Origin of the sequence: Catenulispora sp. GAS73, from assembly GCF_041262085.1 — a bacterium.
Taxonomy (GTDB): domain Bacteria; phylum Actinomycetota; class Actinomycetes; order Streptomycetales; family Catenulisporaceae; genus Catenulispora.
The window spans coordinates 1-54966 of the sequence record NZ_JBGCCM010000028.1; the positions used below are offsets into that span (position 1 = coordinate 1).

The following is a 54966-nucleotide window of genomic DNA, read 5'->3' on the forward strand; positions in this document are numbered from 1 at the left end:
CCCCTGTCCCGCCGCCCCCCCCTCCGACCCCTCCCCCCCCGGGGGTGTTCCATTGGTGGGGCCCCCCCGGGCCCCGGCCCCGCGCCGGCGGGCGCCGCGGGTCCCGGGGCGTAGTGACATTCAGATCATCGGGCTCGCTCGGGCGGACAGAGCGCCCGGCGCGGAGACGATATTGCGAGCTCTCGACGAAAGCGATCAGCCGCTCCCTCGCGGCGCGCACCGGTGCCGTACCCGCTCAGACAGGTTCGGGCTCGATGCGAGTCGCGCTAGCGGCGTTTGCGCTTCTTGTCTCCAGGTCGCCGCTTGGTATTGCGTGCCGACGGCCGCGGTCGTCCAGTGGTGCGGGTATCGACGGGCGATGCGGTCGCGACGGGCGTGCCGACGGCAGCCTGGAAGATTTGGATGAGCCTTGCCAACATCGCCTTCTTCTGCTCCGGGGTGGTGGACTCCGGAACCGGCGTCTCCAGCAGGTGTTGCTTCACGATCGAGATCACTTGATGCTCTGCCGCGCTCCAGTCGGCCGGATCCCGGGACATGACGTCGGCGATGCCAGGGCCGTCAAAGAGCCATTCCAGGAAGTCGAAGGCGTCGGCATCGCTGATCCTCGTGATCCGCTCGGCTCTGGGGATGCCGGCGGCCTCCCCCTCTACGTCGGCGATCCGGCTGCGTAGCTCCAACCGAAGCACCTCCAGAACCGGCGCCAAGCCGGGGATCCGGGCGAGCCAGGCGGTCAGTGCCATCTGGAACAGCACCAACTCCGCTGTCCTGCCCCCCTGGGCTGCGATGCGCTCCTGGTGCAGCACCAACTCGACCGCGGCCTCGCGGCGATCCGGCGGGGCCAGACGCTCCAGGATCGCCACAGTGCCGGGCACGGCCGACTCCAGGGGGACGTAGACGCCGGAGTCCTGGGCCATCCGCTGCAGCTCCTTACCCAGGTCGCTCACCCGCATCCCGACGAACATCCACCGGTTCACGCCCCCGGGCAGCTGATCGGCCTCGGCGTCAAATGCCTTGATATCGGCAATGACCTGCGCGAGGGCCGGCGCGTCGTCGTCGACCATCGCCAGCACGCCGCGCAGCGCCCAACCGTGCATCCGGGCCATGCGATCCATCACGCCCGGTTCGTTGAGGCCCCGCAGAAACTCCTCGTCAATGCCGTGCATGGCCGTGCCCCTTTCGTCCCCGTGAGAGTGTCCTGATATAGGATCACCGCGGGTACGGCGCCGTCAACGCTGCGTGTCGGCAAGTCTGCCCAGGTCCAGCGAGCAGCAGATCGGCCGATGGTCGGAGGTTTGCTCCCGCGTACCGGTGGTGGCGTCCTCGCCTGTGCCGAACCCGCGCCGGGTGCCGGCCAGCGCCTCGGATAGCAGGATCCAGTCGACGGCCCGGCTCAGCGCTGAGGACAAGACCCGCAACGAGCAGGCGATCCGCGCCGCGATGGACCGGCTGCTGTCCGGCGACCTGCCCCCCGGCGCCAAGTGCGGCCTGAAGTCCCTGGCCGAGCAGGCCGGCGTCCCGCGCACTGGGTTCTACCCGAAGAAGAACCGCGACGGCACCGCCAGACCCGGCCCCTACCAGCACCTGGCCGCCAAGTTCGAGCAGCAGCTTGCCTCGCTCATAGCCGCTGGCGCCGTCGTGGACCCCCGCGCGGCACAGATCCAGCGACTCAAGGCCGAGAACGCCGGCCTGCGTCGCCGGATCGCCGATCGCGACGAGACCATCGCCGAGTTCACGGCGTTCAAGACCACCGCGATCTCCCGGCTAGCAGCTCAGCACGACGAGATCGAAAGGCTGCGACGGCCCGGCCTCGAACAATCCGACAACATCCGCCCGCTGCCTGCGCGCACCACCGCGACGATCGATCCGTGCTGACCTCACGCCGCGTGCAAAATCGTCAGCGCGCGGTCGTCCAGTTCGGCGGCGGCCCGCACGCCGCGGCCTTTGAACCGAGCCAGGTCCCGGCGCATCGAGGACAGGGGACGGGCGATCGACGCAATGGAAGGCGTGCAGTCCGACCGCACCCGCCAGGCCAGTAGCACCGGAGTGGGAAGTCCCGTTTCGAAAGGTTCCGAAGCTCTCGATGCGGTAAAGGTTCCGAGATCTTCGCAGTGTCCTGTGATGCGGCTTCCTAGGGTCGTGAGTGGGCGAGTGGATAGGGGACGAGATGAAATACCTGGTAGAGCTCCCAGTGGACGGGCTGGACGGCCTGCCGCAGGTGGTCGGCGTGGAGATCGAGCACACACCGGAAGGACTGGTCAAGGTCTCTCGTCCCGGCCAGGTCGTGGCCCGCGCCGCGCAGTCGCTCGGGCAGATGCTCGGCGCGATCCGCCCCGTAGCCGACAGCTTTGTCGAGGAGTTCGCCGACATGGCCAACACCCCTGACGAGATCGAGCTTGAGTTCGGGCTCTCACTGTCGGCCGACGCAAAGATGGTCGTCGCGACCAGCGCGGCAGCGGCAAATTTTAAAGTGACCCTCAAATGGTCCAAGCCCGAGAACGGTCCCGCGGCTACGACGGCTGCTCCGTGATTGCGCCGCGAACGCCTATGGCGGTGTTCGGACGGCCATCGTTGTAAGCGGCCACTTTGGGCATGTTCTCCGCGGCCGGTGATCTGGTTGCGGTGGGCTTTTTGATCTACCAGAGCCCTTGTTCCTCCTGACGCGCAAGCAGATAGCGGTGATGTACGTGAGCGTTTCCCGTCGAGGTGGTGGCGTGTCAGACGAGGTTCCTGCCTGGGCGGTTGCCCGGATTCGCTTCCGATCCGGACCCGTTGCAGGGGTGGGGTTTCTTGTAGCGTCGGATTTGGTGCTGACGTGTGCACATGTGGTGACGATCGCGCTCGGCCAGTCCGATTCCGACGGCGATCGACCAATCGGCCGGGTCGTGGTCGATTTTCCGCTGCTCGCCAATGGCATCGGTGCGTCGCGTGAGGCAGATATCGTCGGCTGGTGTCAGACGCGTCCCGATGGCAGCGGCGACACGGCGGTGCTTCGGCTGACCACACCGGCTCCGGAGGGGGCGCGTCCGGCCCGGCTGACAATGACGGACGCGCGATGGGGCGACGCGGTCAGGGTTATCGGGTTTCCCGCGGACTTGCCCGAGGACTATGGGGTTTGGGTCGAGGCTGAACTTCGGGCCAGGCAGGCCGCCGGGTGGCTGCAGGTCGAGTCTGAGCCAGCGCGGCGGTCGATCGGCCCGGGTTTCAGCGGCACTCCCGTGTGGAGCCCAGCCGCTGGCGGGGTCGTCGGGATGGTCGTCGCCGCGGAGCGCGGCTCGGGCACAACGGGATATCTGCTCCCTACGGCGACGCTGGTGGAATTGCACCCGGAGATCGCCACGGCGGATCCGGCTGAGATCTGTCCGTACCGCGGGTTGGATCCCTTCCTTGAGGAACACGCCGATTTGTTCCAAGGCCGGGACGCCGTGGTCGAGCGACTGGACGAATTGGTCACGACGAGGCCGCTCGTGGTGGCCGCCGGGCCATCAGGATGCGGGAAGTCTTCGCTGGTACGGGCCGGGGTGATCCCTCGGCTGCGGCAACGCGGCATGCAGGTCGCCGACTTCCGCCCTACGCCGGGAGCCCGGCCGGAGGACCTCCTCGCCGTCGCCCTCATGCCAATTCTCGAGCCGGACGTCAGCGAGGTCGGCAGACACGCCGACGCACAACGCCTTGCCGATGAAATGGTCTCGTCGCGTAACAAGACGCTGCCATGGCTTGCCGGCAGGCTTTCCGAGCAGGCCACAGGCGGGCTGTTGCTGTTCGCCGACCAGGTCGAGGAGATGCCGGGCGACAATGCACGAGCGCTGATAGCGCTGTTGTCCGAAATGACCCGCAGCGCGCCGCGTCGGGCCAACGGCTCCCCGACGTTGGTCGCGATCGTGACCCTGCGATCTGGCTCACTGGATGCGGTTGTCACCGATGAGACGGCCGACATGCTCCAACGTGGAGTCTTTCTCGTGCCGCCGATGGGCCGTGATCAGCTCCGTGAAGCAATCACCGTTGCCGATGTGGATTTCCAGCCGGGACTGGTGGATCGCATCTTGGACGACGCAGGCAACGAGCCCGGCTCCCTGCCGCTGGTCGAGTTCACGCTCGATCGGCTGTGGTCCCAGCGCCGCGCCGGAATGCTGACCCATCAGGCGTACGAGGACCTAGGCCGCGTGCCCGGCGCACTGGCGCAATACGCCGAGCACGTCTACCTCAACACCATCGACGAGACCCAGCACCATGCGGCGCAACGGCTTCTGGTGCAGTTGGCCAGGCCAGAGCCGGACGGCAGCTTCCAGCGGCAGCCAGTCCGACTATCCAGGCTGGACCCGGGCCTGCGCCCTGTGCTGGATCGCCTAGTCGCGAGCAGACTGGTTGTCGTGAGCCGGGCTTCCGATGGCACCGAAATCGTCGACTTGGCCCATCAGGCATTGGTGCAGCAATGGCCCACCCTGCGCGATCTACTTGAGCAGCAACGAGAATTCCGCGCATGGCAGGAACAACTGCGCTCGAGCCTGTCGCAGTGGGAGGCCGCCAACCACGAGCCCAGTGGCCTGCTGCGCGGTACAGCCATGGCCACCGCAGCGAAGTGGGCAGCCGAACGCCCCGGCGACCTCACCCCCACCGAAAGAACATACGTCCAGGGCAGTGTTGCACGGGATCGCCGCCGTATCCGGGTGCTGCGGACCGTCATCGCAGTGATCTCAGCATTAGCTCTGGCAGCAGCAAGTTTCGCTGTGATTGCGGTGAACCAGACCGGGGTGGCACAAGCCCGTCTGCGCACCGCCGCTTCGCGTGCGCTTGCCAATGACTCCAACCGATTCCGGTCGATCGACCCCGCGATATCGTTGCAGCTGGCGCAGGCTGCCTGGCACGAAGACCACACGGCTGAAGCGTATGGCGCGCTGTTCACCCAGTACGCGGCACTGCAAACGGTGGACAAGGTTTTCGAAAACCTGCGGCCGGGAACCATCGACGGAATCGCCGCCAGCCAGGACGGCAACGTCGCCATCGTGCAGCACGCTGATCAAGCGCCCGTCGTGTGGACCGGTTTTGCCGGCGATCATCCGCAGTCTTGGACCCCGCCCGCCGCACCGCACGCGCCCCGCGGTTCACAGTTCTTCATCAGCCCCAACGGCCAGACGCTGGTCGAAGCCGACGTCGAGGGCGGGTTGTGGTTGTGGGACGTCGAGCATCGCAGCGCCCCGATCGAACTCGCCACCAATCAGCCGGACACCGCGTCGACCACCTTCACCAAGCTGTGGATGGCATTCTCCCAGGACAGCACCCGGCTTGTTCGTCGGCTCGACCTCGAAGGACAGGCCCCTGAAACTGCTGTCTGGGATATGTCACACCACACATTGATTCCCACGGCGAACGCGATCGCGCCCGATCTTCAGGAAGCCCATCCGTTCTTTGGAACCGATCCCGGGACCGTCGTGCTATCAACCAACAGCACCACCAACGTCTACAACCTGACCAGCGGGCAACTGGTCCGGTCAATACCCAGACCTGACGACAAGCCATCGGACAAGGCAGCGGACATCGTGGCAGAGAACGGCGCAGTGCTTGCCCGCTGCTCGCGAGCGGACAATCGTGTCCATGTCATCGACCTGGGCACAGGCATCGAACAGCGGTCCATCCCGGTTTCGCTGTGCAGCGGTCTCCATGATCTGTACGTGGGTGCAGCCGAGGATTATGGCCTGTTTTGTCAGGACAACGTCGGCGCCGGTGACTCCGGTTCATCCAACTCCTACCTGAGCGCAGTCGATCTGCGGTCCGGCGTGGTCTATCAACTTGCCGCACCTGAGACCGGTTGTGCTGACGGAGAAGCAACGGACACCAACATCGTCATGTACTCCGGCGCGGGCCACGGTTCCCCGATGGCGCTGATCGCCGACCAGGATGTGCTCTACCGCGTTCACGCAAGCGGCCCGAGCATGCTGACTGGGGCCGATACCCGATTCTTCACCGACCAGAATACCGACTACGAATTCGTCGACAATGTGAGTCCAGACGGCGCGACCGCCGTTGACTACAACACGACCACTAGCCGCATCGAAGTCGTCGATGCGAAATCGAATTCCGTCATCACGAGTACCCCCGCTCCTCCCGTATTTGGGCCCCTGCTTGTCCAGAACACCTGGTGGGCGTTTACCCCCGACGGCAAGCGTCTGTTGGCCCTAGAAGGCGATTCGCTTGTCGTCTACACCGTGCCGACCCCTGCCGCGCCAACCCTGACCGTGCAAGGCACCATCGATTTGCCAATGCCGAATGGGATTGGACCACGGCCCTCCGACTGGCAGGCATGGGCGGGGTCAGTTGTGGCCGTCGACAACACCTCGGTGGTGGTCTTGCACGCTGGAGTGTTCAGTCGCTGGAATCTCGATACTGGCCGCGCGGTCGGCGCGCCGCTCCCGCTCCACGCCGATGTCACGTCGGAGTACCTGGCGGCTTTGCTGGCGTACACGTCGGTCACCGTCCGACCTGGTCATCCACAGCAGATCGCCGTGGCCGACCCCAACGGTTCGGTCGACCTGTGGGACCTCGATCAGCGCCGCATCATCGAGACCATCCATACCCTGCCGCAGTCTCAGAACGCGGTGCAGTTCGACCCCGCCGGTGAGAATATGGCCGTTGTGACCTCCGCCAACGTGACCGTGTGGGATATCGAGCGCGACCGGCAAATCGGACAGGCGATTCCGACCGGCTACCTCGACGAAGGGCTCCTCGGATTCACTCCCGATCACAAGATCGTGGCGCTCAGCACGCTTTCCAATACAGGAGCTCAAATCTGGGACAACGCATCCGGAAAACTGATCGCCACGTTGACTCCCCCGTCCGCAGCCCGGGCGATCCGGCTTCAGGGTGGGACCCTGAGCTACTGGTCGCACGAGCAAAAGCGGTCGATAGCACTCGATCCGGCACAATGGTTTACAGCTCTATGCGCCGCCGTCAACCGCCCCTACACCGACGCCGAGAAGCTGATCCTGGAACAGGACGACCACGCCTCCACCACCCCTCCGTGTCAGTGAGCGTTCATAAGTTGACTGGTGAGCTCGCGTATTCAAGTATCGCGAGTCCGTGGTGGAAGTGAGTTGGATGAGTCACCGCCGCTCTTCGATCGGGAGTCTCGGAGGTCGGCTCGGCGGAGATCCTGCCCAGGCGGCCACGGCAGAGGCGGTTCGGAACTGGCAACGCAGCGTCCTCACCGGGCGTCTCGGGCTCAGGGCGTCGGCGTTGCGGTCCTGGCAGATCTCCAGCGGGGCCTCGGCCTGGTTCGGCAGTCGCAGACATACCTGCATGCTCCAGTGCATCATGAGTTCTGGTCCGAAGCGGCTCCGTGTCTCGTCGAGGAGATGGCAAATGCCTGAGATCATTTTGCGGGTCGGGGTCTGGGACGGGGCCGTCGATCCCCCGTCCGCCATGATCGGTAGCCTCTGGGAACGCGTGATCGACACCCCGTTTCCGCCTGGCAGCTTCGACACCATCCAGTTATGGGACGACGAAAACGCGTGGTCCGAGGTCCAGGGCCGAAGGCTGATGCCAGACGGGCGTCGTCTCCGTATCGACCTGACGCGCATCTACCTCAACAGCGGCGATCTGAAGCCGTTCCTCGACGGGTACCGCCAGTTCGTCCCATTGCCGTGGGCCGGCGGCGAACTGGCCCAGCTCATGCGAGCGGCAGGGTGGGAGATCGTGCCTCAGTAAGAGAGTTCAGCCCGCGTGCGCCGGGGTCCCCGTCCGTGCAGATCCAGCCGAGCGAAGGATCTGGAGCCGGGAGCGATTGGGCATCAGCCAGCCTGGCCGTCCCTAGCGAGCTGATCATTTCGAACAGCAAACGGGCGTCTCGAGAATCAGTATTCTGACGTCATGGTCACCCCGGATGCTGTTGCCGAGCCGAGCAACGAAGAACTCAAGGAATTCGATCGCTACGTCGGCAACTACGCCGTGGCTGTGGCCAGGCATGCGTTGGCTGACGGGCTACCGGTGGTGGACCTCATCCTCGGGCCCCCGGAGGACATCGGAGACGGGCGGGAAGATGGTGAAGCCTGGATGTTCTTCCCTAACGACTTCAACAGCGGCCTCGGAGCGCGAGAGTGCACGCTGGGCTGGAACGAGGCGTCGGGCTGGTACTTCCAGCGGGAATCACACAAAAAGCCCATGGAACGTCGCTGGCTGGGGCACGGCTTGGTCCCCGACCCCGACCGCGTGGCAATATTCGCGACCACGCTACAGGTCAATCCGGACTCCGCCGGCAGTCTGGAGCGCCCCTTCTACCGCAGCCCGGGATGCCTGGAGCCGGAACTGCTGGATCGGTTGAAGCCGTACACGCGCACGTCAGACTCGTACCGGGAGTCGTTCACACGAGAGCGGAACCGGCACTTCGATCGGCGCCTGGCAACGACGATAGCCGCGGACCCGCCGGGGGCGCCGATCCACCTGTCTTTGCTGCCAGGCGAGTACGCCGCTCTTGAGCTGGCCCTGGAATGGCTCGACGGGCTGATCAACGCAGGCTACGACCAACGCGGCCCGCTGACTGCCTTCGCCAGGGACATCCACAAGCGGCGCGACGCTGACGCAGCGAAAATCAACGCGTCCAGGACAAGTCTTGCCGCCGCTCGCGCCAGGCTGGAGGAGCTTCGGCAGCAGGAGGCGGAGAAGCACGGAGACGACACCGACCGCTAGCCAAGACCGGACTCCGGGAGCTCCGAAGCCCGGCAGGCGAAGCGCTGCGCCTAGGAGCTGAGGCGACGCAAAAGGAGGCACCTGGTGGCCCAGCACGCCACCGCGAGGGGTTTCCACCGGCCGGAGGCTCGTCGCCGAGCAGACCAACGGTATGATCGTCTTGGCGGAGCAGGCGCGACGGCTACCCCAACCTCCCGAGCGCACACCGCGTCTACGCGCAGGAGGCCCACTTCCTGCAGGACTGGACGGACCTGGCCAAGACCGGCCCGGATCCCCGCTCAGCCGATCAGTAACAGCTCCAGGTCGACGACGATCGGCTTATGGTCGGACAAGTCGCTGTGCTCGGCGACCCGGTACCCGGTCAGCGCCGGGGCCAGCGCCTGCGACAGCAGCGCCCAGTCCACCCGGATATGGCTCGCCGTCTTCTCATACTCCGGGCCGAGACAGGCGTCGGTGTAGCCGGCGGTGGCGAGATTCCAGGCCACGCGGCGGTCACCGCGCAGGTCTTCCACCGGCGTTCCCAGCGGAGCCGGGAGACAGCGGGACGCTCTGTTCCCCGGACGCGTGTCAGCCCACGACGGCTCCGGATCGTGCGCCCCGAGCCCGTTGAAGTCACCGGCCAAGACGGTGAGCTGGCCTTTATCGGCCTTCATGTGGAACACCGACGCTTCGATGACGCGGGCGTCGGCCGAGTGCGGGTGCAGGTGGATGCTGGCGACTGTCAGCGGCGTGGACAGACCGGTAACGTTCAGCGCAACGATCGCAGCCGAGTGGTAGAACCCGGTGTAGTGCGTCGCCTGTTGGCGCAGCCCTGCCGTGTCCGACCGCCACAGCACGGCAGTGGCGCGGGACTCGGTCCGCTGTCCACTCTGCAGCCGCCCGTCCATGCCCAGCAGCTTGCGCAGCGTCCGGAACGAGTCAGCGCCGTCGTCGCTGCCCAGGGCCGTCTCCTGTAGGCACACGATGTCGGGACGCTGTTCGTCGATTACCGCGGCGATCCTCTCCAGGTTCGGGACGTGCCGGGAGCCCGGGCTCTCCGCAGCCTTGATGTTCCACGACAGCAGCCTCACCGGTAGACCTCCTGCTCTGTGTGTTTCGGAGTGTGTACATGGTGGCCTGACCTGGATATCAGAGCTCGCAGTCGAACGGTATCGGCTGCTGAACGCCGCCTGCTAAGAGCGCGCAGAACGCGCGGGCTACCGAACGCCTGGACGGAGCAGCCCGCTGCGGTAGAGCGCGGCGGCGAAGGAGGTCACGTCCCGAACGACGGCCTTGCGGCCTATGCCGAGACGCTGGGCCTCGGAGACGATCGCGAGACATACAGTTAGTGTCCTGCCAGGACGATCACAAGAACCGCGCCACCGAAAAGATAGGGCCCAAAGGCGAGCCTGTGATGCCGCGACCGGCCGCTACGCCATGCAGCGCGTGTCGCCGCGACGATGCCCGCCAGCACGAACGCGGCGACTGGACCGAGTGCCACCTGCCGCCAGGATTGAAATCCCAGGAAGGCACCGCACACAGCAGCGGCCTTACAGTCGCCGAGCCCCAGCTGCCCGGTGACCAGAGCCAAGATCAGGTAGCCGACAAAGGATGCCGCACCAGCTGCGACTGCGCGCCACCACGGGACGGCGGAATCGGCGCTGAAGGCAGCTACAGCCAGTAGGAAGACGGCCGCGCAGGCGGCTGGAGCCATGATTCGGTCGGGCATCGTATAGGTGGCCAGGTCGATAGTGGACAGCAGGATGGCAGCGACGACAAGCAGCAGGTAGGCGGCAAGCTCTACACCCAAACCGAACCTGGCCGCGATCGCGACTCCGGCGACCGTTCCGACCACAGGCGGGACGCGGCGCCATGTGCGCGACGCTGCGGCGCGGCCAGATGCGCGGAAGGCCTCGCGAGCGCCGAGAAGCCCGGCACCACAGCCAGTCAGACCGCCTGCGACCAGGGCAATCGGGTCGGCGTGGAGTGGTGGCATAGCCGCAACCCTTCAATGAAGGTAACTAGTTGTCATAGTGCATGCACAGTCACGGCCGTTGCCGAGATGTTATTTGCGCGGTCTGGACCACGCCGCCACGCACATGCTTACTATTTGGGCCTAGCGACATCCATGACCATCATCGCGGTCTAAGCGATACTCAGCACAAACCGGTCATAGTCGCCTGCTCATCGTACGGGGAAGATCATGAATTCTGACGAAGATCAGCCGCGCCGCGCGCGGGGGATGCGTCGACGCGCTGGGCGCGTTCGGGTCCGAAGCGCGGTGGCGCTGTTCGGCGCCGGAGCAATCGTGTCGGTTGCCGGCTGCGGCAGCTCAAGCGACAAGACGTCGACGGGATCCACACCCGCGACGTCGAGCACATCGACCTCAGCGGCAACGACATCGACGCCCACAGGATCGACCAGCGGCACGAGTTCGGCTCCCAGCCCAACGTCGACGTTGGCCGCGAAGGCGACTCAGGACGCGCTATCCGCCTATCGTGCCGCCTACGCGGACTGGGTAGCCGCCGCAGCGACGTCGAACTACCAGGACCCCGCACTCGCGCACCACATGTCGGGCCAGGCGCTGTCGTACGTGACGGGCGCAATGTATGTTAATAAGACGAAGGGGGCCGTCTCGAAAGGCGCGCCAGCCCTGAATCCGACCATCGGCCAGCTCGTACCAGCCGCGAACCCAACCCAGGTCGTCGTGAACGACCATATGAACGATGCCAATTGGCTGCTCTACACAACCGATGGCCATCTCTTCAACGACGTTCCAGGTGGTTGCCACCAGACGCAAGCACTGGTCGTGGAGAAGGATGGTGTCTGGAAGGTCGATCAGTTCGCGATCAATAAGGTCGGAACGTGCTGACCGGCATACGCCGCGGCGCGATCGGCGCTGCGTGCGTGTTGTTGGGGGTTGGTGTCCCGCAGGTCGCCCGTGCTGATGGCACCGGCACAACTGTGTGCGATCACAACAACGGCCAATGCACTGTGATCGTTGTAGATCCAGGCGGAGGCGGGAGCAGCTCGAGCGGAGGCTCATCGCCCTCTGGTCACTCGACTGGTAGCTCGTCGTCGGGTTCTGGGGCAGGTACTGGCCAGGCGCCACCGACTCCGACCCAGACGATGTTGAACGGTTCGTGCACCTGGACACCGGATCCGAACTACCAGCCGCCAGCCGACGATACTGTCGACCAGCACACCGGTGAGGCGGGTGGCTGGTACCAGCAGACCTGCCCGGACGGGGTGATCAAGAACGGCAAGGCTGCGACAACGGTGACGACGATGGTATGGCTCACCAGCCCGCCGCCAGCTCCGGCCCTGCCGACGCCTGCACAGTTAGCAGCCGAGGCGCTAAAGAAGCTGCAACTGCCGACACCGACGATCGCCTCCAGCCCGCGGCCCGGTCTTCCGCAGATGGTTCACGTTCCGATGTGGGCCTATGTGCCGAAGTCACAATTCGTGCCGGTGTCCGCGACGGCGTCGGTACCCGGCGAGTCGGTGACTGCGACGGCGACGCCGGTGTCGACGGTGTGGGATTTCGGCGATGGTTCGTCGGCGACCTGCGCGGGTCCGGGGACACCGTTCCCGACCGGCGGTGACCCTGCGGCTTCGTCTCCCGACTGCGGCCACACCTACTCTCGTTCCTCGGGTTCAGGCACCTTTACCGTGCGCGCGACCATCACTTGGGCTGTTACCTGGGCCGGGGCGGGCCAGCGGGGGGCGTTCAACGGGATGTTGACGACCGCGACAGAGCAGGTACAGGTCCTACAGAGCCAGGCGCTCGTTACCGGCGGCTAGGGCTCCGACCCGCCACGGCTGCGTGACGCACTTTCTCGAACCCTTCTTCTATTCACCGCACCACTGCGAGGTCCCGTCATGTCTGTGTCCACCACTCCTACGCGTCTGCCGAGGCGTATGCCGCGTCCGGGCAAGCGTGGGGCCGAGGCCGGGTTCGATGCTGCCGAGAAGCGTGTGGCGGGTTCCGGGCGAAAGAGAGCTCGTCCCTACTTGTGGGCGGGGGCGGTGCTGGCGTTGGGCGGTGCCTTCGCGTTCGCTGGCGCGTTCTCGCACCTGGGCGGACGGGTCGCGGTGCTGCAGCTCGCGCACCCGGTAAGAAGTGGGCAGGTTATTACTGTCGGTGATGTTCGTAGTGTGGAAGTCGCCGCGGATGCGAACGTCCCGTTGATCCGGTTGGCGGACTCTGGCTCCGTGATCGGGCATCCGGCCGCGTTGAGCCTGCCGGCCGGGACGCTGTTGTCGCGTGCTGATCTCGGCTCGTCGACGCTGCCGGCGGGGCAGGCGATGGTCGCGGTGTCGGTTAAGGCCGGGGCGTTCCCGACTGAGCTGTCGGCAGGCCAGACAGTGGCGGTGGCCTTGGTCACGCCTGCCGGGCAGGGCGGCTCCGCAGGAGTCCCGGTGGTAGTGCCTTCGCTGCCGACGGCCACGGTGTTGTCGACGACCGCAGCCTCGGACTCGTCGGGGTCGATGTCGGTGACCTTGCAGGCGCCAGCCGGCGCGGCTGGCCAGATCGCTTCCATCCCTGCCGGCCAGGTCCAGCTGATCGTCCTCGGTTCTGACACGGCGGGGAGCTGACCATGCTGATAACCGTCGGTTCGATCAAGTCGGGCGCCGCCACGACTACGGCGCTGGCTTTGGCCGCGTTCTGGCCTGGCGACGCTCAGGTCCTGGTCGTGGAGGCCGATCCGAAGGGCGGCGACCTGGCTGCAAAGTTCGGTCTGGAGCGCGAGCCGAGCCTGGTGTCACTGTCAGCGGCTGCCCGCCGGGAACACGATGCACAGGTTCTTCTCGATCATGCCCAGGCGCTGCCCGGAGGGCTGCGCGTGGTGGCGGGGCCTCCCGGCGCCGAGCAGGCCGGAAGCGCTGTCGGGCTGCTTGGTCGAGATGCCGCGCCGCTATGGCAGACGGTGGCCGCGGCCGACGATCTGGCAGTGATCGTCGATGTGGGCCGGCTGGACCCCGGCTCGCCTGCGCACACGCTGGTCAGGCTCGCCGATGCGGCGCTGCTGGTGGCGCGCCCGGACCTGGCTGAAGCACACGCCCTGGCCGCACGGCTTGACGGCCTGGTCACCAGCACTGAAGCCTCCGGCACCCGGCTGCACCTGGTGCTGCATGGCGATGGCTACCCCACCGACCAGGTCGAGGCCAGCTTGGCTTACCGGGCCAGCGCCCGGCTTCCGCATGATGCGAAGGCCGCGGCGATCTTGTCTGGTACCGGTGGCGGCGAGCTGCGCCGGACCTCGCTGGCCCGGGCCGCCCACGATCTGGGCCGTGTCCTGCTCGCCGAGCACGCCGCCGCAACGCAGTCCGTCTCCGACGCCTCCGCCGACCTGGAAGATGCCGCCTGATGACCACAGTCTCTGAGACGAACCCCATCGCGCAGCGCGAGCGCGCGTTGATCATCTCGTTGCGTCAGCAGGTCGGAGCGGATCTGGCGGCGTGGGCCGCGGATCGGAACCTCCCGACGGCCGAGCGGGCGGTCCGGGCTCGAGCGATGATCGCCGATGGGCTGGCCGAGCACACGAGGAACTCGATCGCCGGTGGCATTGATGTGCTGCCGCAGGACGCCGAGGCGCGGATCACTGAGGCAGTGATCAACGTGCTGTTCGGCCTGGGTGGCTTTCAGCCCCTGCTGGATGATCCGAGCATTGAGAACATCTACGCCAACGGCTGTGACGTGGTGTTCGTCGACACGATTCACGAGAAGGGCAAGCGGGTCGCGCCGATCGCGAACTCCGACGAGGAGATGATCGACATGATCCGGTTGGCCGGTGCCCGCACCGGCAACGACGAGCGCCGGTTCGACAGGGGCTGCCCGGAGCTGAACCTGGAGCTGTCGGACGGGTCCCGGATGCACGCGGTCGCCTGGATCACTCGCCGCCCGTCGGTGACGATTCGTCGCAACCGGTTCGCCCGTGGGATGACGCTGTCGCACCTGGTGGACCTCGGTGTGATGTCCCGTGAGATCGCCGGGCAGCTCGGGGCATGCGTTCGAGCGAAGAAGAACATCGTTGTCGCCGGGTCCACTAACGCCGGCAAGACCACGAACCTGCGGGCCCTGGCCGCCGAGATCAGCCCGCTTGAGCGGCTGATTACTGTCGAGGACACCCTCGAGCTTCGGCTCGGCGCCGATGCCGATCTGCATCCGAACGTGGTTGAGATGGTCAGCCGGGCCGGGAATGTCGAGGGCGTCGGTGCGATCACGCAGGCGCAGTGTGTGCGCGCCGGGCTGCGGATGTCCCCGGACCGGGTCATCGTGGGCGAGGTCCGCGGCGACGAGGTGCTGCCGATGCTGGCGGCGATGAGCCAGGGAAACGACGGCTCGATGACCACGGTCCATGCCAACTCCACCGAGGGTGTGTTCACCCGGTTCGCTACATACGCCGCCCAGGCTCCGGAGCGCCTGAGTATGGAGGCTGCGAACCTCTTGATTGCTGGCGCAGTGGACGTGGTAATCCACGTGGCGAAGATCGGCGGGAAGAGGGTGCTGACCGGCATCCGGGAGGTCGTTGGCTTTGACGGCGCGCAGATCACCTCGCATGAGGTTTACCGTCCCGGCCCCACGGGATCCGCGGTGCATGCCTTCGGCTGGCGCGCCGAGACGGTTCGGGAGCTGATTGACGCGGGCGCGGATGAGTCGCTGTTTGCCCGGGGGTGGGCGGCATGACCGCTATCGGTATCCTGATTCTCGCAGGGCTGGCCGTCGCGGTCGGGCTGGTGTTGATGGTGCGGGGCGTGACCGGCTCTACCGATGAGCCTGGCTCGACTTCGCCGGTCTTCGATGCCTGGCGGGCGAGGCTATCGGAGCCGAAGACTGTGCGCCGGGCCTTGATCACGTTCGGTGCGGCGCTGTTGGCCGGGGTGTTCACCGGCTGGCCGGCTGCCGCTGTGTTGGCCGGCGGAGTGGTGTGGTTCGCCCCGCAGCTGATGGGGCGGGACACCTCGACCAAGACCGAAGTCGCTCGCACCGAGGCCATTGCCTCCTGGGCTGAACTCTTGAGGGACACGCTGTCGGCCGCCGCTGGTCTGGAACAGTCGATCCTGGCCTCCGCAAACGCAGCACCGGAGCCGATTCGTGAACAAGTCGGAGCGATGGCCGCGCTATTGCGGGCTGGCGGGACTTTGGAGGACGCGCTGCGGCGGTTCGCCGCGGACCTGGCCGACCCGACCGCTGACCTGATCATCGCCGCGCTGTTGTTGGCGTCTCGGCAGCAGGCGCGCAACCTGCCCGAGGTCCTGGGCTCGCTGGCCGAGGCCACCCGCGCCCAGGCTGGGCTTCGGCTGCGGACCGCCGCCGACCGGGCCCGCACCCGCACCTCGGTACGGATGATCACCGGTGTGGTGATGGCGATGGCGTTCGGTCTGATCATGCTGAATCGCTCCTACCTGGCCCCGTATGACACCCCGGTTGGGCAGCTGGTGCTGATGCTGGTGGCCGCGTTGTTCGGCAGTGCCCTGATGTGGCTGTCGAAAATGAGTGTGGGGAAGGCCCCGGAGCGGTTCCTGACCCGGCTGGATGGTGAGGCCTCAACGGCCTCGGGGCGGGGGCGGGGATGACGGCGTGGATGCTGCTGGCCGGCGCCGGTTTCGGCGTGGGCCTCACTTTGCTGGCCCGTGGCCTGTTCCCGCCCAAGCTGACTCTCGCCCAAGCCCTGGCAGAGCTGAATCGTGCCCCGGCGCCGGTGCGGATCTTGGCGGCTGACGAGGGCGGCTGGGCCGCGCGGGTCGGCGCCCCGTTGGTCGGGCTGCTCCAGTCGTGGAACCTGCCCGGCGCCAAGGTGGCCAAGGACCTGCAGGTGCTCGAGCGCTCCCCGCGCCGTCATCTGGCGGAGAAGGCAGTGGCCGCCCTTGCCGGGCTGCTGCTGCTCCCGGTGTTGACCGTGGCGCTCGCCGCTGCCGGTGTTGTGCTGCCCTGGACCATCCCGGCCTGGGGTTCGATCGCCGTGGCGGCAGCCGGGTTCTTCGTCCCGGACTTGAACGTGCGCAGCGAGGCCGCCGCGAGGCGCGCCGCCTTCCGGACCGCTCTCGGGTCGTTTCTGGACCTCACGGTGATCGGCCTGTCCGGCGGCGCCGGTGTGGAAGCCGCCCTGGAGCAGGCCGCGCAGGTCGGCGACGGATGGTCGTTCGCCGCGATCCGCAAGGCCCTAGATGCTGCCCGGCTGTCCCGGGTCGCGCCGTGGGTCACGCTTGGACAGCTCGGTACCGAGCTGGATGTGCCGGTCTTGGGCGAGTTGGCGGCCTCGCTGGCGCTGGCCGGTTCAGAGGGCGCCAAGGTGAGGGCCTCGCTGTTGGCCAAGGCCCAGGCGCTGCGTGCGCACGCGCTTTCCGATGCCGACGCCGCCGCCCAGCAGGCCACCGAGCGGATGTCGCTGCCCATCGTGCAAATGTTCGCAGGGTTCTTAGTTTTCATTGCCTATCCTGCACTCTGTCACGCCCTGGGGGCGCTGTGAAACCGCTGGTCCGCCGCTGGCTCGGCCAGCACGACAGCCCCGGAGGACGACCGTGAGTACCACTGCGAACCATGCCGTCGCCGGCACCGGCGACACTGACGGCAAGCCCACCAACTGGCCCAAGCCTTCGGCGCTGCGCGCCTCGCTCATCGGTGCGGTGGTCTTGGGGCCTGCAGCAGCGATCCTCGGCATCTATCACGCGATAAACCACGGTGCCCGACCATGGTGGGTCGCTGCCTACGTCGCCGGTTTCGGTGTCATCTGCGCAGCGATGGGCGTGTGGGGAAAGGCCTCCAGCATCCGCAACGACAAACTCATGGACGCTGCCTACACCGCAGCCAAAGCACGCGGCGCCAGCGACGACGAAATCTTCGACCTGCTCCTTCACGCCCCGCCAGAACCGCCGACGACGAAACTGCGTGACGCCTTGTACATCGCTGGGATGCTGGCGATAGCAGGTGTGATCACTTGGATCCTGAAGTACCTGGTCACCTAAAGACCCGCAGACAGCAACCGTGCCCCACACAGACCAGCACAACGCCCACCCACCTTGAGGGACCATTCCGATGCACAACATAGAGAAACTCGCGCAAAACGACGCCAACGAGCAGAACCAGCAGCTGACTGCCGGGCTGGGGACGGCCGGATTGTTGTTGGGTGGCATCGGGTTCCTGTATGGCGCTGGCACCGCTACCGAGCGCCATGGCCTCGCCCCGTGGGTGCTTCTGGCGGCCTACCTTGCCGTGACTGTGGGTTTCGCTGTTGCAGTGCACCTAGTGAACCGCTCGAGGGCCGCCGCGCCGACCTCACGCACGCGCGCCGGCCAGATCTTCGACGCGGTGGTCGCCCGGTTGGACTGGGGCGGCCCGGTGCCCACCATCGTTTTGGCGGTGGCGGTCCCCTGGATCAGCTTCGCCAGCTACGGCCTCATCCTTCTTGCCCAGGGCTGAACCTGCCGCCCACCTCGACTCCCTCCTGGGCTTCGGCTCAGGGCGGATCGCGCCGCCGCCTGGCGGCGCGGCACCACCGCACATCCGCACCACGAAAGGCGCCACCAATGTCTGAACTCACCCCCCTGAAGGCCATGTTCGACGGGCTCAAGGCCCGCCTGGCCGCGATGCGGGAGAACCCCGAGTCCGGCATGACTACCGAGTACGTCATCGTCGTCGCACTGATGGCCGCCGCCGCGATAGCCATCGTCGCGATCATCGTCGCGAAAGTCACTGCTAAGGCCAACGCCATACAGACCGGGTGACGCACGCCCATATATCAAGACTTTGGCAAATAGTGAGCGAGAGGGGTGTGGCGCGATGCCGAAGGTAAGTGTCGGTACGGCTTTGCCGGCGCGGCGTCGCGGTCTGGCCGGTCGCGTTCGCCGTCTGCGTGAAGACGGCGAACGCGGCGCGGTCACCACCGAACTGGTCATCGCCACGCCGCTACTGCTGTTGCTGGTGTTGGCAGTCATCCAATTTGGGCTCATCTGGCACGCCGAACAGGTTGCCCAGACCGCAGCCTCCCAGGCGGTGAACGCAGGCCGGGCGCAGAACACCTCCGGAGCTGTCGGACAAAGCCGCGGCGAGCAGATCCTGTCCCAACTGGGCTCGGGAGTGCTGACCGGTAAGTCCATCTCGGTTTCCCGTGGCGCCGGACAGGTGACCGCCGATGTCTCTGGCCAGGTCGAGTCGATCATCCCCGGCTGGCACCCCTCGATACACGCCCACGCCGCCGCCCCTGTCGAGGTCTTCGTTCCTTAGCCCCGTCAGTTCACGAATCCGCTATTCGATCGAAGGAGGACAGGCGATGAGCACAGCTCCCCGTGCCGCCGGCCTGCAATCCGTGCTGCGCGCCCGAGCCGCCGCGCTGCGCGCAGCCCCGGAGGCCGGGTCCACCACGATCGAGCTGACGCTGCTGGCCCCGATCTTCATTCTGCTGTTCCTGCTCGTGGTGGCCCTTGGCAGGGTGACCGATGCCCACAGCAAGGTCCAAGACGCGGCATTCGCCGCAGCGCGCGCCGCGACCTTGGCCCCGAACGCGAACGCTGCGGCATCAGCTGCGCAGTCCGCTGCTTCGCAGTCCCTGGCCGATGCCGGCGTGGTGTGCCAGAGCTTCAGCGTGCAGGCTTCCGTGGGCTCCCTGGCGCCGGGATCGACCGTGAGCGTGCACGTGGACTGCACCGTGGGGCTGGCCGATGTGGCAGGGCTTCGGCTTCCGGGAGCCTCCACCCAGTCCGCAACCTCCGTATCGGTTGTCGATCAATTCCGCAGCAGCCCGGCCGGAAGCACCACGCCATGACCACTCGCATCAAAATCTTGATTACTGCGGTGCGAGCGCGCGCCACGGCGACCGGCAGCAGCGAGGACGGCGTCGCCACAGCGTTCGTCGTCATCATCACCGGCGCACTGCTGGTGATGGCTGGCTTGGTGTTGGACGGCGGGCAGGCGCTAGGGGCGAAATCGAAGGCCCTGGATGAGGCGCAGGAGGCAGCTCGGGCAGGAGCTCAGGCACTAGATGTCGGTGCGTTCCGTGCCAACGGACAGGGCACGCTGGCCCCCGACAAGGCGGTCACTGCCGCCCAGTCCTACCTGGCCGCCACCGGCGACACCGGCACCGTGGCCGTCAACGGCTCGAGCGTCACCGTGACCGTCACCCACATCCAGCACACCCAGATCCTGTCGATCGTCGGCATCGGTTCTTTGGCATCCACCGCCTCGGCGACGGCGACCGCCGAACAGGGCGGGTGATCCCGTGCCACCGAACGCAACATCCCGCCGCACCACCGACCCCAACCAGAAAGCCAGTACCGTGACGGCACGCCGACCCCCCGCCCCGATCCGCGCGATCGTCTGGCTGTTCAAGGCCGTGTTCCTCACCATGCGGGCGACATTCGCACTCGCCCTAGGAACTGCGGTGCTTGGCGGCCTGCCGTGGGCTCTGGTGCGCTTCGCAGGCTGGCCGCTGCCCCACCACATGCTCTCCCTGGACCAGCTCAAAACCGACCTGACCTCGCCGATCCTCGGCGACCAGTTCTACCTCAACGCGATCGCCATCGTGCTGTGGTTCCTGTGGTCGATCCTGGCATTCTCGTTCCTGCTCGAACTCGCCTACGCCGTACGCCGCATCCCAACCCCGCACGTGCCGGGCCTGGGACCAGCACAGCTACTGGCCGGGTTCCTGATCACTGCGGTCGGCGTGACTGCCCTGCTGGGCCGCTCCGCCGCCCCCGCCCGCGCCGATACCACGACGCAGTTCCCCAAAGCCCGGACCGCCGCCACCGCCCCGGCAACCATCAGCACCGCCGCCGGGCTACGCAACGCAACCGCCCTCCCGACCCGCGAGGCAGTGCACCATGTGGTGCCCGGCGATAGCCTGTACAAGATCGCAGCTGAGGACCTGGGAGACGGCAACAACTGGCCCGCGCTGTACAAGGCGAACGCCGGCGTCATCCAGCGCGACGGCCAGCGCCTGTCTGACCCGAACCTGATCCGGCCCGGCTGGGACATCACCATCCCCAGCGCCACCGCACCGTCTGTGGCCGCCGGGCCGACTCCGGCATCGACGCTGGTGCCAACAGCGCCTGCCGCAACCGCTCCGGCCCGGCCCGCGCCCGCCGCGCCGACGACGCTGTCCCCGCATGGACCGTCGTCGGTTCCCCCGGCACCGACCGCTCCTGCTTCCAGCACGCCGTCGGGCCCGGCGGCTCCAGAGCATCCCACCGGCAACGATCACCCCGCGACCACGCCGTCAGCCGGGCGCACCAGGGGCGGCGGCCTGCAGTCGGGGCTGTGGATCGAGCTGGCCGCCGGCGGCGCGCTCGCAGCCTCCACGTTGCTGGCACTGCGCAAGGCTGCTTCTCGCCGGCACACGCTGCGCTCACTGTGGGCCACCCCGTACTGGCCGCGCCCGGGTGAGACCACGCCTGTTTCTACCCCGCAGCTGCCATCTGAACTGCGACCGGCCCGCACCATCGCGTTGAACCCCGGCTACCCGGTCGGCCATGAAGACCTGATCGAGGCCGACGAGCTGGACGCCTTCGGCGCGCCGACCGAGACCTCGGCGTCCGACGCTGATCTGGATGCTGAGACCTCGGCGCCGAACGCGTCAACGGACCAGGCGCAGGCGGAAGGACCGGCGGTCGAGTCGATCGCCGTATCCCTACCAGCCGCCGACGGTGAGACGGTCCAGGAGTGCGATCCGACGTGGATTCCGGTCGCGGTCACCGGCGACGGGCGAAGCGCCGATCTGGCCGAGCTGTACCCCGGCCTAGGACTGACCGGACCCGGCGCGCTGGGGGCAGCGCGCGCGATCGCCGCAACGGTGTTGGGAAGCCGCAGTCCGGATGAGTTCGGCTCCGTCTTGCTGATCCCGCGCCCGGATGCCGCACTGCTGCTGGACGTCCCCGAATCCGATGTGGACCGGCTGCGCCAGGATGTATGGCACCTGCGGATCGTCGACGACCTGAACGCGGCCGTCGCCTACCTCGCCGACCACGCCGCGGGCCGCGCCGCCACGCTGGCCGAGTACGGTGTGCCCGACTTCGAGGCTCTAATGCAGATCGACGATCTGCTGGACGACCCCGAGCCGATGGTGCTACTGGCTGTGGCCCGCGGCGAGCTCGACGCGCACGCGACGGCGCTGCTACAGCAGCCCGAAGCACTGCGGCTGACCTCGGTGCTGCTCGGCACGCACCCAGTCGGCGCCAACTGGCGCATCGACTCCGACGGCGAGGTCACCTCCGGTACACCCGAGGCCGGCGTCTACGCCTTCGACCTGTCGGCGGCCGGACTGCGCGCGGCGCTGAACGTGGTCACCACACCCTGGCAGAGCCGGCCGCAGATCGTGCCGCCGAACCCGCTCGGCCCGCTCGAGGCACCGGTTGTCGTCGCCGACGCACCGATCGACGAGGACGACGATGCGCCGATCCCCAGGGGCGACACAACCTCGTCGCTCGCAACGGCCGCCCCGGAGCAGAACAGCGACGAACACGTTGGCCCTGATGCCGTCGCAACCCTGGCCGCCAACCCGACGCTCAAGATGCCGCAGCCCGTGGCCGACCCGCACCAGGACCTGCACCGAGCCGATCCGCATGCCGCCAGCGCGCCAGCCCACTCCAGCACCGCGCAGCAGACGGATGAGCCCCACAAGTCTGCCGACAACTCGCCCGCGATCGAACCCTCGCCGATCAAGCTTGCAGACCGGACACCAATGGCAAGCAGCATGCCGCCTGTCCTGTCGCGCCAAACCCAGTCGGCTACCGGCGACGCTGACGCAGAGTTGAAACAGATCCACGAGATTCTGGGACATTTCCGCGACACCGTCTCCCAGATCAGGGTGCTGGGCCCGCTGACCATCACAACCTTCACCGGCCCAGTAGAAGACACCATCCGCAAGGGGTCAGTGAAGCTGGCGGCACTGCTGGCGCTGCACCACTCCCGCGGCCGCTCCACTGAGGAACTGGGCGTGCTATGGCCCGATGCCACCGCCGCCAAGCTGCCACACATCCGAAAGAACGATCTCAAATCCCTCAGAGACAGCCTCAAGCGCGACGTCCTGGCCGCACGGGGCCCGCGACATGGATTCGCCGCAGAGTTCGTCCCGCGGCCGTCGGGCCGCTACCGGCTAGACCCGCACTTCGTCGGGGTCGACCTGGCCTACTTCGAACAACTACGGGCCCTCGCCGCCAGCACCCACCACCCCCAGGTGCGCCGAGCCGCAGCCGAGGCGGCACTATCGCTGTACGGCGGGGAACTACTGGAGGGCATGGACGAGCACTGGGCGCTCGCACCGCGGGTCGCGGTGCGCCGCGACGCCTTAGCAACCGCCACCCTGCTCGCCCAGCTCGCCACCGACGCCGGCGACGACGAGCAGGCCCTGTCGTGGTGGGAGCGGGCCCGGGAAATCGATGACAACGAAGAGGTCTACCGACAGATCATGAAGACTCAGGGCCGGCTCGGCCGACGGGCCGACATCATCGCCACCCGAAATCTGCTGGAGCAAAAGCTCGACCCGTTGGGCGAAAGCGCATCAGAAGCCACCAACGCGATCTTGGCGGAGTTGCTGTCCGAGCGGCGCGGCATCCCTCGCGAGCGCATCGGCACGCCATAGCGGGGCGGAGACCGGCCCCGTACTCGCCCCGCTGTTCAGGGCCGTCAACACGCCGGGCCTTGCGCTGCCTCGTCGGGAACCAGGTCAGCTCAGGTAGAGGTGGCCGGGCGGGCAGTGATCGGGGTGCGCTGGATCGGCGATGTGCTCATACCAAGTGCGACCCTGGTCGTCCTGCCAGTCCTGGCCAACGTCGCTGACCGAGATCCACGCGGCGAAGGATGGGGCCAGACGCCGGGCGGCGAGCAGGAAGCGGACCGGGCCGAGCTTAAGGTGCGCTGCCTCATGTCGGGGCTGGTACAGACGGGAAACCGGCAGCAAGTGCCAGTATTCTCGCTGGCGCTTGCTGTCGAGAGCGGCAAGGACTGCGGCTTGCCGTTGGCGCCGGCCGCGCGGTGTAAGCGCCCGAACTTGGACGTGCACCGCTCCCGGCCGCACCGAACGGACACAGGTGAAAGCGACATCCGCTTGACGTAAGAGGTCGGCGACGGTGTCGGCGACGACCAATTCGACGTCCTCCGGACTCCTCGCGGGTCGCTTCACAGAACCACTTCCTAGGACTTCGTCGAGACAGGTCTGGTCTTCGAATGCGCTGCTGCTTCGCGGTGGCCACATGTCACTCGTGGTCACGGTGGCCCCCCGCGACGGGGAACGCGGGAGCCACGCTTCCACGGTGGCACGGGCCCCGCCCACGACACCAGACCCCACGCCGTCCGCACGGTCCCGGCGGCGCGCCCCGGTCCGGCACGGCCCGAATCCAGCGGGCCGAATCCGTCATACATCGCAGGTCAACGGCTATTCCCGAACGATCGCGCCGTCGTCCGCGATGATCGGCGCTTGACTTCATACCGGTCGATAGAGCTTGCTGTAGATGCCGCCGCGGACCACAGCGCCCGGCGGCGCCCCGGCCGGGGCATGCACGTATCCGAATCCCACTCAATTTCCAAGGGGATCCGTCATGCCCAAGAACAGCAAGACCACCACATCGAAGACCGTGAAGACGACCCCGTCCGAGCCCACCGCGGCAACGACGAGCGAGGCTTTGGCTCCCGCCGCCGACGTGCCGGAGCTGACCGACCGGCAGCAGGGGCTGCTAGCCCGGCTGTCCTCCGTCGTCGGGATCAGCGCCGCCGACCTGGCCACCGCCGCCGAGATCAGCCGCTCCACCGCCCAGCACGACCTCGTCGCTATCGAGGCCGCAGGGCTGGCCCGACGAGAAAAGGGCATCCAGGAAGGCGCCCGCCGCAGCCCCGACCAGTGGTTCAGCGCCTGCGCGATAGACCAGCCCGGAACCGACGACGCGACGGCCACACCGGTGAAGGAGCCTGATGCCCCTGCACCGGCCGTGGCCAGCGCAGCGGAGATCAGCGAGCCGTGCCCCGATGCCCCCGCCTCCGCAACGGCGACCCCCGAGGAGAGCGAGGAGCCCGCGCCCGTCGCCGCCGATCCCGACGCCGCGGACGACACCGAAGGCGCGAGCGAACCCAGCGAAGACGCTTCCCCCACCGGCAAGGCGGATACGGCAGCGGAGGAATCCGCGACCGCGGCGGAACCGGACGCCGCCGACGACGAGACATCGATCGCCACAACCGAACCCGCGATCGTCAAGGCGCCGCCGACATTGCTTGCATCGGAGGAGCAGGCCACCGAGCGCCTCGGCAAGGGGGCACTGCGGGCCTTGGTCGAGGCACACCTGCGCGCACACCCCGAACAGGACTTCACCGCCGGACAGATCGGCAAAGCGTTGACACGCTCCTCCGGCGCAGTGGCCAATGCCCTGGACAAGCTGGTCGGCGAGGGCATCGCCGAGCAGACCAGCACGTCGCCGCGCAAATTCCGGCTAGCCCCCAACACCCCGGCCGCAGCCGCCTGACTGCCTGCGCCTGGTTTCGGCGCGGCGCCGGTCGCCCCCGCCGCGTCACGGGCCGCACCTGTCTCGGTCGCAGACTCGGCAGCCGGGCCCCGGCCCCTGCATTGGCACCCGAAGGAAACCAGCAGGATCAGCGCCGACGGCAAGATCCATGCCCCCGAGGGCTGGCGCCTACATGTCGTGTCCGGGCGGTGGTTCCGGGACTACCGGCGCCTGTGCGACGAGCCCTGCGACGTGTGCTGTCACCAGTGCCGCTGCCAGCTGTGCTCCGGCTGGTGCCGCTGCGACAACCCGCCCCACCCTGACGGCTAGCCACACGGCTACCCCAGCACCACCGAACCGGTGAAACCGGCCGGGTCTGGTCCCGGGCGGACCATACCGGCCGCGACAAGCCCCACCACCCACACCATCCAGGCGGTGCGCCGCCGGATCCCCTGCTGAACCCGCTCAAGATGGAGGACAGCGATGAAAAGCGTAGACAACACCTGGCGTCAGATCTCAGAAACGAAGATCACCGCCGGAGGCAAGGACCATTACCTATACGTGTGGATCCGTGACGCCGACCAGGCGGCGCGTGTCACCACCGGCCCGGTCTACAGCGAGAAGGAGTTCGTCAGCCTGGATGGGGCACTGGGCTATCTGCTGCCGTGGACTGTGGCGATCGGCGTCATCCACGCCACCGACTCCGGCCAGCAGGTCCAGCAGTGATCCGCCGAGCGCTGCCGGGCCGGCCGCCGACCGCCGACACCACTGCCGCCAGGAGCCGTCCGTGACCGGCCATGACACTGGCGACGACTTCCAGCGCGGACCGCAGCTCCCCGATCTTCAGGCCAGGCTCGAGCAGGCCCAAGCCCTCGGATTCCACCTCGACCCTGCGAGGCCGGCCGACCCGTTCGAGAACGTCACCCAACTGGCCGGAGCAGTAGCGGCGTACACCGATGCACTGTCGCAGTACAGCGAGCTGTTCGAGCATCCGGGGTTCCTCGCGCACTGCGCCGACGGCTACAGCTGGGCGCTGAGCCAACTGCTACCGGCCGCGTTGATTCGGCCTGCGCTGACGTTCCGGCTGAACGTGCTGTGCCGTGTCTTGCAGCCAGCAGAGCTGGCGGCGGCCGATCCGTTCACCGGGGCCGCGGTGGCGGCAATGCGCGCCGGGATCGAGATCCTGGCTGCCTCGGTCACCTCCGGCACTGGCTACAGCCTCCAGCGTCTGAACGTCGCCGCAGCCCATCATGCCGACGCCGGGAACCACCTGATCGCGGCGCTGGCACGCGCCGCGCCGTGACCGGCGTACGCCGAACCTGCCTCCCGGTGTCCGCACCGGGAGGCGTTCGCGCTCTGAGGAGACTACGAGGCTCATCGCTCCCCCCAGCTTCGCCTGTGCGGGCACGATCCACACCGGGGCCGAGCGTCCGGTCCTCGCCGCGCTGGGCCGCAGGACCACCGCACGTCGGGGGCCACCGCCATGCCCGGGCGGGATAGTCACCTTCCGGGCCGTTCCCGTTGGAGTGAATCCGCTTCCGGTTCCCCGGCGACGCCAGCAGGCTGATACCCATGGACAGCCAGACGGTCGCCCCCGGCAAGGACCCGATGTTCGACCCCGATGTGAAGCTCCTCGTGGAGATGCTTCTGGACGACAAATCGCTGGCCTGCATCTCGGTTCCCGCAGCGCTCAGCGGCGAGACGGCGGCCCTGCTGCGCGCGGTAGGGGTCCACCAGATCGCCGCCGGAAAGGTCGCCGACCGGCTGGAGCGGTCGGTTCTCAGCGGCCTGTGCCTGATCAACGAGCATCAGTGCGATGCCGTGGAACTGCTCCTCGGCGAGATCGCCGGCACGGCGCTGCCAGCCGCCGTCCGCGCCGACCAGATGGCTACCCTGTTCAAGACCCGACGCCGCACGGCTCCCTGACCCCGCACGCGCTGCGCCGCTGCATCCGTAATCCCCACGCTCACCACCGATCGCGGAAAGTAGATCTTCGGGTTAGCTTGTGGCCATGGCCGCTCGAGAGTCCGCGAATGCTGCTCGGAAGAAGGCGCGGGACCACGCCGCCGCGCTGTTGGACGCCGAGGATACCGAACGACGACGCCTCGAGCAGGCACGGAGAAAGCGCATCACCGACGCCGCCGCAAACATTGCCGGCAACGATACGGAGATCGAACAGCTCACCGCGAGGATCGAGCAGCTGCGCGCCGACACCGCTCACCAACTGGCCGCGATCGTCGCCGACGGGGTGAGCGAAGCGAAGACCGCCGAGATGACTGGGCGCGAGGAGCGCGTGGTGAGGGCCGCGGTAAAGGCGAGCACCGCTCGCACACCGTCGAAAAAACCCGCCGCCAAGCCCGCCGTCGCTACGTCAGCAGCCACCTGACCAGGCACCAGAGTCAAAGGGTCACACCGGTGCCGACGCCTACCGGTGCACATGCCGATCCGGAGCGCACGGACCGGCATGACGAGAAAGCAAGCGAGGACCCGGCGTGTTGAGGCCATGAGTCGGCTGCGGGCCCAGCGGCGGATCGACAAACGTCGTCACGCCGAAGGGTGAGGCGGTCCACGCTTGGACTGTTCCGCTTCTCCCCTGGGGTAGCCTGTGATCTCCCCGGGGACGGTGCCCGGGCCCTTGTCCTCAAGAAGGCGGACCCCGTGCTGACATCCGAAGGCCTCGACGACGCCACTGGCGAACAACGCGCGCCGGACTCCGGCAGCGCATCGTCCTCCGGGTTCATCGCCGCCTCCGCGATCGGCACGATGCTGTGGCTGGTGGTGCTGGGCGCGCTGTACGGGTGGTCACACCATGCCGCGACTGCGGACTACTTCGGCGTCCCGGGCAGCGCCATCTACCAGGACTGGGGCGTGGTCATCCTCCCAGCGCTGCTGATCTGCATGGCGGCGGCCGTCGCCTGGCTGGTCCTGGCCGTGGCCTGGATCGCTATCGCCGGACGCCGGGGCCGGCGGGGTAGGGCGTCCAGGACACCGGTCGCAGCGGGGCTGGCCGTTGTGCTCGCCGCGCTCAGCCTGGCCACCGCCTGGGCCGGCGGTGACTGGTGGGCCCGCCACCAGCTCCACCACGACGTGGCCTTGCAGGTCTTGACCGACCAGTCGCTGTGCCCGCCGCACCCGTCCGATGCCACGTACTGCGTCCTGGTCGGCACTCACGGCAACATCCTGTACACGCGTTGGATTAGCGTGGCGACCGGTCAGCTCGGGTCTGACCTGAAGCAGGTGTCGATGCCCGGGTATGACATGACGACGACCCGGTTTCTGGTCGTGCTCCCGGTGAAGAACTGACCGCGGACCTGCAGCACCTGGCACAGCCGTGGGCCCATATCCCTGCCGAAGCGGTGACAGCCGCGAGGTCACCGGTGGTCGTCGCGAAGTCCCGGTTTCCGGGCGGCCGGCGGCTTCTCGCACGTCGTCTGGGTGATCGCCGACATGAGCGACCTGCCGGCCGTGGACCCGAACCACGCCCGCGCGATCGCACTGCTCGACAAGGCGCTGACCCCGCTCGGGATCCGCCTCACCATCGTCGAGGCGACTGTGGAGACCGACTGGTTCCCGCCGGAGGCCGACCCGGACGACTTCCAGCCGACCCCCCCCGACTGCGCCTGATCGACCTGGCGTCGGCGCAGATGCCGCGCTACGACTACCGCTGACCCGCACCGCCGAGCCCTGCGCGGACGACCGCCTCAGCGATGGCCTTGGCGCGCTGCTCCAACCAGTACTCGGTCGGCCGCCGCGCCGGTTCTACTGACTCCAGAAGCAGCGGGTCGTAGACGAGCCAGCCCACGCAGCGCCACGTGCGCTGTGTGGAGGAGTTCCCCGGCGCCCGCCAGGCGTCCATCCACACCGGCAGGACCCACGGCCAGCCGCTGGTGCCCGGCGGACGTGCCCATGCGACGACCGCCGCGGGCTCGGCGGGACCGCCGGGCTCGCGGCGCATGTGCGCGGAAGGAGCATCGACGACACCTCGCGCGTCGCGCGTAACCCGCAGGACGACCTCCGCGGCGCGGTCGACAGTCACGGGCAGCAGCGGCGGCGGATGGTGCCACCCCGGCGGGAGCGTTGGGTGAGTCGGGCCTGGCGGGACGGACATGATCGAACAATAGTACGAGTGTCAAGCGATGGTCATCCCGCCTGTGGGACACAGCGGCTAGCATCAGCCGGTGCAGTATCTGCCGCAACGCCCGCCGGAACACGTGATCGGCGACCGCGCGCGAGTGGCCGTCGACAAGATCTTCACTGACCTCGGCCACGCCGTGGAGGTAGTGGGGAACGACTACGGCGAAGACCTGCTGGTGCAGATCCGACGCAGGGACGGCCTACTTGACCCAGCTCGACTGTGGGTGCAAGTCAGGGGCACTACCGCGGCCTTCACCCGACGATCTCCTTCAACCTCACTGAAGCGTGGCCAGCTGGGTCGGTGGTCGGAGACGGCTGACACCGTCGCGATCGTATTGTGGCAAGTGATCGACGGGGTTGGCTGGTACTTCGTACCCAACGCCTACACAGAACCCGCCGACGCGGCGCGGACCACCATCCACTTCGATCGGGACTCTTCATTCACCCCAGAATCCGCTGAGCGCCTCGTGCAGAGGACTCGAATGGACCACCTGGAACGCCAGATGGTCTTGGCGATCAGCAGCGGCTGGAGTCCAGGAGAGCACGGGGAACGAAGCCGAAGCGCGTCCTACCGCATGGCGATTCGCGCCGCAAAGGAGCTGGGCGTATTCCAGGACGCTGAATCGGGCCTGACTATCAGGCCGTCATTCGCATCAGCGCTGGCCGTGACCCTGCCGGGGTTCAGTCCCGGAAAGACCAAGGTCGCTGACCTGACGCCGGCTGAAACCGTAGCTCTCCTGTATGACACGGTCTGTGAGCACTATCGGGCCAATACGAGGATGCTCACGCCACCTCCGCTCGTCTGTCAGGCTGCAACGGCGGTCCTCGCGAGCCTGTTCGATTTCACCATTCAGAAAGCCGAATCTGACGCAGAAGGCGTCGTGTCCCACATTGTTCGGCCGCAACTTTTCCCCGCACCAGAGGTAGAGCTTCACTAGCTGGTGTTCCGCACTGCCGCGTCAGGCGGTGTTCCGGGGATGTCAGCGGACGCCGGATTCGGCGCGGATTCGCCCGGTGTCGTCATTCGTGAAGCGGTGCGTCGACTCGAATGGCGCGGGGAGGAAGGTAGCCACAGCGTTGCCGTCGATCTCGATCCGGAATTCGCGGGTGATCCCCAGGACCCAGGCGTCCGGCCGCTCGAAGTCGAAGTCCGGCTCGCGCCGCCGGAGCCGGCGGCGGCGTAGACCAGCAGCTGGCCCAAGTGCCTATTGTCGGTGCGTCCCAGCTGGGCCTCGATGAGGACGAGGTCTCCATCGCCGGTCTGCGCGACCAGGTCCGGGCGGATGGCGGTGGCCTCCCACATCACCTGCTCCCGCGCGACAACGGTCAATTCTCGGCCCAGTACGGCGCCGAGCTGGCCGATGTTGGCTGCCAGCCACGGTACGAAATCGCGGACCTCCTTCGGCCACAGTGTTCGCGGATGAATCGCGCTCTGGCGCCAGCCGTTCGGCGGGGTGTCCACAGGGCCAGCATGCACCTCGCGTGTGACAGTCACCAGCGTCGAGGCGGGGGCCGCGCCGGGACGGTCAGCCGTGCCGACGCTGCCCGTCTTCCTGTTTGCGATCCGGCTCTGAGCCGCTCGCGGACCACGCTCAGGCGCCACGCGCTGCCGACCCGACCCCGGACGGGGTCTGGGCGACATACATGTCGTAGGTCGCCTTCGGCGGCTTGCAGACAGTCAGGTCAGGGGGCCCTAGCGGATCGAGGTACTCGCGGATCAGCCGGTGCTCTCCTAGTCCTGGGCGGCGTGGACGCGGATCTGAAATCCGGGGCCGGCCGCCTTGGTCTCCGCATGCAGCCGGGCCTGCTGGAAGGCGTGGTCGAGGGCTTCGCGAGGCGCCTGGGCCGGTACGCCATTGATGACCACCGCGCCGGCCCGGATGTCGATCCGGATCGCGTCGTACGGGACTTCCAGCGTCAACAAGGTCTGGCTGATCGCCGAAGCGAGAGTTTCAAGGTCTTCCATGAGGCGGCACCATACTCGAACATCAGTTCAGAATCGAGGAGGCGCGCCGATGACGGTACCCGGCCCCTCTTACTGCGCTTGGACTTGATACATGGCGCCTTGACTCGATAGGTGGCACCGAGGCTGAACCGCCGAGAAGCCCGTTGTTCGGAGCGATGGCCTTAACGATGCTCGGCAAGTCGGCGCCAAGTAGGGCCGTCGACGAAACTGCGCTGACCAGGCGTGCTCGCGGACTTGGTGAGTGCATCTCCCACGCTATTGATGATCGTTTTCCGGATGTCGCTGGCAGGTTGGCGTAGTGAATCAGAGTTCTTCCTGTCGTCGGTCCTGCGGGATACCGTCGGTTGAGGATTGTTCGGGTGCGCGTAGTGGGGGTTCTAGTGGTTGGTATCGAGATCGCGGTGGGGTACGTGTTCGCGTGGGCGGTCCGTAAGGGCAGGCGAGTCGCGGGTCGGGCTGATGGGGAGGTCGATCGGGTCTTGGATGCGGCGATGGACCGGCTGGACGGTCTGATTGACGCCAAGCTGGGTGCGGACGCCGCGCTGGTGAAGACCCGGGAGGAGGCGGCCGACGGTGCGGTTGAGCTGTCGGAGCGGACTCAGCGGCAGCTGACGGACGCTCTGACCGACGCCGCCGAGTCTGATGTCGGCTTCGCCGCGGCGTTGGGCGAGGCAGTCGCGGCGGTACAGAAAGCCGCCGGGGTGTCGCAGGTAGTCGCCCACGGTGACCGGGCGCCGGCCATCGGGACCAATTCCGGCATCATCGCCACCGGGGACAACGCGACCATCACACAGACCAACCGGTGAGCCAGGTGTCCGACGGGGACGCCGGACCAACGGTGTCAAGTTTCGGTGACAGGTCGTCGGCGGTCGCGGACAACCGCGGCGTCATCGCCACCGGGGACAACCCGACGATCAACCAGCGCGTGGTGCACCAGGCGCCGCCCCGGCAGGCGGTGTCGCTGCCGTATCAGTCGACCCGGTGGATGCCGCCGCCGCCGCTGGGGGTCCAAGACCGGGATGAGTCAGTTGCGCTGCAGCAGCACTTGTCCAGCGGCGGCACCGCGGTACTGACCGGCCTGGGCGGGGTCGGGAAGACGCAGCTGGCCGCGGACTACGCACGCTGGGCCAGGAAGCAGGGTTTGGACGTGCTGGTCTGGGTGAACGCCGTCAGCCGCACTGCAATCGTCGGCGCGTACGCCACGGCGGCCGCGGCTCTCACCGGCCGGGACTACGCCGACGCCGAGCAGGCCGCCAGCGCGTTCCGGGACTTCCTGAGCTCTGAGTATAAGCGGCGGTCGCTGCGGTGGCTGGTGGTCTTGGACGATGTCAGCGATGCTGCGGACCTGACCGGACTGTGGCCACCGGACGGCGATGGGGGGCGGGTGCTGGTCACCACCCGTTCCCGCGACGACGCCCTACTCGGGCACAGACGCCGGTTCCTGGACGTGGGCATTTTCACCGCAGCCAAGGCGCGGGCGCACCTGACCCAAGCCCTGGCCGCGCGCGGCCGGACCGGGGTCGATCCCGCTGATCTGGACGGCCTGGCCGAAGACTTCGGGTATCTGCCGGTGGGCCTGGCCCAGGCCGCGGCGTTCTTGGCCACCCCGGTCCTGTGGGAAGGCCAGTCATCCTCACAGCTGCCGGACGTCGCGGTCTACCGGCAGCGGCTTGCTGACCGGCGTACGGCGCTGGCCGCGCTGCTGCCCGACGGCAAGAGGCTCAGCCTGCCCGATGAGCAGAAACTCATGGTGACGGCGTCACTTGAGCTGTCCATCGCCCGCGCCGACAGCATGGAACCGACCGGGCTGGCCCGCCCGATGCTGGCGCTGGCCGCGCTGCTGGACCCCAACGGCATCCCCGAGACTGTACTCACCGCCCACGCCGCCCGGCTATTTCTTGCCGCCCACCGCACCGGCACCGCACCACCCGACAGCGGCACGCCCGCGCCAGAGGCGATACGCCCCAGACGGCTACGGATTCGCCAGCGGGCCCGCGCTGCGCCGGCCAAGGCCCCCATAGTCACCCCGGCCGAGGCCTTCGACGCGCTGCGGGCCCTGGCCCGGCTGAACCTAATTGGGCACACCACCGGTCCGGCGGCCACCGTACGGATCCACCAGCTCGTGCAGCGCGCCGCCACCGAGGACGTCACCCCGGCCCTGTTCGGCCGGGCCGCGCACAGCGCGGCGGATGCGTTGTTGGAGGCCTGGCCGAACCCCGAACCCGACCAGGGCGCCGTACAGCCGCTACGCGCCAACGCCGAGGCCCTGACCCGCACCGCGACCGCACCCCTCATGACCCCCAACGCCCATACGATCTGGTTCCGGGCAGGCCAGTCCCTGGTCAATTCCGGGCAAGCCACCGCCGCCTGTGCCCACTACCTGCGGCTGACCGATATCACCACCGAACATCTCGGTCTGGATGCCTTAGACACCCTGGCCTCCCGAAGCGACCTCGCCGTCGCCTACCGAGGCGCGGGGGACCTGAGGCGGGCGATCCCGCTGCACGAGGCCGTCCTAGCCGACCGGGAGCGGGTGCTGGGCCCCGATGCCCCGGCCACCCTGACCTGCCGGAACAACCTTGCCGCCGCCTACCGAGAGGCCGGGGACCTGGGGCGGGCGATCCGGCTGCACGAGGCCACCTTGGCCGCTCGGGAGCGGGTGCTGGGCCCGGACGCCCCAGACACCCTGGCCTCTCGGAACAACCTCGCCGTTGCCTACCGAGACGCCGGAAACTTGGGGCAAGCGATCCGGCTGCACGAGGCCACCTTGGCCGCTCGGGAGCGGGTGCTGGGCCCGGACGCCCCAGACACCCTGGCCTCTCGGAACAACCTCGCCGCCGCCTACCAGGACGCCGGAAACTTGGGGCGGGCGATCCCGCTGCACGAGGCCACCTTGGCCGCTCGGGAGCGGGTACTGGGCCCGGACGCCCCAGACACCCTGACCTCCCGGCACAACCTCGCCATCGCCTACCAGGACACCGGGGACCTGGGGCGGGCAATCCGGCTGCACGAGGCCACCCTGGCTGTCCGGGAGCGGGTGCTGGGCCCGGACGCCCCGGCCACCCTGACCTCCCGGCACAACCTCGCCATCGCCTACCGGAACGCCGGGGACCTGGGGCGGGCGATCCCGCTGCACGAGGCCGTCCTGGCCGGCCGGGAGCGGGTACTGGGCCCGGACGCCCCAGACACCCTGGGCGCCCGTAGCAACCTCGCACTCGCGTACCAGGCCGCCGGGGATTTGGGGCGGGCGATCCCGCTGCACGAGGCGGTCCTGGCCGACCGGGAGCGGGTGCTGGGCCCGGACGCCCCGAACACCCTGGTCGCCCAGAACAACCTCGCCATCTCCTACCACGCCGCCGGGGACCTGGGGCGGGCGATCCCGCTGTACGAGGTCACCCTGGCGGACATGGAACGGGTGCTCGGCCGCGACGCGCCCTTCACGGTTATCGTCCGAAAAAACCTGGCGGCGGCGCGCGCGGAGCGAGACGCCCCGGACCACAGCGATACTGGCATTCCGCCCACGTAGAAGTAGCAATGGCGTTCGCGGCGCTCGGCGAGTGGTACCACATGGGTTGGCGAGCCGGTGCCAACTATGAAGTCAAGAGCAGCGCAGCCCTGCATGTCAGAGCTCAGAGCCGATGCCAACTATCGAGTCACGGCACACTTACGTGTGACTCCCCAGCTTTGGGTTTGCGGCTCCCGGGGATAGTTGGCGGCGCGTCCTGCGTCGAAATAGTTTGCTCGTCTCGAAACGACGCTGTAGCGGCCGGTGGGACCGGCCGAGTTGGCGCCGTTGAAGGCGTCCGGGTTCATGGCGTGGCCGTCGCGTCTGCCGGACCAGCCGATTTTCTATCCCGTGTTGAACGAGCAGTAAGCCGTGCAGATCGCCCAGGACTGGAACGTGGCGGCCTCGGGGCCCGGGTTCGTCACCCGGTTCGCGGTCACGACCGCGTTCGCGCGCCGCTACCCCACGCGCCAGGCCGGGGGCCGGGGCCATCTGGAGCTGTGGATCCCGGCCGAGGACGTCGAGGCGGTCAATGCGCACCTGGTCGGGCCGATCGAAGTAGTCGGCGAGCACCGTTGACCCGCGTCCGGAACCAGAACGCGGGTGGTCGGGTCGAGCAGTTCGTCAGGGGGTGAGCAGGTCTGTCAGGAAGGCGGCGATGCCGCCTCCGCCGGGGCTGTGCACGATCGTGTCGAACGGGGTGTCGGTGAAGGTGCTGCCGAAGGCGGTGCGCTCGATGATGCTGACCCGCTGCAATCCGACTGGGCCGTCGGGGCCGGTGGGCCACCATGCGCTGGTGGCGATTGCCTCGGCGCGGTCAGCCGGGGCGGCCTCGGCGGGGCGGGCGATGTCGGCCAGCGGCGTGTTCGGTAGTTGTTCGGGGCGGATGGACGGCACCGTCATCCAGGACTCTGCGGTCAGCGCCGCCGCCACCGCAGCGAGTTCGGCTGCTCGCTGGCGCAGGTCGGCGCGTCCGGCGTCGGTTTTCGGGGTGCCGGCGGGCAGCACGATGTACTGCGGGTCGCTGCGCTCGGGCAGCAGCATCAGGACGGGAGGGGCGGCGCCGGTCTGCTGGTGTGCGCGCTGCGCGGTGGCGTGCAGGTCGTCGACGTAGTGGGTGAAGCGGGTCAGGGTCATTGGCACGGCGGGTGTCTCCGGTCTTTCGGTGGTCGATCCGGGCGGGCGTGGGAGGCGGGTGTCCTGTTCAACGGCAGGGGCGGGTTGGTGGTCGCGGCGGACGGTGGTCACGGCGGGCTGGGATCCGCGTTGTGCGGGCTGGGCAGCATTCCGACCAGCCATGCGACCAGCGGCAGGCTCATCGGCGCCGCCGACCCCGATGCCGGGCCTGGGACGGCCTCACGCGGTGGCAGCAGCCTGGTTCCGTGGTCGTCGGTATGGGCGTCGCTGACCAGGCAGACCACGTACGCCCGGCGAGGCCACGCCGCCACCGTGACGATCGCCTCACCGTGCAGCAGCGCCGACCCGACTGGCGGCTCGGCTCCGAACACGCCGCCCCTGGTGTTGAGGTAGAGGTCACCGACGTGCAGGCAGAAGGTGATCGCTTCGGCGTCGACGCCGGAGGCGGCCTGCCGGATGACGGCCTCGCCGACCGCGCGCGGCTGCCACAAGTCGACGGACAGGCCCACCGGCTCGCCGGCGGCCGGAATCAGCAGGACCTGCACCGGCAGTTCGTTGCTGTGCAGCCAGGCCAACTCGGTGTCGCGGTGCAGACGCTCGGCGCGTCGACGGAGCGCCTCCTCGCTCAACCTGAACGCGCCGGAATCCGGAGCACTGGCGTGCGGCGGCACGGCGCTCATTTTGTGCCGCCGTTGGCCTCGGGGTCCGGCGGGTCGACCTCGACGATCCGGCCGAAGATTCGGGCAATGCGGATCGCCGCCGAATCGGTACCAAAGGCATCGGCGAACCCACGGCACGCCGCCGCTTGTGCGCTGGGCGGGGCCAACGGTTCATAAGTGTTATGGCAGAGCAGGAAGTCCCCGCGCTCGCGGATCTCCCCGGTCAGCTCCTTCAACCTTCCCGGCCCCAACTCCAGGCGCTCGCTCGGGCCGTTGAATACACAGTCATGGCAGCAGCGGGACATCATCACCAGCAGGCCGGACTCCGCATCGATCGCCGACGGCTCGCGCTCGTCGTCGATCTCGACCTCCCACCCGTCGTCGTCGACCGCGACCGCGAGCGCGATCGGGTCCAGGTCGAGACCAGCGGAGTTCTCGTCCACTGCCCGCAGATCCTTGTTCCGGTTCATCCCTGCTCCCCGAACCCGATCGGGGCGTCGCGGTGAACGAGCTGGTCGTCGCGGGACAGCTCCACCGGAATGTGCGCGGGCAGATCGTCCGGCGTGGCCAGTGAGGAATCCTCGTCGGTGTCCTTGGTCCAGACGTTGATCGCCAGGGATCGGTCGGCCTGCACGCACACGAAGATGCGCAGCCCTGGGAATTCGATGGTCGGCCCGGCATCGTCGAAGTTGTAGGCCAGCGATGCGTGGTTGACTCTGTGGGCCCACTCCAGGAGTTGCTCCCATTCCTCGTCGCGGGGCTTCGCCCACGCGCCGAGCATCCGGGCCAGGCGGGCGGTACGGGACCGCACTACGGCGCGCCGTTGCCTACGCTGTCCGGGCCCGTGGCGAAGGTGCGGGCCGTACACGTGCAGACCGGTGGCTCGCGGCAGCGGGGTGTCGCGGTGGACGAGGTTGTCGTCGCGGAGCAGCTCCACCGGCGTATGTGCAGGCAGCAGGTCCAGCGCGGTCTGGGATGGACCGTGCGCAGCGTCCCGATCTCGGATCTGGACGGTGATCGCCAGGACGGGTTGTGGGCGTAAGAGCACCGCGGCGCAGATCCGTAGCCCGGGGTAGTCGATGGTCGGCCCATTGTGGTCGTCGTGGGCGAGGGCGGCGTGATTCTGGTCCGCGGCCCAGTCAGCGTCGGTCATGGGTTCACAAACTCCTGATTCATGGAGCGGGGCGCGCCTTGTTCGTCGCGGCGCGCCCCGGGAGGGGCGCTGCCGGAGGTCAGTCGCCGGAGCGCGGTAGCGGGATCGACAGCGGCGCGGGCGGTTTCACGGGGTCCAGACGCTGGCCGAGACCGGGGCAGGCGTCGGGGTCGGTGTAGACCTGGAAGTCGCGCAGCTCGGCGACCAGGGCCTTGGCCAGGGTCCGGCGCAGCAGATCGGCGGCTCGGAACGGATCCGGACTGGTCAGCGGCACGACCTGGTCGTCGGTGAACTCCAGCGTGTGCGGGTTGGCCACCGCGCCGCGCACGGCCGTGATCTGCCATGTCCGCGGGGCGAGGAACACGTAGCCGGTGGTGGCCATGTGGGCGCATTGTGCGGCGGCGATGGGTACGCAGGATCGGCACAGCGGCGGGTCGGACGCCTCGAACGGCGTCCCGGCCGGGCGCGTGGCCAGGTACTCGGCGAACACGGTGGCCGGGGTCATCCACACCCCGTTGCCGCCGGAGGCGTCCGCGCGGCAGATCTGGCACTGCCCTCGGGCCATCACCCGCCGGGAGCGCAGCGCGTGCAGCTGCTTGAACTGGGGCTTCCCGATTCCGGGCGACCAGGGTACCCGGGTCCACAGCACGCCGTACTGGCGGTCGACCTCCGGTGCCTCGTCGGTGTAGCGCAGCCAGGCGCCGCCGGCGACGTGCTGGCGTAGCACCAGGTTCGGGCAGGTGGTGTCCTCCGGGGCCTCCGAGTCCCAGGAGGTCACGTAGGCGACGGTCATCGACTTGTAGACCAGTGGATTTCGCTCACTCGTCATCGTTGCCGCCGAAGATGAAGGCGGTGTGCTCGCCGGCGATCGCCACGGCGCCGGGCCAGTCCTCGTCCAGCAGGCGTGCTATGGCCTGATCGTCGGGCAGCCCTGTCCAGTCCGGGTGCCGGGTCAGGGCTCGGGCGAGCAGGGCGTGATGCAGGTCGGGCCCGATGATCGCGTCGATGCTGGCACGCTCGGCGTCGCGGTGCCGGTAGACGATGGTCCAGGTGCGGTAGCCGACCGCTTCGGTGAGGGCTGCGATCCAGTCCGGTAGCGCGTTCAGGACGGCCCAGCCGTGGGTGTCGCGGGCGTCGTCGTGCCCGGGGCGTTGTTCGTCGCTGATGGCCCCGTCGGGGTCGGTGTGGCGGGCGGCGTCGATCTGCCATGCCCGGATGGCGGCGTTCATCTCGCCGAGCGTGGCCAGCAGCGCGTCGCGGTTAACTGTGTTGTCCAAGAGGAATCCTTAATGCGAGGTTGTCAGGGTTCTGATGCATGTCTGCGTCAGCGGGGTGGGCCGATGCGGGCGGGAGCGGAGCGACGGTCTGTCAGGCCCGGTCGTCAGCGGCGCAAGACGTTCACCCGGTCGCCGCCGATCAGCGGGGCGTCCTCGGGTCCGGCGCGGTGCAGGTCGATCCAGATCGGCCGGTGCTCGCCGCGGGACGGGTACCACTGTTTTCGCCAATGACCCTGGACATACCAGGAGTGCCGGTACACCCGTCCGCTGCCGCCGGGTTCGCTGTCGTGCTTGCGCGGCGGGTACTTGGTGGCGCGCAGGTCGATGTAGCGGACCTCGGGGTCGGACTCGCCGCGTCGTCGGGCCGCGGTCTGCTCGGCGGTGCTCGCCGGCATCCGGGTCTCGGCGATGATGGTCTGCCCCATCACCAGGAAGGTGGCCGCGACTAGCTTCTGCAGCTCGATGGTGGCGGCCGAGCCGTCGCCGTGCGGGTTGGTGTAGACCCGGCGCGGTCTGCCGTACTGCTCGGAGTCCCGGGATTCGTCGTCATCGTCGGGGGCGTCCGGGTCGTGCCAGGGTCCTGCGAGGTAGTCGTGGTCGACCGCGCCGTGCAGTACCAGTGGCGCGATGCGCTGGTAGAGGTAGCCGTGGCGCGGGTACACCTGCCCGGGCACCCAGTCGGCGGGCAGTTTGCCGCCGTGGTCGGCCAGCACGCGGGCGATGCCGGGGATGGTGTAGCCCAGCTTCTCGCTGTGTTCGACGTAACCGTTGGGGCACCAGAACTCCAGTAGCACGGTGTTGCGCCGCAGGGTCCAGGTGACCAGGGTGATCGGGCGGCCGTCGGGGTCGTCGGTGATGGCCTCGTCACGAAGGGGCTGCGCGAACAGCAGAAGTCCTTGGTCGGCCGGTAGGTCCTCGGGGTGCAGCTTGTAGCCGGTCAGCGAGGCGGCGGCGTGGTGGACCAGGGTGGAGGCGGCCGGGGCGACGTAGAACATCTGCGCGCGCGGGAGCAGGTGCCGCCAGTTGTCGACGATCCCGTCGGCGGCGTCCTGGTCGTACGCGGGCTCCTGCATTGCGGCGGCTGCGGCGGCGTAGATGCGGCGCAGCCAGGTCCGGGCGCCGTTGCGTCCACCGTCCTGGGTCCAGCCGATCATGGCGCGGCGGATCGCGGGCAGGTCCCGCGCGGTCGGGGCCGTACCGCCCGGTCCCGCAGGGCGCGGTGCGGGCCCTGCGGTGCGTGCGACGGGAGCTGGGCGTGCGGTGCGCCGCTGGCGCTTACGGCCGGACATCGCAGTGTCCCCCGTTCGCGGACGCGCCTCCGGCGGCATCGGCGTGGACGCTGGAGCCATCCGACGTGTCGGCGATCAGCACAGCGAGCCTGCGCAGCGCGTCGGGGTAGTCGGCGACCGCGCGAGTGGCGACCTCGTGGGCGCGCAGCCGCAACTCGAGCGGGAACTCGTCCATCTGCCAAAGCAGGTTGCCGACGAACTCCTCGGCCTCGCCGGCCGACCGAGGAGACTTCGCGCCTTCGAAGACGTGGTTCAAGTCGATGTCGGCCGTGCTCACTTTGCCTCCGGACTCGTACTCGTCGGGGTAGCGGTCCAGCTCGGCGATCGTGAGCAGGTAGACCGTCGCCTCGGCCGGCTGCCTCGGTTGCTCCGGCTCGGGCCGCTGTTCGGCGGTGATGACGCTCGTCGTGTCGGTGTCGGCGTCGTAGACCTCCACCTGGGCGATCGCCGCCGCCGGGGTCGCAATGCCGAACAGCCCGTGGGTCAGAGCGTCGAGAAGGTGCTCGTCGTTGGTGGCGGCCTCTCCGAGGGCCGCGCCGTTCGCGTCGCGGGCGGTGATCTGCCAGCGCCGGACCCGGCAGGTGTGGTCGATGACCACCTCGTCGCGCTCGCCTTTGCTGCCCATGTAGCGGATGGCGAGCATGTCGGGCAGGTGATCGGTGGTGGTGTAGCCGGGGATGACGTGGCAGGTGCCGGGGCGCGGGGCGGTGGTGCCGCGCAGGTGCCACAGGACGTGCAGGCTGTAGGGCAGTTCGACCGGGTCGAAGGCAGGGGGCATCGATAGCTCCGTTCGCAAGGGATGTGGTCGTGCGGGGCGGCCGGTGAGGTCACGGCCGCGGCGTCGGCGGCGTCGCGCGATCGCGCGCCGCGAGGTCGTTCAGCGGAGGGCCGGGCCGTGGACCGGGCCCGGGGGCGGTGGGGCTACTGCTCGTCGGGGGTGCCGTCGCGCAGCCGCTCGTGCAGGATCGTCATGCTGTCGTTGATCATCTGGCCGACATTCAGGTCATGGGCCACGGCGGCGCTCCACAGGTCGGCGATGATCCCGGCCAGCCGGTGCCGGGCTTCGAAGGCGACCTCGTCGGGGCCGGGCTCGGGGAATCCGGCGGCGACTGCGGCCATGCGCAGGTGCAGGTTGCCACGGTCGGCCGGGTCCATCAGAGCGCCTGCGCCGAGGTGGACCCGGAAAAACCCAGGCTCGCGGCTGTCGTCGGTGATCTGCGGGGCTTCCCTGGTGAGGTCGCCGCGCAGGGCGTTCATCCCCTCCAGGATGAGCTTGGCGATGGTGTGGACCTGCTCGGCGGCGGCGGTCAAACCGCTGGCAGCGAGCGTCAGCCCGGTCGCCCGGTCGGCCAGCGGGTTGTACTCGGTGTCAGACATGGTGAATCAAACTCCTTACGCGGCTAGTGGGGGTTCGTGCTTGGGCTAGAGGGTTCCGATGTACTCGGTCACGGTGATGCCGACACCTGGGGTGACGGTCACGGCTGCGCAGTCGCCGAACGCCGCCAACAGCGCGTCGTTGTATTCGCAGCTGTACAAGGCCGCGACGAAGGCTGTGCATCGGGCCCAGCGGTCGGGGTCGTAGGTGGCGTGTCGGGTGTCGTCCGCTTCGGGGCCGGGCCTGGCGATGCTCGGGTGGGTACGTTCGATCTCCCAGCACCAGGGCTCATCCCCGGGATAGTCGGCGTCGGGCAGGTCATGGATGGTTTGGACCCAGGGCGTGTCGGTGCGGAAGCGCCCCCATTCGAGGTCGCCGAGGTACGGGGAGTACTGGAACCAGCCCAGGGCCGTGATGTCCTTGTCGCCGGCGAGGGTGTTGGTGATCAGCTGGTCGAGGTCGGTCAGGGTTCGTTGGGCCGGAAGAGGATCGGCGAGTTGGATGTGGCCGGTGACCGGGAGCCCGGCGACAGCGGGGATGATCCGTTCCTCGGGCAGCGGGAAGATGTCGTGGAGCGCGGGCATGGTGTCCTCTTCGGGGCAGGTCAGGGGTTGCCGGTCGGGGTTTGTATCCGGTGTCGGGCCCAGGCGCGGGCGACGGTCTCCAGCCAGGTCGCTGCGTCGTGGTGGCGGTGAGCCAGGACCAGCAGCTCGTCGGAGCGTCCAGTCAGCAGGTGCTCGGCGGCGCGGCCGTCGGCGATCTCGATGGCGGCGGCCTGCAGGTCGCCGATGGCGTGCCGGAGTTTCTGGTCCAGCCGCTTGGCCATTTCACCGGTGCGAAGCGCTGCGGCGTGGAGCAGTTCGGTGCCGGGGTCGCAGCCTGGGGTCTCGGCAGCGCGCCGCAGGGCTTGGACGGCGGATCGGTCGCCGAGGTTGTTGATCAGGATGCGGTCCACGCTCGGGTGGTAGAGGCACGGCCGGGCGGAGGCGGTGGTCATGTCGTCTCTTCCGTTGTCGCGCCTGCCTGGTCTTGGCGGTTGGCGATGGTGCCGAGGTCTGTGGCCGGGGCGGCATGCAGCCGTGGAGCAAGCTGGTGAGCGGTGAGGCGCAGGAGCCGCAGCTGCTCGCCGCGGGAGGCGCGGGCCAGGAAGGCCGGCAGCTCGCTGCTGGGTACGCCGGCGGTGCGGGCTAGGGCTGACTCGGCGTCGAGTTTGGCCGCAGCGCCTTCGTGCAGTCCCGCCATCATGTTGTCGACTTCGTGCAGGACCAGCTCGTGATAGGCGGGGATCGTGGCGAGGTGGTTGGCGGCGTCGATTAGCCGGTCGGCGACGCGTTCGCTGCGGCCGTCGGCCGGGGTGCGAGCGGCGATTGTTGCGGCGTTGGTGTCCAGGTCGGGGCCGAGGGCGTCGAAATCGATGCCTGGCAAGGCCTGGATGGTTCCGGCCTGGGCGAAGTTGTCTGTTGCGCCGTCGCGGGCCAGGACGTGCAGCCTCGAACCTTGCAGATGGAAGACGTAGGCGATGCGCGGGTCGCGTTTCGCGTCCTTTGGTGTGATCAGGCGCGGCGCGTCGTCGGCTCGGACGGTGAGCGGGTTCGCTGGCTGGCGCCACTCGGTGCGGGTCATGGCTGCCAGCGCCTCGTCGATCACGGCCTGGGTCGGGGAGCCGTCGGGGTGGTGGCACAGGCAGCGGCCGAGCTGGCCGCGCCGCGCGCGCCGGGTGGTCTCGCTGGTGGCTGTCGGGTCAGGGCCCAGATGCTGCCATCCGGAAGGGTGGCGGACGATCAGGTCCGTGGCCGCGGTGGCGATGCGGTTCTTCTTCGGGTAGGTCAGCAGTAGCTCGTACAGCAGACGGGCGGTGGCCGAAGGTCCTTGGGCATGGTGGAGGATCCGACCGGCCCAGATACGGTGGTCGGGGTAGTCGCAGGCGATCACCGCGTGCGGGCTCGCGGCGGCGGTCTCCGGTGGCGCGTCGCAGGCTCCTTCGGTGTCGGGAGCGCCGGGCTCGGTGTCACGGGTTGTGGTGGTGTTCATGGCGGTGGGCCTCGGCTTTCAGCGGTGGACGATGAGGTGGGCGAGGATGGCGCGGGCCACCCGGTCCGGGGTCTTGGAGGGGCGGCGGTAGTGGATGCGGCGACTCCAGGGATGGGCGGCGACGGCCGGGGCGATGACCTGGGTCCAGGCATCGGCCTGGACACTGTGGTGCCGGGCAAGGGCGTGAAAGCGGCCGTGGCGTGCAGGGTCGTCGGCGTCGAGGGCGATGGTCACGAAGCCCGGGTTCTCGGCGGTGATCGTGAGCCACAGCGCGCACGTGGGGTCGTCAGCGGGCTGGGTGCCGGTGCGGTGCCAGGCACCGGTGAACCACGGCGTGCGTTCGTGGGCGAGGTGGACTTCGGCGATGCGGAACGACCAGCCTGGCGGCGGCAGTGGCGTGGTATCGCCGAGGATGACCGGGCTCACGACTCGTCCTCGGCGTCGGAGGTGGTGGGCAGGGTGGGCAGGACGTTGCGCAGGGTGTGGATGGCGGTGGCGGCGTCGGCCGGGGTCAGGTCAGCGGGGTAGGTCAGCTCGGCGGTTCGTCCTCGGGCCAGCCGGATCTGCAGGCTGCCGGTGCCCGCGGGTTGGGTGGCGGCGCGGTGCGGCCAGGGCCGGTGCCGGGGCAGGTCGGGGTCGAAGGAGTCGGGGTCGGCCAGGTAGTCCCGGAAGATGCGCAGGCCGCGGCGGAACGTGGAGGCGTAGATGCCCAGAGTTCTCTCGGTGACGTGGCCGACGTTGGCTCCGGCGTAGACGGCGACGACCTGCTGTGCGTCCAGTTCGTGAACATCAAGGTTCTGCCAGGCCGGAGTGGCGGACAGGACGCGAGTGCAGGCGTTCTTGATGCCTCGTCCGGTGTCCAAGCGGACGTGGCCGGCGGCCAGGGCCCAGTCCCAGAAGGCGATCAGGTCGGCGGCGGTGGTTCCGGTCGGTGGCGCCGGGGCCTGCGCGGTGTCGGTGGTGCTCACGGTCGTGTTTCTCCTTCCTGACGGGTGCGGGGCCGCCATTCGGCGGCGATGGCGGAGACGTCTCCGGCCATGGCTAAGGCGACGGGGTCGGCGCGCAGGTCGGACCAGGTGCGTCCGGCAGTGTCGGCGGGCCACGGCGGCATCCCGATGTAGGTGTTGGCGGGGCCTTCGACGATCTGGGCGTCCGGGTTGGCGATCGGCTGCCCGGTGTCCCAGTCGCGGTCCAGGTCGTTCAGGCGGATGTGGTGGTGCAGGGCGATGCCGCGGGCGGCTTCCAGGTCGGCCGCGTGCAGCACGTACGTCCACGGCTCGGTAGGGGTGAGGCGGCCGGGTTCGTAGATGGTGACGGTGAAGGTGCCCAGTTCGGGCTTCGGCGTGCCCGAGAAGCTGCGGGGTGCGGTGGTGGTGCGTGAAGTGTTCATGGGCTGCGGGTCCTCATCTCGTGCGCGGTGGTTGCCGGTCAGCTGGTGGCGAGGGCGGCGATGATCGCGGGTGGGGTGTGTTCGGAGGCGTGGACGTCTTCGATCCAGTGGGTGCTGGCCGAGTCGGGGTGGGGGCGGGAGATGACCCAGAGGGCTTCCTCGTGGCGGCACGGTGGCAGGTACTGCACTGCGCGCAATGCGTCGGCGCTGGCCCAGGTGCGTTCGATCAGGTGCTCGCCGTCCTCGGAGCGCAGTTCACGACTGACCGTCCACCCGGCTGCGTCCAGCGCCGAGGCGATGGCCACGGATTGGCTGGCGGTGGCGGCGCTGGCTGCGGCGAGGATGATCGAGGAAGGCAGGTCGGCCAGGGTGACCCTCCAGGGTCCGGCCTGTGGGCTGCGATTGACGCTGGGGCCGGGATTGATCCAGAACAGGCTGCTGACCAGGCCGAGCTCGGGGTGCGATCTGATCTCCAGGCCGAGCAGGCCAGCGGTATCGTTGAGGACGGTGAGCTTGAGATCGGGTCGCATCGGCGAGGCGCCTTCGAATACCGAGGTCCATCCAGCCGCGAGGAGTTGGTCGCGCAGTGCCTGCGCGGCCTCGGCGGGGGTCGGTGTCATCGCAATGTCCTTCGGTTCGTGACGGGGCCGTTCGGGTAGTTGGCTGTATTGGTCGTCGGGCCCGGGCGGTCATGATTCGGTGTGGTCCTGCTGACGGGCGGCCCGCAGAAGGGCGATCGCGTCGCAGACGTTTGGTCGGGGCCTGCCGTAGTACTGGGCCATGTCCCGCACCGCTGCCAGCTGGCCGAAGATGTAGGAGACGGAGCCAAGCTCTACGGCGCAGATTCCAAGGATCACCAGGCGGAGCACGGGTCTGCTTCTTTCTGTCGCGGCGTGTCAGGCGGTAGCCATGCGCGGGGTTCGGCAAGTGCAGCTGGTCGGCTGTCGGTCACGGGGCTGCCTCCCGTGCGGGGTTCACAGCGGTGTGCGCGGCGGTCCATTCAGCGAGTGCGGCCTGCCAGTCGGCGCGGTCGGCGCCGGTGCGCATGTCGTTCCATCCGGAGCCATTGGCGCCCCAGGTCGGCACTCCCTCGTACGCCTCGGCGATGATCACGTCCAGATCGGCGGCCGTGGGGAGGTTGTCGCCGCGGTCCCACCAGCCGGGCTGGTGGCGCACGGTGAAGTAGGCCAGCGCCTGCTGTTCGGCAGCTTCGAGGTTGTCGGCCTCCAGCACCCAGTACCAGGGCTTGACGGCTTCTTCCCGGCGACTGTCGATGGTGGCGATCGTGTAGGTAGGCATTGCGCGTGTCGCTTCCTGTGGCGGTAGTACGGCGGCCTCAGCCTTTGACGGTGCGGCGGGCCTGGCCGTTCTTGAACTCGACGCCGCCGAAGGAGGCCAAGGCGATCACGTGGGGACGGTCCCAGCCGGTGGCGGTCTGGAGTTCATCCAGGGAGACACCGGCCATGGCTGCCTCGGCGATGAGGCGGAAGAGCTCAAGCTTGACCTGGTGCTGCGCGGCAGGGTCTGGGGCGTGAAACCACCGGGTCTTGGCGTCGGCGACGTCGGCCAGGAGTCTGACGCGCTCGGCGTTGTGCGCCGGGTCGGCCTCGCGGCGCGCGGCGAGGGCGGCACGGTGCTCGGTGGTCGTCTTCTTGTTGTTCCATGCAGTGTCTTCGGCATGCCAGCGCGGACCGTCCTGCGGCTGCCAGGTCTGCCAATTCGCGCCGTAGACAGGGTGCTCGGTGTAGGGCACCTTGCTGCCGTAGTAGTAGCCGCTGCCACCAGCGGCCTCCTCAGAGGCGATCCGATCCAGCGCACGGGCAACGCCTCGGCGCATCCCGGACTCGGTGGTGTATTCGCGCCGGAAGGTTGCCGTCTCCCACAGCGTCGCGCAGTAGAAGGCGCCAGTGGCGTTGCGGTAGGTGACGTCCAGGCTCATGCCCGGCAGCACGTCATAGCGGATGGTCGTGACTTGGTTGCTCGTGGACATGGCCGGCCTCAGCTCCCACTCGCGGCCGGCGAGACGCGCGGCTCGGCGCGGTCGCAGACTTCAGTCAGGGCAAGGGCGGTGATGACTGCGGCGGGCGTGTGCTGGCTGATCTGGGTGGCTTCCGGGCCTTCGCGGCCGATGGCCCATCCGCCTACGTCGCACGCGTCGGCCGGGAACCAGCGCACGAAACGGTGAAGGTTCCGCGAATCCCATTCGCGTTCCACCAGACGGCCTCGCTCAGTGACGTCGACGCGCTGCTCCCAGCCGCACCTGGCCAGCTCGGCGGCCACCGTTTCCGCTGCCGGGTAGGGCGAAGGGCCGGTGTCAGTGGCGGCCTTCACGGCGGCCAGCGCCACGCACAGCGGCACTTCGTGCAGGTCCACCATCCAGCCCGGTGCCGTGGCAGGTCCGGTCCGTACGGCCTCGGCGGACAGCCGGGCGGTCGTTCGGCCGTTGGGGAACACAGCGACGTCGACGCTTAGCCGTCCGTCGGGGCTGGCCAACTCGTGGATACGACTGCGCCACTGAGACTCGGTGCGGACCGGGCCGCTGTAGGTCCAGCCGTCAGCCAGCAGCGCCCGGATCAATGCGGTCGTCTCGGCGTTTGCGTCAAGGATCATGGTCATGTCACTCCTGTTCGGGGTGGTGCTTTCTGCTCGGTGAGGTTCTGCCAGTCGGACAGAGCCAGGGCCAGAAGGACTCGCGGCGGTGCTGGTGCCGGTCATCGGACGTTGCCTTTCCGTGGTTTCCTCCGGCGGGGCGGTCGGTCCGCCCCGCCGGGCGTGGTCAGTAGGTGGCGGCGACTGCGGCGACTACCGCTTTGCCGATCTCATCGATCAAGGCGCCCCGGGTGACGCGCAGAAACTGTGCTCCGGGCAGCCGGACGTAGGTCTCGGACTCGCCGACGTGCAGTTGCAGCACCGCACAGCCGGTAGAGATCAGGTAGGCGATGCGCTCGGCGGCGGTCTCCAACTCGGGGGTGCTGTACACGCCGTCGGTGGCGGCGACCAGCACCCGGCCAGCTCCCGGGCGGGTCAGTTCGAGCCCGACGTTCAGAACGTCGATCGCTTCGGCCAGGGCTTGTTGTCCGCCTTCTGCGGCGAAGTTGACGACCTGGCGCGGGGTGCGGCCGGGCCGGTTGATCGCGGTCAGGCCGGAGTCGTAGGCCACGGTCGCGGTGCGGGAGTCCGGGTCGGTCGCGGCAGCGGCGCGCGCGAGGATCCAGGTGGCCGAGGCGATCGGCCCGACGGCCGGTTTCATCGACCCTGAGACGTCGACCGCAATCCCGACTCGCAGCGGCGGGGTGGGAGTCGTCAGCCTCCTGGTATGCCGCCACGGCTCCGCCGTCGGTACCGCTCCGGCCGCCTTTTGCGCATCACGAGCCAACGCCTGGCGCATGATCAGGCGACCGGGCGGCGCTGCAGAAGTCGTTGGGATCGAGGCGCGTTCGCGGTAGGCCGCTTGGCGCAGGGCTCGGGCGAGTTTGCCGGCCTCCTTGCGCTCGGAGCGTTTCGGCTCGCGGGACCCGGTGATCGGATTCTCGGCCAGGTCCTGGAAGAACCCTTCGGGGACAATCGCTGCGGCCTCGGGGGCGAAGACCTTCTTGGCCAGCTCGGCGGCGGCACGGTCGGCGGCGGCTTTCGCTTTGCGGCGGTCCCGCCGGTCGGCGGCGGCGTGCTCCACTTCTTGCCGCGCCTCGGTGGCGGCGATCAGCTCGCCGACCTCGGCGATCGCGGCCCAGATCTTGCCGGTCGTGGCGTTCGGCTCGGCGGAGCGCTGTTCGTCTTTGCTCGGCTCGGGCTGGTCCGGGTCCTGCCCGAGCGCTTCGCACCAGGCCTTCCCCAGCGCGAGCATCGTCTCGCCGTCGTCGTCGGCGCAGCCGAAGGCGGCGTTCCAGATACTGGCGAGCTCGCCGAGGACCTCGTACCCGAGGATCTCGGTGACCTTCGCCTCCAGCGGTTCGACCTCCTCGTCCAGCAGGATCCCGACGTCGCGGCGGGCCAGGATCAGTCCGGCGGCGTGGGCGGCAGCCCAGGTGCCGTCGATGTCCGAGCCGGACAAGTCGTCGGTGACCAGGGACGTGACGCAGGCGCGCAGGTAGGTGCGGTCCTCAGGGCGGTAGCGCAGGTGGGCGCGCTCAGTGCGGGACTCCTCGAGGATCTCCGCCGCGCTGTTGGCGGCGGTGCCGACCGCCTCCGGCGGCGGCATCCAGGCGCTGTGGGTGGCGTGTCCGGCCTCGTGGACCAGGGCTCCCCAGGCGGCCGGGTAGCGGTCCTCGTCGCCGTCCTCGGCCGGACAGATCTTCTCCGGGCCGAAGGGCGCGAACACGGCCTGGTCGATCTCGGTGAGGGCCAGCTCGGGGAAGAAGGCGGCCTTCGCACCAGAGACGGTGCGCGGCTCGCAGGTGACGATCACGTCGTCGCGCCGCGACAGGTCCGGGAATCTCGCGGTCAGCTCGGCCGACACGCGCAGCCATTCGGCGCGCAGGGCCTCGGCGTCCGGGGACTCGGGGGTGACCGGTCCTCCGTCGTCTTCCCAGCGGGCCTCGGCCAGGGCGTCGGCGGAGGGCTGGGGCGGTCCGTGGTGTACGTGGCGGTGCGCGGGCATGGCGGATCGAGCTCTCCTTGCGGCGTAACGGGTTCGGGGATTCGGGGCCGGAGTCGGCCGGAAGGCGCTAGCGGATCTGCTTGCCGACCGCAAGTGCGGTCAGTTCGCTGCCTGCGGTGCGGGCAACCAGCTCGGCCACGTGGTCGCGGTCCTCGAGCGGGGCGATGCCGATCAGGTTGGCGAACGCGGCCTCGGCGCCGAGGACCTCGGCGATTTTCTTGAAGGCGATCAGTTCGCGCAGCTGGGGCGCCCAGCCGAGGTCGCCCTTCTTCACCAGGTTGGCCAGGTTTTTCGCCAGGGTGACGGCGCGGGTGTCGATGTCGAGCTTCTTGGCCAGGTCGTAGTCGGTCTCGACGTGGATCTGGGTGCTGAACCTGGAGGCGAGGGCCTGGGTGAGGATCGCGCCGTGGACTCCGGGATTGTGGCCTGCGATCACGTAGAACCCGTCGGCAGCGGTGACGACTTCGCCCTTGTACGCCTTGAGGATGATCTGGCGGCGGCCATCCATGGCCGGGTACAGCATCGCCAGCACCTTGGGGCTGATCAGGGTGGCGTCGTCGATCAACAGGGCGCGGCCCTCGCGCATCGCGGTCACCAGCGGCCCGTATACGAACTCGTACCCACCGGCCTCGTTTTGGGTGTACTCGCCTACGAAGTCGGCGACCGTGGTGTCCCCGTCCCCGGCGACCGTGATCAGGTCGTCGAACGCCGCCTCGACCACGGAGGTCTTGCCGGTGCCCGGGGGCCCGTACAGCAGGACCGGGATGTTCGCCGCGCGCAGCCTGCGCAACGCCTCCACATCGCTCAACCCGCCTGCCAGGGTGCGCGGGTAGTACAGCTGCCCGTTGGGGCGGGTCACCGGTCCCTTCACCGGCGAAAACGCCTTCAGCGCGGTGCTGCTCGCTGTCGAGGCGGCCGAGGGCGCTGGCCTGGGCGTACGTGGTCGCGCGGGTCCAAACCCGGGTGCGGTAATCACCGCTTTCGCCGCTGCGTCGGCGGTTTTCGCGTTCGCGATGTACCGGCGAGGGTTGGTACCCGCCAGGTCGGCCTCGCCGCGCCGCACCAGAGTGTCGCAGGCGTTCCCGATCGCCCCACCGGATTTGCCGAGAGCCTTGACCAGGTCGCCGACTGAATGCTTGATCCCGGGGTTGTTGGCCAAGATCCTGGCAACCTCGGCGCGTAGTTCCCCGGGTCCCGCCTTGGCGCCAGTCACGGCGGGGGTGGCAGGCGACGTCGGGATCGAGGCGACCGGCGTCGTCGAAGATGTAGCACTGCTGGTCGGTGCGGCGGCGAGTATCGGTGCGGGCGGGGTGGGCGTACCTGGCGGAGCGAGGGTCGGCGTGGTCATGGTGGCGCTGTCTTCCTGGAGGCAAGGGACGGGTCGGGTGTCAGGGGTGGGTGATCGCTGCGCAGGCGGCGCGGGCGGAGATCATGGCCTGTTGCAGGAGCCACACGGCGCGCTCGGCGCGGTGTTGGGCGTAGGCGCGCTCGGCCTCGCGCAGGAACCGGGCGGCGTGTGCGGCGGTGGCCTCGGGGCTGCCCTCGGCCGGTTCGCCGCGCGGCGCCGGGCTCGGGGCGGGCGTCGGCCACAGGTCAGCGGCAAGGAGGTCCTCGGTGAGGGCTGCGAACAGGACCTGGTGATTCGGCGGGGCCGGGGCGCAGGCGGCGCGGGCGGATTTCACCTCGTCCTCGACCCTGGGGTGCCAGGCCAGATACAGGCGGTCGGCCTCGGTGCGGGTCAGGCGGGCGGCGAAGGCGGAGCGGGGCTCGGCGGCGGTGGCGGTCATGGCGGCGGGGTCCTTACACGGTGCGGGCGGTCAGTCGCGGTCGAGTTCCAGGCCGGTCGGGTCGGTGAGGGCGGTCAGGAAGGCGGCGATCGCCTCGGCGGGAACGTCGTCGCTGAAGTGCGCAGTCCAGGAGCTGCGGTTCTTGGCATAGGGATTGGGGTCGGTGTAGGCGACCTCCCACAGCACACCTTTGGGCAGGGCGCTGCGGGACTCCGGCGCGAACTCGGCCCGTACGCATCCGTCCGGGCTGCGGTACGCCACATCACCGACGCCGTTCGCGTATTGGATCCATCCGGCCTCGTGCAGCCGGTCCAAGGCGACGTCCGGGGCTCCTGCTCCGGCTGCGTAGGCCGGTACGGTGACCGGCGGCGCCATGGTCGGCTCGGAGTCCTCGGCGAGGTCGAGGGGCGAGGCCGGCGAGATTTCAGACATGGGGGTACTCCGGTTTCGGTGAAGGGATGGGGTGTCGCAGAGGTCTTGCACTTGCGCGGACGGTTGTGGCCCGGAGGGGTTCAGACGGTGCGGGTGCGGGTGGCACCGGCGGCGGTGAGGACCAGTTGGGCATGGATCTTGTCGAGTTCGTCGGCCAGGGTCTTCAGGCGGTAGCCGGTGATGCGCTCAGCCCACCGTTCGCGGCTGCCGTCGGGGTTGACGCGGTCCCAGGCGACCCATTCGGTTCGCTCACCGCCGGGGAATTCGGGGCCGTGACGGGTCACGGTGATCGTGGCACCGTAGGCGTTGGTGCCGATGATGGTGTCGGTGATGGGGGCGGAGCGGGGTATGGGCAGGTTGCGGGCGGCCATGGCGGTTCCTTGATCGGTGCGGTGTTTTTGGGCAGGCTCCGCCCGGCCGAGTTCGCGGCCAAAGGGGGAGGGTCAGGGGCTGGGTTAGCGCGGTGTGCGGGTTGCTACCCGTTCCAGGTGTGGTCGTCGGGCCAGAACCGCCATTGGGCGTAGAAGTCGCGGCAGGTCGGGCAGACGTTGCGCTGGAAGCGGTCGTCCTTTGATGTAGCGCGCGGTTTCGTCGCAGTCCTCGATCTCGCAGGTGCGCTCGGAGATCGGGCCGTAGTCGGCGAGGGTCAGCCACATGGCGGTTACGGGGTCCAGGATTCGGCGTCGCATTCGGCGCACCCTTGGCAGTCGATGTCGACCGTCTGGTAGCCGCCCGGGCCCATCACGTTGTCGCCGTCGGCGCAGGTCAGTTCCATGTCCATTCCTTCTCGTCTGTGCGTGCCTTCTCTATGCGGAGTGGTCAGTGGTGCGTGTGGGTGGCGTTGACGGTGAACTTGGCCTTCAGCCGGGTGAAGATTCCGTCGATTCCGTCGATGCTTCGGCCGGTGGCTTGGGAGGTGAAACTGCCGGTCCGGCCGCTGGGCCACACGGTTACGCAGGAGACCCATTCGATGGGCTTGCCGCCTCGTGTTGCCTTCCCGTAGCGCTGATAGGTCACGTGGCGGCCGTCGGAGGGGTGGGTGCCGGTGAAGGATTCGGTGAGTGTGGCGGAGCGGGGAATGGTGGGCATGGGGGGGATCGGTCCTATTCAGGTGTCAGAGGGCGGCGATGTAGGCGGCGGCGGCCTCGGCCATCGGGGCGGGGTCAGGGTTGTCCCAGGCGTAGTACGGGGCGTCGAGGAAGTCGTTCTCGTCGGCGGTCATGTGGTTGGCGACCCATCCGGTTGCCGATTCCTCGGGCCATCGCAGATCGGGGAGGAACTCGGGTGCGCCGATCCAGATCTTCGACTCGTCGGGGAGGGCGATTTCCAGGAGGTAGGCGCGGCCGTCCGGGCGCACTACTCGCGCGTTGACGCCTCGGTCGGCGAGGGCGGCGATCGCGGCGGTAACGGCGGGGTGTTCGTCGTCGGGCGACATGTACTCGTACGGCCCGCCCGGCCCGTACGGGGCGGTACACGTAGGCCCGCACTTCTCACCGGGTTCCGCGCCGCATTCGCCACACGCGGGAATCACAGTTTCCGCCATCACACTAGTCCTTTCGTTTGCGTGATTGCATTAGCCAGGTATTGCATAATGCTATTTCTTGCCTGATTTTGACATGGCTCGCGCCAGGCCAGAGTCTTACTGGGATTTCCCGGTGACACTTCCGGGGATTTTCATTCCGGCTTCCCGGGCTGATGTTCTAACCCTATCTCGGCATTCGCTAAGGGTCGAGTCGGTGTTTCTGACTTTCTTTGTGACCGGTTTGCATTTCCCCCTTGGGGCTTCCCCCCGGGCACATGAAAAATATAGCTCGATTCGCGGTCATAGATCCAGTCGAAATAGGGCTCTATAACTGTCGATGTTTTGCGATTCTTCGACAGTTTCCAAGGTTGTTTTGCGGTTCCGGCTCTGAATCGGTCGTAGTGGCCCCCGTGCTCGCCGTCCGGGGCTGGACGGACGCTGTCGGTGTCGAAAACCGGCCCGCGTCCCGGTGACGGGCGCGGGCTGCCGGGGGCGGTTCCGGCGCGGGTGACATGCGGTTTCGTACGGCCGCCCGGGGCGGGCCGCTACACGCGGCCATGACCCGCGCGGGCGCGGGTGACCCCGTGACCGGCGGCCGTGACGGTCACGCCGCATGCCATATTTGCCGATTTCGCCGCTTTTCATAGCTTTGATGGCGGGCCAATGCCTCATGCAGACGCGGGCACGGCTCGGCGGGTGAAGGGCGGGGCCGGCTAACAGCGGACGAGCCAAGCTGGGTAGCAGAAGAACGAGCCGGCAACGGCAGCTAACAACCAACGAGAGCACGAGAGGCTTCCAGACCTACTACACAGCAGACGAGCAAGTGCCGGGCGGTGTGCCGCCGGGTTGAATCGGAATGATCGAGGAGCTGTAGATATAAGTCTCGTCGTCGATCCGCTAGTAACATGACCCCTACCTGCGGCGGGGGTGTAAACATGTGGCCGTGCTGAATGGCTCGGGCGAACGGGCCGGGTAACGGACTGTGGAACGGCTCACCGAACGGCCACAGGGATATGACAAAGCCCTAATTCAGGGTGCCAGATGCCTCTCGAGCGCCTCGGATGCCGCGTTGGCGTACTCGGCCGGCACTGCTTTCGTGGATGAGCTCGCGCCCGGCGTCGGCTTCCCCCCGCCCGGTGCCTCATCCGGCTTGCGTGCGCCCCGGTGGCGTCCTGTGGCGTTTCGCTTCGGGCGGCCGGCGTGGTCTTGCCGGTGGCATGGAAATGCGGTTAGCCTCGTTTCGAGGCCATCCGGAAGGACGGGCAGTTCGCGAAATGAATACGCTGGGGAATGTGGCTTCTTCTTACGGGTTTTTCACTACCCGCGTGGCTCCAGCGTAGTTGTCGCCCTGATATCTGAACGGTTCCACGCGAACCACGGCGCCGGTGTGCGGCGCGTCGATCATCAATCCGTTTCCGATGTATATGCCGATGTGTTCCAGGTTGTTCGGTGCGGTTCCATAATAGACCAGGTCGCCGGGCAGCAGGGGTGTTCCTGGTGGAATAGGGATGGTGGCGTTGTATTGGTCGGTGGCCACGCGTGGAAGGTGTATTCCTGCGGCGTTGTAGGCGGCTTGGACGAGGCCGGAGCAGTCGAAGCTGACGCCGGGGTTCTCGGCGCCCCACACGTAGG

Annotated in this window: 64 protein-coding genes and 1 pseudogene (1 of these 65 only partly in view); 30 read left to right on the top strand and 35 right to left on the bottom strand. The window is 68.4% G+C overall.

Annotated elements, in window-relative coordinates:
• Positions 1–266: 266 nt before the first annotated feature.
• On the bottom strand, positions 267–1163 hold the full coding sequence (locus tag ABH935_RS34645; RefSeq protein WP_370382178.1) for a hypothetical protein: 897 nt from the start codon (positions 1161–1163) through the stop codon (positions 267–269).
• A 148-nt stretch (positions 1164–1311) separates the two neighbouring features.
• Between ABH935_RS34645 and ABH935_RS34650 the strand changes: the two genes are divergently transcribed.
• The 5 genes from ABH935_RS34650 to ABH935_RS34670 all read left to right on the top strand — a co-directional run bounded on the left by ABH935_RS34650 (position 1312) and on the right by ABH935_RS34670 (position 8676).
• Positions 1312–1872, top strand: a complete 561-nt coding sequence (locus tag ABH935_RS34650; protein ID WP_370382179.1) for a hypothetical protein — start codon at positions 1312–1314, stop codon at positions 1870–1872.
• A gap of 268 nt (positions 1873–2140) precedes the next feature.
• Positions 2141–2527 (top strand): CU044_2847 family protein, encoded by a 387-nt coding sequence (locus ABH935_RS34655; RefSeq protein ID WP_370382180.1) that lies wholly within the window; start codon positions 2141–2143, stop codon positions 2525–2527.
• A gap of 151 nt (positions 2528–2678) precedes the next feature.
• Positions 2679–7022, top strand: a complete 4344-nt coding sequence (locus tag ABH935_RS34660; protein WP_370382320.1) for a trypsin-like peptidase domain-containing protein — start codon at positions 2679–2681, stop codon at positions 7020–7022.
• Positions 7023–7353: 331 nt separating this feature from the next.
• A complete protein-coding gene (locus ABH935_RS34665; protein ID WP_370382181.1) occupies positions 7354–7698 on the top strand; it encodes a hypothetical protein in 345 nt (114 codons plus the stop codon).
• A 162-nt stretch (positions 7699–7860) separates the two neighbouring features.
• On the top strand, positions 7861–8676 hold the full coding sequence (locus ABH935_RS34670; RefSeq protein WP_370382182.1) for a DUF6292 family protein: 816 nt from the start codon (positions 7861–7863) through the stop codon (positions 8674–8676).
• A gap of 278 nt (positions 8677–8954) precedes the next feature.
• On the opposite strand, the gene ABH935_RS34675 is transcribed toward ABH935_RS34670, so the two are convergent.
• Both ABH935_RS34675 and ABH935_RS34680 read right to left on the bottom strand, forming a co-directional pair.
• Entirely contained in the window at positions 8955–9746 is a 792-nt protein-coding gene (locus ABH935_RS34675) for an endonuclease/exonuclease/phosphatase family protein (protein ID WP_370382183.1), read from the bottom strand.
• A gap of 254 nt (positions 9747–10000) precedes the next feature.
• Positions 10001–10510, bottom strand: a complete 510-nt coding sequence (locus ABH935_RS34680; RefSeq protein ID WP_370382184.1) for a prepilin peptidase — start codon at positions 10508–10510, stop codon at positions 10001–10003.
• Between the two features lie 348 nt (positions 10511–10858).
• On the opposite strand from ABH935_RS34680, the gene ABH935_RS34685 reads away from it, so the two are divergent.
• The 14 genes from ABH935_RS34685 (at position 10859) to ABH935_RS34750 (ending at position 23231) form a co-directional block, all read left to right on the top strand.
• Positions 10859–11527, top strand: a complete 669-nt coding sequence (locus tag ABH935_RS34685; protein WP_370382185.1) for a hypothetical protein — start codon at positions 10859–10861, stop codon at positions 11525–11527.
• A 257-nt stretch (positions 11528–11784) separates the two neighbouring features.
• Complete coding sequence (locus ABH935_RS34690) at positions 11785–12459, top strand: hypothetical protein (RefSeq protein WP_370382186.1); 675 nt, start codon at positions 11785–11787, stop codon at positions 12457–12459.
• 117 nt (positions 12460–12576) lie between these two features.
• Positions 12577–13254, top strand: a complete 678-nt coding sequence (locus tag ABH935_RS34695) for an SAF domain-containing protein (protein ID WP_370382187.1) — start codon at positions 12577–12579, stop codon at positions 13252–13254.
• A 2-nt stretch (positions 13255–13256) separates the two neighbouring features.
• Positions 13257–14027, top strand: coding sequence for a MinD/ParA family protein (locus tag ABH935_RS34700; RefSeq protein WP_370382188.1), 771 nt, complete (start codon positions 13257–13259; stop codon positions 14025–14027).
• Entirely contained in the window at positions 14027–15346 is a 1320-nt protein-coding gene (locus ABH935_RS34705) for a CpaF family protein (RefSeq protein ID WP_370382189.1), read from the top strand. Before ABH935_RS34700 ends, ABH935_RS34705 begins: the two co-directional genes overlap by 1 nt.
• Complete coding sequence (locus ABH935_RS34710) at positions 15343–16236, top strand: type II secretion system F family protein (RefSeq protein ID WP_370382190.1); 894 nt, start codon at positions 15343–15345, stop codon at positions 16234–16236. The genes ABH935_RS34705 and ABH935_RS34710 overlap by 4 nt, the downstream gene beginning before the upstream one ends.
• An 8-nt stretch (positions 16237–16244) precedes the next feature.
• A complete protein-coding gene (locus ABH935_RS34715) occupies positions 16245–17129 on the top strand; it encodes a type II secretion system F family protein (RefSeq protein ID WP_370382191.1) in 885 nt (294 codons plus the stop codon).
• 52 nt (positions 17130–17181) lie between these two features.
• A complete protein-coding gene (locus tag ABH935_RS34720) occupies positions 17182–17625 on the top strand; it encodes a hypothetical protein (RefSeq protein WP_370382192.1) in 444 nt (147 codons plus the stop codon).
• A 70-nt stretch (positions 17626–17695) separates the two neighbouring features.
• Entirely contained in the window at positions 17696–18079 is a 384-nt protein-coding gene (locus ABH935_RS34725) for a hypothetical protein (protein WP_370382193.1), read from the top strand.
• A 107-nt stretch (positions 18080–18186) separates the two neighbouring features.
• Positions 18187–18384: a hypothetical protein gene (locus ABH935_RS34730; protein WP_370382194.1), complete on the top strand. Its 198-nt coding sequence runs from the start codon at positions 18187–18189 to the stop codon at positions 18382–18384.
• A gap of 55 nt (positions 18385–18439) precedes the next feature.
• Positions 18440–18883, top strand: a complete 444-nt coding sequence (locus tag ABH935_RS34735) for a TadE/TadG family type IV pilus assembly protein (protein WP_370382195.1) — start codon at positions 18440–18442, stop codon at positions 18881–18883.
• A 46-nt stretch (positions 18884–18929) separates the two neighbouring features.
• A complete protein-coding gene (locus tag ABH935_RS34740) occupies positions 18930–19421 on the top strand; it encodes a TadE family protein (RefSeq protein ID WP_370382196.1) in 492 nt (163 codons plus the stop codon).
• Positions 19418–19870 (top strand): pilus assembly protein TadG-related protein, encoded by a 453-nt coding sequence (locus tag ABH935_RS34745; protein WP_370382197.1) that lies wholly within the window; start codon positions 19418–19420, stop codon positions 19868–19870. The genes ABH935_RS34740 and ABH935_RS34745 overlap by 4 nt, the downstream gene beginning before the upstream one ends.
• Positions 19871–19931: 61 nt before the next feature.
• Positions 19932–23231 (top strand): BTAD domain-containing putative transcriptional regulator, encoded by a 3300-nt coding sequence (locus ABH935_RS34750; protein ID WP_370382198.1) that lies wholly within the window; start codon positions 19932–19934, stop codon positions 23229–23231.
• Between the two features lie 84 nt (positions 23232–23315).
• Here ABH935_RS34750 and ABH935_RS34755 read toward each other — a convergent pair whose 3' ends face one another.
• Positions 23316–23735, bottom strand: coding sequence for a hypothetical protein (locus ABH935_RS34755; protein WP_370382199.1), 420 nt, complete (start codon positions 23733–23735; stop codon positions 23316–23318).
• 451 nt (positions 23736–24186) lie between these two features.
• On the opposite strand from ABH935_RS34755, the gene ABH935_RS34760 reads away from it, so the two are divergent.
• The 7 genes from ABH935_RS34760 (at position 24187) to ABH935_RS34790 (ending at position 28704) form a co-directional block, all read left to right on the top strand.
• Positions 24187–25101 (top strand): hypothetical protein, encoded by a 915-nt coding sequence (locus tag ABH935_RS34760; protein WP_370382200.1) that lies wholly within the window; start codon positions 24187–24189, stop codon positions 25099–25101.
• Positions 25102–25563: 462 nt separating this feature from the next.
• Complete coding sequence (locus ABH935_RS34765) at positions 25564–25806, top strand: hypothetical protein (protein WP_370382201.1); 243 nt, start codon at positions 25564–25566, stop codon at positions 25804–25806.
• A 61-nt stretch (positions 25807–25867) separates the two neighbouring features.
• On the top strand, positions 25868–26383 hold the full coding sequence (locus ABH935_RS34770) for a hypothetical protein (RefSeq protein WP_370382202.1): 516 nt from the start codon (positions 25868–25870) through the stop codon (positions 26381–26383).
• A 269-nt stretch (positions 26384–26652) separates the two neighbouring features.
• Complete coding sequence (locus tag ABH935_RS34775) at positions 26653–27006, top strand: hypothetical protein (RefSeq protein ID WP_370382203.1); 354 nt, start codon at positions 26653–26655, stop codon at positions 27004–27006.
• A gap of 85 nt (positions 27007–27091) precedes the next feature.
• Entirely contained in the window at positions 27092–27466 is a 375-nt protein-coding gene (locus tag ABH935_RS34780; protein ID WP_370382204.1) for a hypothetical protein, read from the top strand.
• A gap of 272 nt (positions 27467–27738) precedes the next feature.
• On the top strand, positions 27739–28383 hold the full coding sequence (locus ABH935_RS34785; RefSeq protein ID WP_370382205.1) for a hypothetical protein: 645 nt from the start codon (positions 27739–27741) through the stop codon (positions 28381–28383).
• A gap of 144 nt (positions 28384–28527) precedes the next feature.
• Positions 28528–28704 carry a hypothetical protein gene (locus tag ABH935_RS34790; RefSeq protein WP_370382206.1) on the top strand — a complete coding sequence of 59 codons (177 nt, stop codon included), beginning with the start codon at positions 28528–28530 and terminating at the stop codon, positions 28702–28704.
• A 34-nt stretch (positions 28705–28738) separates the two neighbouring features.
• Here the strand turns inward: ABH935_RS34790 and ABH935_RS34795 are convergent, their stop codons facing one another.
• Positions 28739–29188, bottom strand: coding sequence for a hypothetical protein (locus ABH935_RS34795; RefSeq protein WP_370382207.1), 450 nt, complete (start codon positions 29186–29188; stop codon positions 28739–28741).
• Between the two features lie 70 nt (positions 29189–29258).
• Here ABH935_RS34795 and ABH935_RS34800 point away from each other — a divergent pair, with 70 nt between their 5' ends.
• Positions 29259–30152 carry a DUF4365 domain-containing protein gene (locus tag ABH935_RS34800; RefSeq protein WP_370382208.1) on the top strand — a complete coding sequence of 298 codons (894 nt, stop codon included), beginning with the start codon at positions 29259–29261 and terminating at the stop codon, positions 30150–30152.
• On the opposite strand, the gene ABH935_RS34805 is transcribed toward ABH935_RS34800, so the two are convergent.
• Positions 30149–30676, bottom strand: a complete 528-nt coding sequence (locus ABH935_RS34805; protein WP_370382209.1) for a hypothetical protein — start codon at positions 30674–30676, stop codon at positions 30149–30151. The two genes, ABH935_RS34800 and ABH935_RS34805, sit on opposite strands and share 4 nt — an antisense overlap.
• 270 nt (positions 30677–30946) lie before the next feature.
• Positions 30947–31180 (bottom strand): hypothetical protein, encoded by a 234-nt coding sequence (locus ABH935_RS34810; protein WP_370382210.1) that lies wholly within the window; start codon positions 31178–31180, stop codon positions 30947–30949.
• Positions 31181–31671: 491 nt separating this feature from the next.
• Between ABH935_RS34810 and ABH935_RS34815 the strand changes: the two genes are divergently transcribed.
• From ABH935_RS34815 to ABH935_RS34825, 3 genes and pseudogenes are all read left to right on the top strand, one after another.
• Positions 31672–31986, top strand: a complete 315-nt coding sequence (locus ABH935_RS34815; RefSeq protein WP_370382211.1) for a hypothetical protein — start codon at positions 31672–31674, stop codon at positions 31984–31986.
• Positions 31987–32018: 32 nt separating this feature from the next.
• Positions 32019–34706: a tetratricopeptide repeat protein gene (locus ABH935_RS34820; protein WP_370382212.1), complete on the top strand. Its 2688-nt coding sequence runs from the start codon at positions 32019–32021 to the stop codon at positions 34704–34706.
• A 243-nt stretch (positions 34707–34949) separates the two neighbouring features.
• Positions 34950–35264, top strand: a pseudogene (locus ABH935_RS34825) (hypothetical protein).
• Positions 35265–35309: 45 nt separating this feature from the next.
• Here ABH935_RS34825 and ABH935_RS34830 read toward each other — a convergent pair.
• The 28 genes from ABH935_RS34830 to ABH935_RS34965 form a co-directional block, all read right to left on the bottom strand.
• A complete protein-coding gene (locus tag ABH935_RS34830) occupies positions 35310–35828 on the bottom strand; it encodes a hypothetical protein (RefSeq protein WP_370382213.1) in 519 nt (172 codons plus the stop codon).
• 101 nt (positions 35829–35929) lie between these two features.
• A complete protein-coding gene (locus ABH935_RS34835; RefSeq protein ID WP_370382214.1) occupies positions 35930–36502 on the bottom strand; it encodes a hypothetical protein in 573 nt (190 codons plus the stop codon).
• Positions 36499–36951, bottom strand: a complete 453-nt coding sequence (locus ABH935_RS34840; protein ID WP_370382215.1) for a hypothetical protein — start codon at positions 36949–36951, stop codon at positions 36499–36501. The genes ABH935_RS34835 and ABH935_RS34840 overlap by 4 nt, the downstream gene beginning before the upstream one ends.
• Positions 36948–37634: a hypothetical protein gene (locus ABH935_RS34845; RefSeq protein ID WP_370382216.1), complete on the bottom strand. Its 687-nt coding sequence runs from the start codon at positions 37632–37634 to the stop codon at positions 36948–36950. Before ABH935_RS34845 ends, ABH935_RS34840 begins: the two co-directional genes overlap by 4 nt.
• Before the next feature lie 79 nt (positions 37635–37713).
• Entirely contained in the window at positions 37714–38463 is a 750-nt protein-coding gene (locus tag ABH935_RS34850; protein ID WP_370382217.1) for a hypothetical protein, read from the bottom strand.
• Positions 38453–38911 carry a hypothetical protein gene (locus tag ABH935_RS34855; RefSeq protein WP_370382218.1) on the bottom strand — a complete coding sequence of 153 codons (459 nt, stop codon included), beginning with the start codon at positions 38909–38911 and terminating at the stop codon, positions 38453–38455. The genes ABH935_RS34850 and ABH935_RS34855 overlap by 11 nt, the downstream gene beginning before the upstream one ends.
• Before the next feature lie 104 nt (positions 38912–39015).
• Positions 39016–40065: a hypothetical protein gene (locus tag ABH935_RS34860; RefSeq protein WP_370382219.1), complete on the bottom strand. Its 1050-nt coding sequence runs from the start codon at positions 40063–40065 to the stop codon at positions 39016–39018.
• A 121-nt stretch (positions 40066–40186) separates the two neighbouring features.
• A complete protein-coding gene (locus tag ABH935_RS34865) occupies positions 40187–40978 on the bottom strand; it encodes a hypothetical protein (protein ID WP_370382220.1) in 792 nt (263 codons plus the stop codon).
• A gap of 143 nt (positions 40979–41121) precedes the next feature.
• Positions 41122–41577 carry a hypothetical protein gene (locus tag ABH935_RS34870; protein ID WP_370382221.1) on the bottom strand — a complete coding sequence of 152 codons (456 nt, stop codon included), beginning with the start codon at positions 41575–41577 and terminating at the stop codon, positions 41122–41124.
• A gap of 45 nt (positions 41578–41622) precedes the next feature.
• Positions 41623–42159 (bottom strand): hypothetical protein, encoded by a 537-nt coding sequence (locus ABH935_RS34875; RefSeq protein ID WP_370382222.1) that lies wholly within the window; start codon positions 42157–42159, stop codon positions 41623–41625.
• 20 nt (positions 42160–42179) lie between these two features.
• The gene (locus tag ABH935_RS34880; protein ID WP_370382223.1) at positions 42180–42572 is read right to left on the bottom strand and encodes a hypothetical protein; all 393 of its coding nucleotides are present in this window, start codon (positions 42570–42572) and stop codon (positions 42180–42182) included.
• Entirely contained in the window at positions 42569–43606 is a 1038-nt protein-coding gene (locus tag ABH935_RS34885; RefSeq protein WP_370382224.1) for a hypothetical protein, read from the bottom strand. The genes ABH935_RS34880 and ABH935_RS34885 overlap by 4 nt, the downstream gene beginning before the upstream one ends.
• An 18-nt stretch (positions 43607–43624) precedes the next feature.
• Positions 43625–44032: a hypothetical protein gene (locus tag ABH935_RS34890; protein WP_370382225.1), complete on the bottom strand. Its 408-nt coding sequence runs from the start codon at positions 44030–44032 to the stop codon at positions 43625–43627.
• The gene (locus ABH935_RS34895; RefSeq protein ID WP_370382226.1) at positions 44029–44574 is read right to left on the bottom strand and encodes a hypothetical protein; all 546 of its coding nucleotides are present in this window, start codon (positions 44572–44574) and stop codon (positions 44029–44031) included. Before ABH935_RS34895 ends, ABH935_RS34890 begins: the two co-directional genes overlap by 4 nt.
• On the bottom strand, positions 44571–44996 hold the full coding sequence (locus ABH935_RS34900) for a hypothetical protein (RefSeq protein ID WP_370382227.1): 426 nt from the start codon (positions 44994–44996) through the stop codon (positions 44571–44573). Before ABH935_RS34900 ends, ABH935_RS34895 begins: the two co-directional genes overlap by 4 nt.
• A 38-nt stretch (positions 44997–45034) precedes the next feature.
• A complete protein-coding gene (locus ABH935_RS34905) occupies positions 45035–45616 on the bottom strand; it encodes a hypothetical protein (RefSeq protein ID WP_370382228.1) in 582 nt (193 codons plus the stop codon).
• A gap of 69 nt (positions 45617–45685) precedes the next feature.
• Entirely contained in the window at positions 45686–45865 is a 180-nt protein-coding gene (locus tag ABH935_RS34910; RefSeq protein ID WP_370382229.1) for a hypothetical protein, read from the bottom strand.
• A gap of 79 nt (positions 45866–45944) precedes the next feature.
• Positions 45945–46295: a hypothetical protein gene (locus tag ABH935_RS34915; RefSeq protein ID WP_370382230.1), complete on the bottom strand. Its 351-nt coding sequence runs from the start codon at positions 46293–46295 to the stop codon at positions 45945–45947.
• Positions 46296–46332: 37 nt separating this feature from the next.
• The gene (locus ABH935_RS34920; protein WP_370382231.1) at positions 46333–46986 is read right to left on the bottom strand and encodes a hypothetical protein; all 654 of its coding nucleotides are present in this window, start codon (positions 46984–46986) and stop codon (positions 46333–46335) included.
• Positions 46987–46994: 8 nt separating this feature from the next.
• Positions 46995–47606 (bottom strand): hypothetical protein, encoded by a 612-nt coding sequence (locus ABH935_RS34925; RefSeq protein ID WP_370382232.1) that lies wholly within the window; start codon positions 47604–47606, stop codon positions 46995–46997.
• 166 nt (positions 47607–47772) lie between these two features.
• Positions 47773–49593 carry a hypothetical protein gene (locus ABH935_RS34930; RefSeq protein ID WP_370382233.1) on the bottom strand — a complete coding sequence of 607 codons (1821 nt, stop codon included), beginning with the start codon at positions 49591–49593 and terminating at the stop codon, positions 47773–47775.
• 67 nt (positions 49594–49660) lie between these two features.
• Positions 49661–50941, bottom strand: a complete 1281-nt coding sequence (locus ABH935_RS34935) for an AAA family ATPase (protein ID WP_370382234.1) — start codon at positions 50939–50941, stop codon at positions 49661–49663.
• 40 nt (positions 50942–50981) lie between these two features.
• Positions 50982–51380 (bottom strand): hypothetical protein, encoded by a 399-nt coding sequence (locus ABH935_RS34940; RefSeq protein WP_370382235.1) that lies wholly within the window; start codon positions 51378–51380, stop codon positions 50982–50984.
• Positions 51381–51410: 30 nt separating this feature from the next.
• The gene (locus ABH935_RS34945) at positions 51411–51812 is read right to left on the bottom strand and encodes a DUF317 domain-containing protein (RefSeq protein WP_370382236.1); all 402 of its coding nucleotides are present in this window, start codon (positions 51810–51812) and stop codon (positions 51411–51413) included.
• Between the two features lie 80 nt (positions 51813–51892).
• Positions 51893–52183 carry a hypothetical protein gene (locus ABH935_RS34950; protein ID WP_370382237.1) on the bottom strand — a complete coding sequence of 97 codons (291 nt, stop codon included), beginning with the start codon at positions 52181–52183 and terminating at the stop codon, positions 51893–51895.
• Between the two features lie 448 nt (positions 52184–52631).
• Entirely contained in the window at positions 52632–52901 is a 270-nt protein-coding gene (locus ABH935_RS34955) for a hypothetical protein (RefSeq protein ID WP_370382238.1), read from the bottom strand.
• A gap of 25 nt (positions 52902–52926) precedes the next feature.
• Positions 52927–53355: a hypothetical protein gene (locus ABH935_RS34960; protein WP_370382239.1), complete on the bottom strand. Its 429-nt coding sequence runs from the start codon at positions 53353–53355 to the stop codon at positions 52927–52929.
• Positions 53356–54637: 1282 nt separating this feature from the next.
• Positions 54638–54966, bottom strand: the end of a protein-coding gene (locus ABH935_RS34965; protein ID WP_370382240.1) for a C40 family peptidase. The gene runs 625 nt beyond the window's last position; only the last 329 of its 954 coding nucleotides appear in the window; its start codon lies beyond the right edge, outside the window — the gene reads right to left on this strand; its stop codon occupies positions 54638–54640.

What these genes read in the sequence shown, in the direction of transcription:
- ABH935_RS34875 (WP_370382222.1), bottom strand. Translation starts at nt 42,159, where the DNA reads ATGCCCGCGCTCCACGACATCTTCCCGCTGCCCGAGGAACGGATCATC.
- ABH935_RS34920 (WP_370382231.1), bottom strand. Translation starts at nt 46,986, where the DNA reads ATGTCCACGAGCAACCAAGTCACGACCATCCGCTATGACGTGCTGCCG.
- ABH935_RS34870 (WP_370382221.1), bottom strand. Translation starts at nt 41,577, where the DNA reads ATGTCTGACACCGAGTACAACCCGCTGGCCGACCGGGCGACCGGGCTG.
- ABH935_RS34945 (WP_370382236.1), bottom strand. Translation starts at nt 51,812, where the DNA reads ATGTCTGAAATCTCGCCGGCCTCGCCCCTCGACCTCGCCGAGGACTCC.
- ABH935_RS34880 (WP_370382223.1), bottom strand. Translation starts at nt 42,572, where the DNA reads ATGACCACCGCCTCCGCCCGGCCGTGCCTCTACCACCCGAGCGTGGAC.
- ABH935_RS34670 (WP_370382182.1), top strand. Translation starts at nt 7,861, where the DNA reads ATGGTCACCCCGGATGCTGTTGCCGAGCCGAGCAACGAAGAACTCAAG.
- ABH935_RS34960 (WP_370382239.1), bottom strand. Translation starts at nt 53,355, where the DNA reads ATGGCGGAAACTGTGATTCCCGCGTGTGGCGAATGCGGCGCGGAACCC.
- ABH935_RS34810 (WP_370382210.1), bottom strand. Translation starts at nt 31,180, where the DNA reads ATGGAAGACCTTGAAACTCTCGCTTCGGCGATCAGCCAGACCTTGTTG.
- ABH935_RS34645 (WP_370382178.1), bottom strand. Translation starts at nt 1,163, where the DNA reads ATGCACGGCATTGACGAGGAGTTTCTGCGGGGCCTCAACGAACCGGGC.
- ABH935_RS34705 (WP_370382189.1), top strand. Translation starts at nt 14,027, where the DNA reads ATGACCACAGTCTCTGAGACGAACCCCATCGCGCAGCGCGAGCGCGCG.
- ABH935_RS34740 (WP_370382196.1), top strand. Translation starts at nt 18,930, where the DNA reads ATGAGCACAGCTCCCCGTGCCGCCGGCCTGCAATCCGTGCTGCGCGCC.
- ABH935_RS34725 (WP_370382193.1), top strand. Translation starts at nt 17,696, where the DNA reads ATGCACAACATAGAGAAACTCGCGCAAAACGACGCCAACGAGCAGAAC.
- ABH935_RS34845 (WP_370382216.1), bottom strand. Translation starts at nt 37,634, where the DNA reads ATGACCGACGCTGACTGGGCCGCGGACCAGAATCACGCCGCCCTCGCC.
- ABH935_RS34905 (WP_370382228.1), bottom strand. Translation starts at nt 45,616, where the DNA reads ATGACACCGACCCCCGCCGAGGCCGCGCAGGCACTGCGCGACCAACTC.
- ABH935_RS34715 (WP_370382191.1), top strand. Translation starts at nt 16,245, where the DNA reads ATGCTGCTGGCCGGCGCCGGTTTCGGCGTGGGCCTCACTTTGCTGGCC.
- ABH935_RS34840 (WP_370382215.1), bottom strand. Translation starts at nt 36,951, where the DNA reads ATGAACCGGAACAAGGATCTGCGGGCAGTGGACGAGAACTCCGCTGGT.
- ABH935_RS34775 (WP_370382203.1), top strand. Translation starts at nt 26,653, where the DNA reads ATGGACAGCCAGACGGTCGCCCCCGGCAAGGACCCGATGTTCGACCCC.
- ABH935_RS34940 (WP_370382235.1), bottom strand. Translation starts at nt 51,380, where the DNA reads ATGACCGCCACCGCCGCCGAGCCCCGCTCCGCCTTCGCCGCCCGCCTG.
- ABH935_RS34690 (WP_370382186.1), top strand. Translation starts at nt 11,785, where the DNA reads ATGTTGAACGGTTCGTGCACCTGGACACCGGATCCGAACTACCAGCCG.
- ABH935_RS34695 (WP_370382187.1), top strand. Translation starts at nt 12,577, where the DNA reads ATGCCGCGTCCGGGCAAGCGTGGGGCCGAGGCCGGGTTCGATGCTGCC.
- ABH935_RS34950 (WP_370382237.1), bottom strand. Translation starts at nt 52,183, where the DNA reads ATGGCCGCCCGCAACCTGCCCATACCCCGCTCCGCCCCCATCACCGAC.
- ABH935_RS34700 (WP_370382188.1), top strand. Translation starts at nt 13,257, where the DNA reads ATGCTGATAACCGTCGGTTCGATCAAGTCGGGCGCCGCCACGACTACG.
- ABH935_RS34955 (WP_370382238.1), bottom strand. Translation starts at nt 52,901, where the DNA reads ATGCCCACCATTCCCCGCTCCGCCACACTCACCGAATCCTTCACCGGC.
- ABH935_RS34735 (WP_370382195.1), top strand. Translation starts at nt 18,440, where the DNA reads ATGCCGAAGGTAAGTGTCGGTACGGCTTTGCCGGCGCGGCGTCGCGGT.
- ABH935_RS34860 (WP_370382219.1), bottom strand. Translation starts at nt 40,065, where the DNA reads ATGATCGGCTGGACCCAGGACGGTGGACGCAACGGCGCCCGGACCTGG.
- ABH935_RS34665 (WP_370382181.1), top strand. Translation starts at nt 7,354, where the DNA reads ATGCCTGAGATCATTTTGCGGGTCGGGGTCTGGGACGGGGCCGTCGAT.
- ABH935_RS34660 (WP_370382320.1), top strand. Translation starts at nt 2,679, where the DNA reads ATGTACGTGAGCGTTTCCCGTCGAGGTGGTGGCGTGTCAGACGAGGTT.
- ABH935_RS34790 (WP_370382206.1), top strand. Translation starts at nt 28,528, where the DNA reads ATGAGCGACCTGCCGGCCGTGGACCCGAACCACGCCCGCGCGATCGCA.
- ABH935_RS34930 (WP_370382233.1), bottom strand. Translation starts at nt 49,593, where the DNA reads ATGCCCGCGCACCGCCACGTACACCACGGACCGCCCCAGCCCTCCGCC.
- ABH935_RS34925 (WP_370382232.1), bottom strand. Translation starts at nt 47,606, where the DNA reads ATGATCCTTGACGCAAACGCCGAGACGACCGCATTGATCCGGGCGCTG.
- ABH935_RS34710 (WP_370382190.1), top strand. Translation starts at nt 15,343, where the DNA reads ATGACCGCTATCGGTATCCTGATTCTCGCAGGGCTGGCCGTCGCGGTC.
- ABH935_RS34795 (WP_370382207.1), bottom strand. Translation starts at nt 29,188, where the DNA reads ATGTCCGTCCCGCCAGGCCCGACTCACCCAACGCTCCCGCCGGGGTGG.
- ABH935_RS34835 (WP_370382214.1), bottom strand. Translation starts at nt 36,502, where the DNA reads ATGAGCGCCGTGCCGCCGCACGCCAGTGCTCCGGATTCCGGCGCGTTC.
- ABH935_RS34935 (WP_370382234.1), bottom strand. Translation starts at nt 50,941, where the DNA reads ATGACCACGCCGACCCTCGCTCCGCCAGGTACGCCCACCCCGCCCGCA.
- ABH935_RS34915 (WP_370382230.1), bottom strand. Translation starts at nt 46,295, where the DNA reads ATGCCTACCTACACGATCGCCACCATCGACAGTCGCCGGGAAGAAGCC.
- ABH935_RS34730 (WP_370382194.1), top strand. Translation starts at nt 18,187, where the DNA reads ATGTCTGAACTCACCCCCCTGAAGGCCATGTTCGACGGGCTCAAGGCC.
- ABH935_RS34745 (WP_370382197.1), top strand. Translation starts at nt 19,418, where the DNA reads ATGACCACTCGCATCAAAATCTTGATTACTGCGGTGCGAGCGCGCGCC.
- ABH935_RS34685 (WP_370382185.1), top strand. Translation starts at nt 10,859, where the DNA reads ATGAATTCTGACGAAGATCAGCCGCGCCGCGCGCGGGGGATGCGTCGA.
- ABH935_RS34850 (WP_370382217.1), bottom strand. Translation starts at nt 38,463, where the DNA reads ATGACGAGTGAGCGAAATCCACTGGTCTACAAGTCGATGACCGTCGCC.
- ABH935_RS34780 (WP_370382204.1), top strand. Translation starts at nt 27,092, where the DNA reads ATGGCCGCTCGAGAGTCCGCGAATGCTGCTCGGAAGAAGGCGCGGGAC.
- ABH935_RS34760 (WP_370382200.1), top strand. Translation starts at nt 24,187, where the DNA reads ATGCCCAAGAACAGCAAGACCACCACATCGAAGACCGTGAAGACGACC.
- ABH935_RS34865 (WP_370382220.1), bottom strand. Translation starts at nt 40,978, where the DNA reads ATGCCCCCTGCCTTCGACCCGGTCGAACTGCCCTACAGCCTGCACGTC.
- ABH935_RS34815 (WP_370382211.1), top strand. Translation starts at nt 31,672, where the DNA reads ATGGACCGGCTGGACGGTCTGATTGACGCCAAGCTGGGTGCGGACGCC.
- ABH935_RS34900 (WP_370382227.1), bottom strand. Translation starts at nt 44,996, where the DNA reads ATGAACACTTCACGCACCACCACCGCACCCCGCAGCTTCTCGGGCACG.
- ABH935_RS34765 (WP_370382201.1), top strand. Translation starts at nt 25,564, where the DNA reads ATGAAAAGCGTAGACAACACCTGGCGTCAGATCTCAGAAACGAAGATC.
- ABH935_RS34885 (WP_370382224.1), bottom strand. Translation starts at nt 43,606, where the DNA reads ATGAACACCACCACAACCCGTGACACCGAGCCCGGCGCTCCCGACACC.